Consider the following 57,671-nt stretch of genomic DNA (forward strand, 5'->3'; position numbering starts at 1 on the left):
GCATGGTATCGGCCGGCTTCGGTATTACCATCATCCCTAAATCCCTCTCCTGCATCAGGATGAATCGCGTGTCATACCACACAATAGACGACACCCGCCTGAATACGCAGATAACTATGGTCTGGCGCCATCACGAACACTCGCCTATCATCATGAATATGATACAAATGTTGCGAAATAACCGTTAAATAACCGGCCGTGTCCCCGCGTTTTCCCGCCCCCAGCGAAGCCGTAGTCAAACACTGGCAATTAGCATAAATTCCTATATGATATCAATTATCATTATCGTGTTTGACGGAAATAAAAAATGCTGATCGCGATGATTGCCGCGTGTGGTTTGTGGGGGGTGAGCTGGAGTATGGGAAAACCGCTGTCGAGCGTCTGGGGGATCTTATTGCCCTGCGCCATCATGCCGGTGCTGGCTGCGCTGGATATTAACCTGATGCACCTGAAGTTGATTATCGCCATCGCGCTGCTGGCGACGTTAGCGATGTTATTCCACCATCGCCTGCGGCATTATTTGCTTTTGCCGTCATGCATTGCATTGGCCGGCGGACTGGCGGCGTTGTCCATCATGTTCAATTTGACGCTGGGGTAACGCAATGGAGGATCATCAAAAAAGAAAGGAAGAACTCAGGGGAAAGATTGGTGCGAAGAGAGGGACTTGAACCCTCACGCCCGTTAAGGCACTAACACCTGAAGCTAGCGCGTCTACCAATTCCGCCACCTTCGCACAGATAAAGCTCAATTTTTACTACTGCTTAACCTATATCGCCGCATGGTGCGAAGAGAGGGACTTGAACCCTCACGTCCGTTAAGACACTAACACCTGAAGCTAGCGCGTCTACCAATTCCGCCACCTTCGCAGTAATGCCGTGCGATACAAATGGTTATCGTGCAACACGATCGTGGTGATGTTGGTGCGAAGAGAGGGACTTGAACCCTCACGCCCGTTAAGGCACTAACACCTGAAGCTAGCGCGTCTACCAATTCCGCCACCTTCGCAATCCAGCAACACTGCTTGACGCAATGCCACCACGGGGGCGAATTCTAGAGGTTTTAGCGTCAAGGTCAATGATTATTTCCTCTGGAATGCGGGGTTTGCTGCAAAAATCGCCACCTCATGCCGACGTCGGCCGGGCGAAGAGTTCATTCAGCCATTCAATGAATACCCGGATCCTCGGCGCCAGGAAACGTCCGGGAGGATACATCACGAAAAACGGCATGTCCGGCGGCGGCATATCCTTCATAATTTCAACCAGTTCGCCGCTGTCCAGCAAGCTTCGCAGCCCCGATCTCGTGGCTTGAATCAGCCCTAAACCGGCGCGGCAGGCGGCGATATAAGCATCGGCTCCGTTTACATCCAATTTGCTGGGCAGCATATGGGTAATACACTCGCCGTTATGCATGAACTCCAGCGGATAACGCTGCCCGGTACGCAACGAAAAGTAGCCGACCATTTGGTGCGAAGATAGGTCGTCCAACGATGCGGGAGTGCCAAACTCGGCAAGATACCGGGCCGAAGCGCAGGTGATTTGCGGCGACGCCGGTAAATGCAGAGTCGCCAGCGAATCATCGGCCACCTGCCAGGCCCGCAGCACGCAGTCCACGCCTTCGCGCACAACATTAATCGCCGAATCATTGGCGCTTATCGATAGCGTAATATGCGGGTAACGCTGGTAAAACTCGCCCAGCGCGGGGATCACCACCTCCCGCGCCAGCGAGTGCGGCATATCAACCCGCACATTGCCCGCCGGCTGCTGGCGCTGGCGAGAGAAAAGCGCATCCGCTTCCTCTATCTCCGCCAACAATTGGGTACAGCGCTGATAATAAATCTGGCCCTCAACGGTGATTTGCACCTGACGGGTGGTTCGCTGCAATAGCCGCGCGCCCAGGCGCGACTCCAGCTGTTTTATCGTATTACTGACCGTCGCTCGCGGCAGGGACAGCATTTCAGCCGCACGGCTGAAGCTGCCAAGCTCCGCAATTCGCACAAAAACGCGCATCGCCTGAATCTGGTCCATCACGTCTCCATTGTTGTCGATTTTTGAATAGTGTTGCATGAAATGCGTTATTTATCTTTACCCGATAAACAACCACACTCTTCTGGCACGCAACATCAACATGAGGACGAGACAATGCAACAACGTCAATTAGGTCTTAATGGCCCATCGGTTTCCGCCATTGGGCTGGGCTGCATGGGAATGAGTGATTTTTATTTTACCGCGCAGGATGAAAAAGAATCTATCGCCACCCTGCACCGGGCGCTGGAACTGGGCGTCACCCTGATTGATACCGCCGATATGTACGGTCCCCGCACCAATGAGCTGCTGGTCGGTAAAGCCATTAAAGGCAAGCGCCAGCAGGTGTTCCTGGCCACCAAGTTCGGCATCGTACGTAACCCGGACAATAACCTTGAACGCGGCGTTTGCGGGAAACCGGAATATATTCGCAACGCCATTGAAGGCAGCCTGCAACGGCTGGGCGTAGAAGAAATCGACCTTTACTATCAACACCGCGTCGACCCGACGGTGCCGATTGAGGAAACCGTCGGTACGCTGGCTGATTTGGTCAAAGAAGGGAAAATTCGCTATATCGGTTTAAGCGAAGCCTCCGCCGCGACGCTGGAACGCGCCTGCCGGGTTCATCCCATCACCGCCTTACAAAGTGAATATTCGCTGTGGACGCGCGATGTGGAAGCCGACATTCTGCCCGCCTGCGAACGTCTTGGCGTGGGCTTCGTGCCTTACAGCCCGTTGGGCCGCGGTTTTCTGACCGGCGCCATCCGCAACCTGGACGATCTGGCGGCCGATGATTTCCGCCGCAACAATCCGCGGTTTATGGGTGAAAACTTTGCGAAAAACCTGCAACTGGTGGAGAAAGTCAATCAGTTGGCCGCGCAGAAAGGCATCTCCCCGTCGCAGTTGGCGCTGGCCTGGGTGCTGGCCCAGGGCGAACATATCGTGCCGATTCCGGGAACCAAGCGCCGCCGCTATCTGGAAGAGAACGTCGGCGCGTTGGACGTCACCCTGACGGCGGACGATCTGGCGGAAATTGAAGCCATTTTTCCTTTCAATGCCGCGGCGGGCGAACGCTACGGCGAAGAAGGCATGGCGACGATTAATCTTTAAGGATCAACGGCGGCCTTTGCCGGCCGGACGCGGCGAGCGGCCTACGGTAGCCTGGTAGACTTTGAAGCGTCCGGTCTGCGCCAGCACCTCGTGGCTGCCAAACGCGGCATCCAGCAGCGCCGGATAGGGCAGAAACGCATTGGCGACGATGCGTAACTGTCCGCCGATCGGCAAATGGGCGACCGCGCCGCGGATCAGCATTTCCGCCGCCTGTAGGCTGGTTTGCAAACCATCATGAAACGGCGGATTGGAAACGATAAGGTCGAAGCGCCCGCTAATCTCCGAGTAAACGTTACTGGCGATAACCTCGCCTTCCAACTGATTGGCGGCCAGCGTCGCCCGGCTTGATGCCAGCGCGCCGGCGCTGACATCGCTGAGCGTCAGACGGATTTTAGGCGATTGTTTCGCCAGCACGGCGGCCAATACGCCGGCGCCGCAGGCGATATCCAGCACTTTGCCTTTCATATGCGGCGCAAAGGTCGAAAGCAGCAGTTCGCTGCCCGGATCCAGTCCGTCACGGCTGAACACGCCGGGCAGCGCCTTCACGGTCACGCCCTCAATGACATACTCATCCCACCACTCATCCAGATTAAAGACGGCCTGTTTTTCAATCCGTCCGTGGTAAAGCCCGCAGCGCCGAGCGCTGTCGATTTTCGTCAGGGCGGCGAAATCCGCCAGGATATTTTCCGCACTACGCACGCCGCTGCGGTTCTCGCCCACCACAAAAATCTCACAGCCAACCGGCAGCAGCGACAGCAGATTAAACAGTTGGAATTCCGCTTCCTGTTTACTCTTCGGCCAGTAATAGATCAGCGTATCGCAATCCGCCGCCAGTTCGGCATCCGCCGTCAGGCCATACTGCACGTTATTCTCCAGCGCGCCTTTCAGCTGTTGCCAATGGTGAAACTGCGTGGCGTGGACGCGAACATCAGCCGCCTCAAACCGCGCGGGCAAGGTGTCTTGTAAATCGCCGGCAAACAGTACCCGGCGTAAGATAAATTCATCGCTATGGCGCAGTATGACTTCACTGGCTGGAGTTAATGCGGACATCAGGTTGGGGCTCCTTAATAATTGAGCGGGGATTATAGTGCTTTGTTGGCGCATGTTCGATAAGTTTGCTAGCATAGCGCGACATAAACCTGGGCCAAACGAGACACTGCATGACATCAAGACGTGACTGGCTGCTACAACAACTGGGTATTACGCAATGGACCCTGAAGCGCCCGACCGTATTGCAAGGCGAAATCGCCGTCAGTCTGCCTGCCCAGGTTCGTCTGATTATTGTGTCGAGCGAACCGCTGACCGATGACGAACCGCTGCTGGCCGATGTCCTGCGCAGCCTGACGCTTACGCCGGATCAAGCCTACAGCCTGACGCCGCAACAGGCCGAGATGCTCCCCGCCAAAGCCCGCTGTCATAGCTGGCGATTAGGCGTTAACGAGCCGCTGGCGCTGGAAGGCGTCCAACTCACCAGCCCGGCATTGACCGAGCTTTACCACAACGCCGACGCCAAACGGGCGCTCTGGCAGCAGATCTGCGAACATGAACGTGATATCAACCCTGACGCCGGCCGATCTGGCGCAAGCCTTTCAGATTGAACAAGCCAGCCACGCGTTTCCCTGGAGCGAAAAAACCTTCGCCGGCAATCAGGGCGATCGTTATTTCAACCTCAAGCTAAGCCGAGACGGGCAGATGGTGGCTTACGCCATCACGCAAACGGTGCTGGATGAAGCCACGCTGTTCAACCTTGCCGTACATCCCGATCATCAGCGCCAGGGCATCGGCCGCGAGTTGTTGGAACATTTGATTCAGGAACTGGAGGAACGCGATATTTTCACGCTGTGGCTGGAAGTTCGCGCCTCTAACAAAGGCGCAATCGCGCTGTATGAAAGCCTGGGTTTTAACGAGGTTTCGTTGCGGCGCGACTATTACCCTACCGCCGGCGGACGCGAAGACGCCATCATCATGGCGCTGCCTTTAGGGTAGTAAATGCCGCTTATCCGCTCGCTGTTTGCGCTTATTTCACTCAATTTGTTGAAACAAAAATCATTCTCAAATAAAATTGTGACATAGATCTTACTTTCCCTTGCTGTTTTGCTTTCAGGTTATTGACTATGTCATCAGTCCCTATTGATACCTCCGCAGATATCAATCAGCTCTATCACCAGCATCACGGCTGGCTACAGGGGCTATTGCGTAAACGGCTGGGTGACTTTTGCGACGCGGCCGATCTGGCGCAGGACGTCTTTGTACGCCTGCTTATCAAGCCGCGTCAATTCGACAGCCATGCGGGGGCGCGGGCCTATCTGAGCGTGATGGCGCAGGGAATGTGCGTGGACCTGTGGCGCAGGCGCGAAATTGAACGCGCCTGGCTGAATTCGCTGGCCGACCAGCCGGAAACCTTCGTCCTCTCGGCTGAGCGCAGCAACATCATCCTTGAAACGCTGTATCAGGTCGACGCCATGCTGCGAACCTTGCCGGAAAAGGTGCGCGCCGCCTTCGTGATGGCGCAGATCCAGGGACTGACCTACCGGGAAATCGCGTCTGAGCTGCAAGTCTCGGAGCGGATGGTAAAAAAATACATGGCGCAGGCTATGTTACACTGCGTGCTACTGGAAGCCGAACAGGAAGCCGCATCTTCCCCGCATATGAAAAACGATGAGTAAACCCAGTTTCGTTGCACTACAGCAGGCATCGCATTGGTATGCGCGGCTACTCGATCTTGAACCAGACCATGAACACTATCATCACTGGCGGCGCTGGATAGCAGAGAACGAGGAAAATCGTCGCGCCTGGGACTACGTGCAAAAGGTCAGCCAGCGCTTTCAGCCTTTACGCGGCGACAGCCGGCAACCGGCCGTAAATGCCCTGCTTCATCCCCCTGGCGAAGTAAATCGCCGCGGCGCGCTCAAACTGATGGCCCTGCTGGGCGCCGGTTCGCTTTTATCCTGGGCGACCTACCGCTATACGCCCGTGCGCGAAAAAGCGCTGGTTATGACGGCGGACCATCACAGCGCCACCGGCGAAATCAAACACCTCAGATTACAGGATGACACGCAAATTTGGCTGAATACCGCCAGCGCGATCGACGTACATTACGGCAATCAACAACGGCGGATCGCGCTGCTCTCCGGCGACGTATTGATTGAGACCGCCCACGATCCCCGTCCGTTCTTCGTCTCAAGCGCGCAAGGGCGGATGCAGGCGTTGGGCACCCGCTTCAGCGTAGAACAACGCCAGGAAACCACACGCCTTACCGTCTATGAAGGCGCGGTGGAAGTTACCGCTCGTCATGCGCAAACGCCGCGCCGGGTAAATGCCGGTCAGATGCTGGATTTCGATCTTCAGGGGCAGGGGCCGCTGTCGTCCCACCGCCAAACCGACGCCAGTTGGTCAAAAGGCTTGCTACAGGCGGATAATATGTCGCTGGGCGAGGTTATCACGCAGCTTGCGCGCTACCGGCACGGCTACCTGACATGTCAGCCGGATATCGCGGCGCTGAGAGTCATGGGAACCTTTCCGCTGGCCGACACGGACAAGGCGCTGACGATGCTGGCGCAAACTTTCCCCGTCCAGATCAACCGCCGCTTCTCCTGGTGGGTGACGGTAGAGAAGAAATAAAAAAACGCCTTCATAGAAGGCGGCTCAGACAACAAACGATCTAACGCTGGATGCCTGTTTCTTAATCACATTATTTTGCTATGATTCATGGCGCTTATGAAAACACGACAAGGAGTTGTGGATTATGGATAATAACAGCGGAGTCAGAATTGCCCTCTCACCGGTACAGCTTGCGGCTGTGCTCTCCGATAAAAGCGTCAGTGAAGGTGAAACCCTGAGCAATCGCCTCTGGGGCGGTCTGGGACTGGCGGGCGGCGTTGTCGAAATGTTCGGCGCCGGCGTTATGTGCATTGTTCCGGAACCCACCATGCTGACCAAAGCGGGCTGTATCATCGTCGGCACGCACAGTCTGGACACGGTTCAGGCCTCCATCCGGCAAGTCTGGACCGGACGCCAGACCAATACCGATACCTACAATTCAGCCGTCGCGCTGGCGGAAACGCTGGGAGCCGATCGCAACACGGCGATGAATATCGGAATGACGGTGGATCTGGCTATCCCGATGGGCTTCGCCATCGCCGTGGGCGCGGCACGCGTTGCCGCAGTACGCAGCGGTAGAATAAAGCTGGCGGAGCATGAGTCGGCAACGGGCCGTCACCCCGGCGGACATACGATTGAGCGGCATGTGGGAAAAACGCCGGAAGAGTTACTGGCGAGATTGGAACGCCGCCCCGGATTACCTGCTACCAGTAGCTTTAACAGCTTAAAGGACGCTGAAGTACTGACAACAAAAGTCTTACAAGCAAACAAGAGTCAAATCGAATATCTGGTCAAATTTGCCGCTCGAAACCTTAATTCAAGAAAAACATTCGTTGAGCGCTTTGGTCATAAAACGGGTATTGCCGTCAGCAAAGGGAGCGGAAATATTCAGGACTGTTATCGCGTATCTGTCACGATTGAGCTTACCTGGTACCACGGAAAACCGTTCTTTGTTCTAACATCTTTTCCTTTGGTGTGAATTATGTTCTCAAAAGATTGCAGTAACGAATTACTGACATTAATAACAGCCTATTTCGGTCAGGATTATGACCTCATAGATGACAGTCAAGATATCAGGAAAAAAATTGGTATTTATATCCGTTGTACTGACAGATTTTCGAAATACCAATTGCTGGATAATATTGATGATTTTCTTGGTCTGGGAGATAGGCTTGATGAAACATTCAGGGACTATTACGGCTTTCATTTCGCCCCCGAACTCTGGGGAACCACCCCCAGAGATTTTCTCTTGTTGGTCAAGAAGAAAGTCAGCCAGGCGTTACAGAAAGAGGAAAACAACTAACGTGTCGGGAACCGCGCGTTCGTGGTGGGTGACGGTAGAGAAGAAATAAAAAATTTCCGGGAGAAATTTGAGTTGGATGATGAACCTTATGATTTTACCCCCCTTCCCTTTTCTGGGGAGGGAGTTAATCCCGCGTTTTTAATGCGTTAGCGCCGCTCCCTGACTAGGGGACGCTAATTTAGCTCCTCCCCCTGACAAGGGGGAGGCAGGGAGGGGGTAATTAATGGCAATATCTCGATATATTATCAGCAAGTTGAAATCGCCGGGAACGATTTTAACCATCGCTTGCAATGGCCTGAATATGGACCAGAAATAAAAAAATTCATCATTTTGGTTCCCCTTTTGATCTCGTCCTTCGATTCACATAAAAGCACTCTCTTTTTTACTCTGGGTCAGAAGGCAAAATCACCATGTCAATCGCACCATTTTTCTCTGAACGCGGCACAGACCGCGCCCCCAAAACCGTCGCCCTCGCCATCCGGCTGCTGCTGTGCGGCGCGCCCTTGCTTATTTCGCCCTTCATTGCGCAGGCGGAGGCTCAAGCGCCGCGAGCCTATGCCATTCCGGCCGGACCATTAAGTAATCAGTTAAACCAGTTTGCCGCCCAGTCCGGCGTCTATCTGGTCGGCGATGCCGGTCTGGCGAACGGCAAGATAGGGGCCGCGTTGCAGGGAAACTACAGTGTGGACGAGGGATTTCGCGCCTTGCTCGCCGGCAGCGGCCTCCAGGCGGTCAATCAGTCGGCTAACACCTATGTGTTGCAGCCGGCGCCCAAGAGCGATGAAATAGTGGTGGAGGCCAACGTCAACCGCAACGGTATAACCGAAGGCACCAACTCCTACACCACCCGCAGCATGAACACCGCCACCCAACTGAATCTATCGCCGCGCGAAACGCCGCAGTCGGTCAGCGTAGTGACCCGTCAGCAGATGGACGATCAGAATATGACCACGCTGGATGAGGCGATGAGCCAGACCACCGGGGTCAACGTGGTGAATCAGAATAGTTTTCAGGTGAAATACGAATCGCGCGCGTTCGCTATGGACAACATCAAGGAAGACGGGGTTAGTCTGTCGTCGCAAAACAGCGTGATGAATGCCTCCCAGTCAAGCAGTGAATCCCCCGATCTGGCGATTTACGATCGCGTCGAAGTGCTGCGCGGCGCCTCCGGCCTGACCCAGGGCAGCGGCGAACCGGGCGGCACCGTCAATCTGGTGCGCAAGAAACCTACCTACGATTTTCAAGCCTCGGGCAGCGTCAGCGCCGGCAGTTGGGATAACTACCGCAGCGAAGCCGATATCTCCGGCCCGCTCAATGACGATGCCAGCGTGCGCGGCCGTTTTGTCGGCGTGTATCAGGATAGACAAAGTTTCACGGATTACGTCGGCAGCGAAAGAACGGTGTTATTCGGCACGCTGGCCTGGGATATGACGCCGGATACCACCCTCACCACCGGTATTAACTGGCAGAAAACCGATGTGACGCCCGATCTTTACGGCGTGCCGTTCGGCACCGATAAAAGCGATTTGCACCTTCCCCGTTCAACTTTCCTGGGCGCCAGCTGGAACCGGATCAATTTTGAAAGAATTAATCCGTTTGCCGAATTCGAACATCACTTTGACAACGATTGGACATTCAAGAGCGCGCTTAACTACACCCGTGCTACGTCTAAAGAGCGCTATATCGGTATTATGAATGGCACCGCCGGCGTCGATCCCGCGACCGGCGCCAGCCGGTTAAACAATGCGCTGCACTATGACAACAAAAGCGATCAATGGGGTTACAACCTCAGTCTGAGCGGCCCGTTTGAACTGTTGGGACGCAATCATGAATTGGTATTCGGCGGCGATTATCAAAAGGAAAACTTTGACAGTACATTTGGCCGAATCGGCAACCTCAGCGAGGCCAATATCTATAGCTGGAATCCGAACTCGGTTGCCGAGCCGGACTGGTCAGATATGAGCCTCTACAATAGCCGCTACATAGAAAAATATAATATTTATCAGCGCGGTCTATTCGCCACTACCCGGTTGGAACTGGCTGATGACTGGAAACTGATCCTCGGCGGCCGCTACAGCGCCTACAGCTACGACTATTATTACGATAACCTGCGCAACGGCAGCGACAAAGACCACAGCCGGCTGCACGTCCGCGATCAGTTTGTCCCTTACGGCGGGCTGTTATGGGATTTCGCCGATAATTACACCTGGTATGCGAGCTACGCTGAGATCTACCAGCCGCAGAGCGCCAAAGACAAAAACAATAATCTGCTGCCCGCCATTACCGGCACCAACTACGAAACCGGCGTTAAAGGCGAATTCTTTGACGGCGATCTGAACGCATCGTTGGCGCTGTTCCGCATTATTCAGGCCAACCGGGCGCTCGCTGAAGCGGACAGCTCCGTTTGTCAGAACCCTGACAATGGTTGCTCCCGCGCCGAAGGCAAGGTGCGCAGCCAGGGGGTTGAAATGGAGATTTCCGGCAAACTGGCCGAGGGCTGGCAGTTGAGCGCCGGTTACACGCTGACCAACAGTAAATACCTGGAAGCGTCTGATAGCGAAAAAGCGGCGCAGTTCAGTCCCCGCACGCCGAAGCATATGTTTAAACTGTACAGCAGCTATAACCTGCCGGGCGAACTCAATCAGTGGACCATCGGCGCGGGATTGACCGCCCAAACCGGCACCTCGACCTATCCAAGCCGGGCCTTCGGCTTGACCCAGGGCGGCTATACGCTGGTTAACGCCAATATTACCTATCAATACAGTAAAAACCTGAGCTTTAATCTGGTGGGCAATAACCTGACCGATAAGGTCTATTACAAGAACCTGAATAACCGTCACCGCAGTGGTTACAACTATTACGGCGATCCGCGCAACTTTATGCTGACGGCGAAATATACCTTCTGATTGTCTGACTCCGACTAACCGACAGAACGTGGTCTGCCATTGTAGACCACGGGTTTACCAACCTGATGCCAACATTAAAACGTTTTTACCAGCTAATCGCCCCGTTCTGGTTTACCCGCCGCGCCGCCTTTAGCTGGCTGCTGCTGCTGATCGTTATCACGCTGAAACTGTCCGTCGTGTGGGTCAGCGTGCTGTATAACAACTGGAGCAAAGACTTTTTCGATGCGCTGGCAGACTATTTTCAAAACGCCTCCATCCTGTCGCTCGCCGCGCGCTATGGCAGTTACACCGCCCTGTTTGTGCTGGTTATCGTCTGCAACAACTGGCTGAAAAAAAAGCTGATTATCCGTTGCCGCATTGAAATGACGCACAAGTTCGAACAGGCGTGGCTGGCCCGCAGCGCCCACTACCGCCTTAGCCTGCGCGGCGAACCGGATAATCCCGATCAGCGTATCGCCGAAGATATCCGTCTGCTGATTGAGCAGAGTCTGGAACTACTGCTTTCTCTGCTGCAAAACATCACCTACTTTTTTTCCTTTATCGTCATCCTATGGCGGCTATCCGGCGTACAGACCTTCAGCATCGGCGGCCACAGCGTGACCATTTATGGTTATCTGGTGTGGATCGCGCTGGGTTATGCGCTCGTCAGCAGCATTTTTGCGCATGTTTTCGGCCGCCGTCTGCACGCTCTGAACGTGGAAAAGCAGCGCGCCGAGGCCGATTACCGCACCACGCTGCTGCGGGTGCGCGAGAATACCGAGCAAATCGCCCTCTATCAGGGGGAAAACGCCGAGCAAACGCGAATGCAGCAGCGCTTTCAGTCAATAGTAAACAACTGGCGCAGCCTGATGAGCCAGGAGTTCCGCCTGGAAACCTTTACCACCAGCTATTTTCGTCTCGGCCTGATGATCCCGGTGTTCGCCGTTTTGCCGCTCTACCTGACGCACCAGATCTCGCTGGGCGCGATCATGCAGGCCAGAGCCGCATTTGGCTATGTGCTGGACGCATTCGGCTGGTTTGTCGATTCCTATCGCCAGTTGGTGGCCTGGTCCGCCACTATTGAGCGGCTGTGGACTTTTCAGCAAAACCTGCATCAGTTGCCGACGCCGCATAAACCGCCCCGGCAAGGCAGCGAGCTATCAATTTCAGGGCTAGGCGTGCGGCATCCGAACGGACGGCCGCTATTCGCGCCGTTAAGCGCCAGCCTGAAAGCCGGAGAATGGGGGGTGCTGGCGGCGGCCAGCGGCAGCGGGAAAACCACGCTGCTGCGCGCTCTGGCTGGATTTTGGCCCATCGCGCAGGGTGAATACCGACTCCCGGCGGGCAAGGCGCTGTTTCTGCCGCAAAAACCTTATCTGCCGGAAGATACGCTGCGCCGGGTGCTTTGCTATCCGCAGACAGAAATACCGGATACGGATTCGCTGCATCGGGCGTTGAAACAGGTTGGCTTACCGGCGCTGGCCGCCCGGCTGGATGAATCGACCAACTGGGGCCGGGAGTTGTCCGGCGGCGAGCAACAGCGTTTGTCGCTGGCGCGGGCGCTATTGCTACGCCCTGCGCTGCTGTGCATGGATGAGGCCACCAGCCAGCTGGACGACGCCGCCGCGATTCAACTGCTCGCGCGGTTAAGGCAAACCCTGCCGGATACCATTGTGCTGGCGGTAAGCCACCAGCCGGCGATCTGCGCCCTGTTTGAGCGATCGTTACCCCTGACGCCCTGCCGCGATCGGTCAAATCACGCCGCGGCGGCGGAGATACGGGGCTAAGTTTCCGCCGTCAAACCAACGTCTTTCTTCATCCCCGCGGCTACCCCGTCATCCCAGCGGTAGTCGGCGGAAATGACGGCTGGAGTTGATGAGAATGCCGCCGGCGCTATTCGCCGCAACAACGAGAAACAAACGGGAATGGCGTTTTTCAGCGCCAGGGCGTCATGGAAAACAGATGGGCGGAAACGCCCATCATGAAGAGAGGAAGGTTACTCGCTATCACCCAGCAGCACGGACTCCAACGCAATTTCGATCATATCGTTAAAGGTGGTCTGACGCTCTTCGGAGGTGGTCTCCTCATGGGTGCGAATATGGTCGGACACGGTACAGATAGCCAGCGCTTTAGCGCCGAATTCGGCCGCGACGCCGTAAATACCGGCCGCTTCCATCTCCACGCCCAGAATGCCGTACTTTTCCATCACATCGAACATTTGCGGATCCGGCGTATAAAACAGATCGGCGGAGAAAAGGTTGCCGACGCGCACGTTGACGCCGCGGGCTTTGGCGGCGTCAACGGCGTTGCGCACCATGTCGAAATCCGCAATGGCGGCATAGTCGTGGTCTTTAAACCGCATCCGGTTTACTTTGGAGTCCGTACACGCCCCCATACCGATCACCACGTCGCGCAGTTTTACGTCGGTACGCACCGCGCCGCATGAGCCCACGCGGATAATCTTTTTCACGCCGAACTCGGTAATCAGTTCCTTCGCATAGATGGAGCAGGAAGGGATCCCCATCCCGTGGCCCATAACGGAAATCTTGCGGCCTTTATAAGCGCCGGTAAACCCCAGCATACCGCGAACATTATTCACTTCACGGGCATTTTCCAGAAAGGTTTCGGCAATATACTTCGCACGCAGCGGGTCGCCCGGCATCAGTACGACATCCGCAAAATCCCCCATTTCTGCATTAATATGTGGTGTAGCCATGCTCTTATTCCTTATCAATCAGCATAAAACAAATCGCGCTCGGGCGAATAACGTGGACGTTACAGAATCGGCTTGCCGTAATCCATCGCCGATAAGCCAAAATAGTTCGCCACCGTCTGGCCGATGTCCGCGAACGTCTCTCGATGCCCATATGAACCGGGCTTCACTTTCGGCCCATAGATCAGTACCGGTACATTCTCGCGGGTATGATCGGTGCCGTGCCAGGTTGGATCGCAGCCGTGGTCGGCGGTCAAAATCAGAATATCATCCCCCGTCACGCGCGAGAGCATCTCCGGCAGACGGCGATCGAACAGCTCCAGCGCGGCGGCGTAACCGGCTACATCCCGGCGGTGGCCGTAGGCGGAGTCGAAATCGACAAAGTTGGTAAACACGATGGTATTGTCGCCCGCGTTGTCCATTTCTTTTAACGTGGCGTCAAACAGCGCATCGATGCCGGTGGCTTTCACTTTCCGGGTAATGCCCACCTGGGCGTAAATGTCCGCGATCTTGCCGACCGACACCACTTCGCCGCTTTTTTCTTCCACCATCTTTTTCAAGATGGTCGGCGCTGGCGGTTCAACGGCCAGATCGTGCCGATTCCCGGTACGCTGGAAATGCCCCGGTTTGTCGCCGACAAACGGGCGAGCGATCACGCGTCCGATGTTATAACCGCCGTTGGTTAGTTCCTCGCGGGCGATTTCACACAGCTCATACAGCTTGTCCAGACCAAAGGTCTCTTCGTGACAGGCGATCTGGAAAACGGAATCAGCGGAGGTGTAGAAAATCGGCTTGCCGGTTTTCATGTGCTCTTCGCCCAACTTATCCAGAATCACGGTGCCGGAAGAGTGGCAGTTTCCCAGATAACCCGGCAGATTGGCGCGTTTTACCAGGGTATCCAGCAATTCCTGTGGAAAGCTGTTTTCTTCATCCCGGAAATAACCCCAGTCAAACAGAACCGGCACCCCGGCGATTTCCCAGTGACCGGACGGCGTATCCTTACCAGAGGAGATCTCGCTGGCGTAAGCATAAGCGCCGATAATATCAGCCTGCGGATCCAACCCCGCGGGGAAAGTCCCGGTTGATTCCTCGGCCGCTTTTCCCAGCCCTAAACGACTCAGGTTCGGCAAATGCAGCGGTCCCTTGCGTCCCCGATCGGCCTTTCCCGCCGCGCAAGCCTGGGCGATATGGCCCAGCGTATCTGAACCGGCGTCGCCGAAACGTTGCGCATCGGCGCTACAACCGATACCGAAGGAATCGAGCACCATAATATAGGCACGTTTCATTGTTCATCTCCTGCTTTGTTACGCCGGCAACCATACTCCGCCGGCGTTGGAATAGTTCAATCATCGGCGCTCATGCGGCGATAAATAACCGGCGCGCTTTCCGCCGCCTCGTCGCCCAGGGCAATCGCGGCCCGGACATCGTTCGCCGCCCGCTGCCATTGCGCCTCGGTATTGGCGTGGATCACCGCCAGCGGCCGCTGTGCGTCGACGCGCTCGCCCAGGCTGACCATCTCATTCATCCCCACGCTGTAATCAATCGTATCGCTGGCCTGACGGCGTCCGCCGCCCAGCGACACGACCGCCATGCCTAATGCGCGGGTATCCATAGCGGTGACGATCCCTGCGCGTTCGGCAAAAACCGGTTTGCTTAACGTGGCGACCGGCAAATAGCGCTCGTAATGCTCGACAAAATCGGCCGGGCCGCGCTGCGCCGCCACCATCCGGCCGAACACTTCGGCCGCTTTGCCGTTATCCAACACCGCCTGCAGACGGTTTCGCGCCTGCGCGACGGTATCCGCCAGACCGCCGGATAACAGCATCTCTTCGCACAGCGCCATCGTCACTTCATATAAACGCGGATTGCGGTGTTCCCCGGTCAGGAAACGTACCGCTTCGCGCACCTCCAGCGCATTGCCCGCGCTGGAAGCCAGCACCTGGTTCATATCGGTCAGCAGCGCGCTGGTGCGGCATCCGGCGTTATTGGCGACCGCGACGATCGCCTGCGCCAACTGCTCGGAAAGCGCATAAGTCGGCATAAAGGCGCCGGATCCTACCTTAACATCCATTACCAGCGCATCTAGCCCTTCGGCCAGCTTTTTCGCCAGAATGGACGCGGTGATCAGCGGTATTGAATCCACCGTCGCGGTAATGTCCCGCGTGGCGTAAAAACGTTTATCCGCCGGCGCCAGCGAGTTGGTCTGCCCGATAATCGCCACGCCGACGCGCTGAATAATCTGCCGGAATTCATGGTTGTCAGGGAAAATATTCAGTCCGGGGATCGACTCCAGCTTATCCAGCGTACCGCCGGTATGCCCCAGCCCCCGGCCGGAAATCATCGGCACATATCCGCCGCAGGCGGCGACCATCGGCCCCAGCATCAACGAGGTTACATCGCCTACGCCGCCGGTCGAGTGTTTATCCACCAGCGGACCATTCAGGTTTAGGCTTTTCCAGTTAAGCACCGTGCCGGAATCACGCATCGCCAGCGTCAGGGAGACGCGCTCCGCCATCGACATATCGTGAAAGTAAATGGTCATCGCCAGCGCGGCGATTTGCCCTTCGGACACCGTATTGTCGCGAACGCCGTTGATAAAGAAGCGAATTTCTTCATCGCTCAATGGTTCTCCGTCACGCTTCTTACGAATAATTTCCTGAATCAGAAACAAAGCATGCTCTCCTGTTGAGTGACTAAAAGAATGGGCCGTTTCCTGAGCCGTTATCGCGTTCTCTACCCAGCCGGAATCAATAACCGCCATGCCGCTCTGTCGGGCGATGACCTAAAACCGACAGCAGGCTGGCTAACAAACTCGATGCGCCGAAACGGAAATGCCGGGCGTTAACCCATTCCGGCCCCATAATGTCTTCAGCCAGTTGCAAATAAATTGCCGCCTCTTCAGCGCTGCGCACGCCGCCTGCGGCTTTGAAACCGACACGATCCCCCACGCCTTTATCACGAATGACCTTCAGCATAATTTCCGCGCTCTGCGGCGTGGCGTTTACCGGCACCTTACCCGTGGAGGTTTTAATAAAATCGGCGCCGGCATCAATGGCGATCCCGCTGGCCTGACGGATCAGCGCATCCTGTTTTAGTTCGCCCGTTTCAATAATCACTTTCAGCAGCACACCGGACGCCCGACAAACCGCTTTACACGCCTGCACCAGTTCAAACCCGGCGCGCGCATCCCCATCGATCAGCGAACGGTAAGGAAACACGACATCCACTTCATCCGCGCCATAGGCAATCGCCGCGTTGGTTTCCGCCAGCGCAATATCAATGTCGCCGTTGCCATGAGGGAAGTTCGTCACGGTCGCGATACGCATCTCTGGCGTTCCCTGTTCACGCAACGCCTTACGCGCCAGAGGAATAAAGCGCGGATAGATACAGATCGCCGCGGTCTTACCCGCCGGGCTGTCGGCCTGTCGGCAAAGCGCGGCAATCTTTTCATCCGTGTCGTCATCATTAAGCGAGGTCAAATCCATCAGCGCCAGCGCGCGTTGCGCGACGGTCGTTAACGTTGTCATACCATTACTCCAACTCGTCAGCCGGTCTGACCGGCGGGAACATAAACCGGATCGCAGCAATACCAGAACATTGCGGCAAGCGGATGGGGCTCCCAGATTGCGCCCAGGGGAAATAACCTGGGCGGCAACCGAAATCCCTCTCACCGCAGATAGCCTTCACCTACGCTATCCTGTGATGCGATTTATATTCAAATGCCGGACAACCCGCAGAACATTTGAACACGTCATGCGCGGTTATTTTGCGTTGTCATTCACACTTAATGTAAAGGCGATGCAATTGCATAAGATTATATGTGATTTATATCACATATATTAGCTATTATCGGCCTGTTCCACGGGTTAATCATAGCGGCTGGCGCGGCCGGCATGGCAAAAATAAATCGCGTAAGGAGAGGCCGACGAAAGCAAGTTAAGGCGTGACGGCGTTGATTTCCACCGTGATATGAACCAGCTCTTGGTGTATGGATAACTGCTGCTTGTAATAGTCGGGGCTGACGGCCCGGTCGGGGGTTAAACTCAGGATACAGGCATATTTAGCCGTCCCTACCCGCCAGACGTGTAAATCCGTCAGTTCGGCGGGAATGGGGCTGGCGGCAATAACCTCTTTGATTTCCTCCACCACCGGCGCATCCATTTCCGCATCCAGTAAAACTTTTCCGGACTGACGAATCAAACCAAACGCCCATATGCCGACCAGGATGGAACCGACGATCCCCATGACCGGATCCAGCCAATCGGCGGCCCATAATTTACCGCAGATCAGCGCCACAATAGCCAGAACGGAAGTCGCGGCATCGGCAATCACATGTAGGTAGGCCGAGCGCAGATTCAGATCCTGATGACCGTCATGCCCATGGGCATCCGGCGCGTGATGGCGGGCATGAGAATGATGTTCATGGTGATGGGTGTGGTCGTGCGCGTGATGGCCGCGCAGCAGCCAGGCGCAAATAAGGTTAACCAGCAGCCCCGCCACGGCGATCGTTATCGCCTGATCGTAATGGATCACCGACGGATGGATTAACCGCGCTACCGATTCATACATCATGATAAAGGCGACGACCCCCAGCAGAATGGCGCTGGTGAATCCGCCCAGAATTTCGATCTTCCAGGTGCCGAAGGCAAAGCGGGCATCCGACGCCAGCCGCCTGGCCGCCGCATAGGCCATTGCCGACAAGCCCAACGCCAGCGCGTGGGAGCTCATATGCCAGCCATCGGCCAGCAGCGCCATCGAATTGAAGTACCATCCGCCCAGGATCTCCACCACCATCATCACTGCCGTCAGCAAAGTGGCATAGCGGGTATTCCTTTCCGCCAGCGGATTTCCTTCATCAAAAATATGCGTGTGAGTAGCGTTTATTTGTTGTAGTGACATTGTGCGTTCGCCTCTTTTTATACTCCCCCCAGTATAGTATCCAATGGTAAAAAAATACGACCGCTACGACGAGAATAATCAGGAATAAAACCAGGCGGGGTAAAAGCGAAAATGCATAGCGGAACGGCCGGCCCTTCCGAGCCGGCAATGGCGGGGCAATTACTTCAGATAAGAGCGGACCACCGAGACAATCGCTTCCAGATCGCCGTCGCGCTCCTGCGATGAATGGCCCTCATCCATCAAATGTTCACGAATATGCCCTTCCAGCACTTCGACCATCAATCCGTTGACGGCGCCGCGAACGGCCGCGATCTGCTGCAGAATATTCAGACAGGGCGTTTCGTTTTCCAGCGATTTTTCAATCGCTTCCGTCTGCCCTTTGATTCGTCTGATGCGCGCCAACAGCTTTTTCTTGCCTTTAACGGTATGCGACATGCTCTCTCCGAAATACCCAACAGATACTGGGGATGAGTATAGCCCATCCGCCGGTCTGCGGGCATCTCCGGCGATAACGGACAATCTCGGCAAAGATGGCGCGACAAGGCAAGCAGGTAAATTTCACTCCGAACATGATGTGCCGTAAAATGGAACGATCGTTAACGAAGGCACCGACACCATGAACGCAGCTCCCACTACGTCCTGCTGGCATCTGTATATCCTGCGCACGGCCAGCGGCATGCTATATACCGGGATTACCACGGATGTGGCTCGCCGTTTGGCGCAACATCAGTCAGGGAAAGGAGCGAAAGCGCTGCGGGGAAAAGGCGAATTGGCGCTGGTGTTCCAGTGCCGGGCGGGCAGCCTCTCAAGCGCATTAAAGCTGGAGTATCGCATTAAGCAATTGAGTAAAAACCAAAAAGAAAGGCTGGTGCAAGACCAGCCCACGTCATTATTAGATACGCTTGTCAGAGCCGATTAAAAGGCTCTGCATATTCGACCAGACCGCTCGCTCCTTCGAAATGATTATCCGCCAGCGGATAAACCTGGAAGTCGGCGGCGCTTTGCGGCCAACGGCAACACAGCTGATATTCAGACGCGGGCACAAAACCGAAGCGGGAATAGTAGGCGGGTTCGCCCAATACCACGACGGCGGTGTAGCCGAACTCATTCAGCGCGTCCAGACCTTCATATACCAGCCGCTGGCCGATGCCTTGCCGGCGCAGGCTTTCCTCCACTGCTAGCGGAGCCAACCCCACCCATTGGCGGTCTTCCCCGCCAAGCAGCACCGGGCTGAAAGCGGCATATCCCACAACGCCGCCTTCATCATCCGTGGCGACGATCCCCAACGTCAGTTGCCCGTCCTCGCGCAGTTGATGCACCAGGTCGGCTTCGGCGTCCGTCGGAAATGTCCGGCGCAACAGGCTATCAATCCCGGCGGCATCAACCGGGATTTCAACACGAACTAACATGATGCGGGTGCGTGATCGTCGGTCGATTGAACCACGCCCTCTTGCAGCCCCGTTTCGATAAAATCAGCCAATTGCAGCAGACCGATACGTAACGGCGCCGGCATGGCCTCCAGTTCAATCGCATCCATCAGGTTTTTTACGTATAACCCAAGCTCCGTATCGCCTTCGATCCGCAAGCGGCGCTGGAAAAATAACGTATCGGGATCTTCTTTACGCGCCGCGATCAAAATAAGATCGTTGGCATCGGCGCTGAAGCTGACGTCCGCGTCCTCTTGGCCGCTCACCGCCAGCCGGTTATCACGCAGCGTCATAAACCACTGCAATCCAACATCCCGCACTTCAATCTTTAACCAACGCCCTTCCAAAAACTCCAACTCCCCCTCTTCCAGGGCCTGACGAAACTGCCAGCTCAGCAGGTATTCCAGCACCTGGCGCTGTAAAGCAAAAGGAGTGAACTTTAACGGCTTACCCAATAAGCCCGGCCCTTGACGCACAATCTGCGCCCGTAGTTTTCCCAACACTGGCGTACTCCTCTAAAAAACGGTCTGATGGTTCAGACAATCTACAGGTATTGTGCCACATCACACAAAAGCAACAGAGGTCTATGTCAATAAATTATCCTGTTCTGCCGGTACTCAATGGATTTCCGGTGGCGCCCGCCGACAACGTGAAAATCACGGCGATAAATCATCATATGCATGCCCTCTCTCTTTTCATCACACCGTTAACTGTTTTAAATCAAACCACTGCCATATCGGGTTAATTAAAATTATCTATCGTTAAAAACATTCATTGACTGATAACAAATCTCATTAGTCCACCAACATCATTGATCGTAGCGGATGGCTGGTCTCATCCTGATTTTGATTAATGAAGGAAATAGTATGGAATTGCTTTGCCCCGCCGGTAATCTTCCGGCATTGAAAGCGGCTATCGATAATGGCGCCGACGCGGTCTATATCGGCCTGAAAGACGACACCAACGCACGCCACTTCGCCGGACTAAACTTCACCGATAAAAAACTGCAGGAAGCGCGTGATTATGTGCACCGCCACCGCCGCAAACTTCACATCGCCATTAATACGTTCGCCCATCCCGACGGCTATCAACGCTGGGAGCGCGCCGTCGATATGGCGGCGCAAATCGGCGCCGATGTACTGATCCTGGCCGACCTGGCCATGCTGGAATATGCCGCGGAACGCTACCCGAACATCGAGCGCCACGTCTCGGTGCAGGCTTCCGCCACCAATACCGAGGCGATTAACTTTTACCAACGCCATTTCGACGTTTCCCGCATCGTTCTGCCCCGGGTGCTTTCCATCCATCAGGTAAAACAGCTGGCCCGCGCCAGTTCGGTTCCGCTGGAGGTGTTCGCTTTCGGCAGCCTGTGCATCATGGCGGAAGGCCGCTGTTACCTCTCCTCCTATCTGACCGGCGAATCGCCGAATACCGTGGGCGCATGCTCGCCGGCGCGTTTCGTCCGCTGGCAGCAAACGGAACAGGGTATGGAGTCCCGCCTGAACAACGTGCTGATCGACCGCTATCAGGATCATGAAAATGCCGGTTATCCCACGTTGTGCAAAGGCCGCTATCTGGTCGGCGGGCAACGCTATCATGCGCTCGAAGAGCCCACCAGTCTTAATACATTGGAATTACTGCCGGAACTGCTGGCGACGAATATCGCCTCGGTGAAGATCGAAGGACGCCAGCGCAGCCCCGCCTATGTCAGCCAGATCACCCGCGTCTGGCGCGAAGCCATCGACCGGTGCAAGGCCAATCCGTCCGCATTCAGCCCGACGCAGGAGTGGATGGATACGCTTGGCGCCGTGGCGGAAGGTACGCAAACCACGCTGGGCGCCTATCATCGTAAATGGCAGTAGCAGGAGACAATATGAAATACGCATTGGGCGCCATTCTCTACTACTGGCCCAGAGACGCTATTGAAACATTCTACCAAGCTGCGATGAACAGCAGCGCGGATATTATTTATCTTGGCGAAACGGTATGCAGCAAACGCCGTTCCATGAAAGTCGCCGACTGGCTTGACGTCGCCCGGCAGGTCGCCGGCCACGGCAAACAGGTGGTCATCTCCACGCTGGCGCTGCTTCAGGCGCCTTCGGAGTTGAATGAGCTGAAACGCTACGTCGAAAACGGCGACTTCCTGCTGGAAGCCAACGATCTCGGCGCCGTCAATATGGCCGCCGATCGTCATTTGCCGTTCGTCGCCGGACATGCCCTCAACTGTTATAACGCCCATACCCTGCGTTTACTGCGCAAACAGGGCATGGTGCGCTGGTGTATGCCGGTGGAACTGTCCCGGGATTGGCTGCAAAACCTGCTTAACCAGTGCGACGAGTTGGGGTTCCGCAACCAGTTTGAGGTTGAAGTGCTGAGCTACGGCCATTTGCCGCTGGCTTATTCCGCTCGCTGTTTTACCGCGCGTTCGGAAAACCGCGCCAAGGACGAATGCGAGACTTGCTGCATCAACTATCCGCAGGGGCGCAAAGTCCTATCGCAGGAAAATCAGCAGGTATTCGTCCTCAACGGCATCCAGACCCAGAGCGGCTATTGCTATAACCTGGGCAACGAGCTTGCCAATATGGCCGGTTTGGTGGATATCGTCCGCCTGTCGCCGCTGGGAATGGAAACGCTGGCGATGATCGATGCTTTCCGCGCCAATGAAAACGGCGCCGCGCCGCTGACGCTGGAGAAAAAAGCCGACTGCAACGGCTACTGGAGACGGGTGGCGGGCCTGGAGCTGGTGCAGTAGCGCACAGCAACCCAAAGATGCCGCCGGTTCCTGATGCCGATCGCCTAAGGCGGAGCGAGCGCGGCAAACGGCATGACCGCCAGGGTCAGCGAGATCAACGTACGTTAACCCTGGTGTGTTGAGCGGCGGCGCAACAAACGGCGCAGTTGACCGGTGTTATGCAACAACCCCACCCCAATGCCCAGCAGGGTATAAACGACGCCCAGCACCAGCAGCATGACCACATCGCGCCCCACTTCACTCAGCGGCAGATTCATCTGGTTCACGCCGGCAATAGCCTTGGTCGCCCAGGTTGAAGGCAGCATCGAGGAGATCGCCCGTACCCAGCCCGGCATCGACTGTACCGGCCATATCGTGCCGGAAAGATAAAAAACCGGCATGGTAATAAACGACAGCGTCAGGTAAATCATTTCCACGCGACGCAGGCACTCGGTCACCAGTTTTCCCAGCCCCAGCACCGCCAGCAAAAAGGGAAACGTCAGCAGCAGAATTTCCGGGATATTGGCCGTCTGCCGATAACCCAGCACCCAGGGCCACAAGACAAACAGCACAATCGACAAAAAGAGCCAGATCGGCAGCAGGGCCGACAGGCCGCCCAGATAAACCGGGATGGTCGGTTTGCCCTGCGGAGAACTCTTCAGCGCGATGCTGACCCGAACGCAGGCGATCAACAGCGAATGCTGTAACAACATCACCAGCAAACCGGGGAAAATGATCGCCGCAAAGCTGACGCCGGGATTAAACAATCCCACGGTTTGCCCGACCACCGGCGTCAGAATCACCTGCGCCTGCACATCGGTAAAACCGCTGCGCAACAGCAGATCGCGATTATAATCGGCTAATAGCTGCTGCCAGGCCGCCATCACGTCCTGCTGAATCTGCCCGTTCGCCAGACGGTTTGTCGCATCGCCATAGGCGGGGATGGTAATCGTCTCGCCGGAGAGGATCTTTTTTTCCAAATCCAGCGGCAAGATGATCACGGCAAACAATTTACGCAGCACAAGATCGCGCTGCGCCTCCGGTAAATTATCGTATGTTTTGACGGCGATTTTCGGTGTGGCGTCCAGATCGCGCATTAGCTGACGGCTGGCGTTGCTGTGATCCTGGTCGATCACCGCCACCGGCAAATCCCACACCGAGTGATTGGCGTACACCAGACTCATCACGCAGAGCGAGGCCAGCAGCATCAGCCACATAGGACGCTCCAGCATGCTGATCAGCACCCGGCTGAATGTCTGCCAGTAACTTTTCACGGCTTATTCTCCGGCTGGCTTAAACGCTGATAAAGCCGGTTGCGCACCAGCAGGCCGGTCACCAGCGGATAAGCCAGCAACAGCGCGCAAACGCTGAGCACCGAAGAGAGCGAAACCTGACGCAGGAAGATATCGAACATCGCGTACAGCGCGTGCGTTAACGGCTCGATTTGCGCAATAATCTGCGCCGGCAACGGCATGGAGAGCTCCGGCACCGACAGACCGGAAAACGTCAGCGCGATACTGACGATAATCCCCATCATGGTGTAGGCCGTCAGCGCCGTGCGGGTAAAGGTAAACAGCAGAACGCCGATGCTCTGCGCCGCCATGACGTAAAAGAACCCCACCAGCAGCATATACAGCGGATTGCCGCTCACGTGCGCGTCGGACGCCCACACCAGAATAGCGATCTCGACAATCAGCAGCGCGGTATAATACAGCGTATAAGGCGCCAGTTTGCCAAGCATCGCCAGCACAAAGGGCCGGCGGTTGACAATATCTTTGCTGCGCTCCAGGACATAAATCATGCAGGTGACGGCGAAAAGCTGTAGCAAGTGGATGGTGGCGGCAAACTGCTGATAATAGACATAGCTGCCGCTGGCGTTGAACAAACTGCCGTACGCCAGGGTGACGTTAGCCAGCGCCGGCAGCGTGTGTCCGGACTCGGCGGCGATAACGCTGCGATACTGACTGTTGACTTCCGTTATCAGCGTGCTGAAATCCTGGGTGGAATAAAAGCCGGCGCCATAAAACAGAGCATTGTAATAAAACAGGACGCTGGGCTGACGACCGGCCAACACATCGGCCTCAAAGTTCAGCGGGATATAGAGCAGACCATAGTCCTGGGCGCTGCGTAAGCGCTGCATCGACTCGGCCAGCCCCCCCGCCCACGGCTCAATACGGGCATGGGATCCGGCGTCCAGCTTGCGGATCAGATCGCGCGACAGCGGGCTGTGATCGTTATCGTTCGCCGACACCGGCAGATCCTGCATCGTACCGACGGAAAAAATGCTGCCCAGCAAAATAAACAGCAGCAGGGGAAAACCCCAGCCAAGCCAATGCACCACCGGGCTGCGCAGCGCCGTGTTAACCTCCTGGCGAAATGACGCCGTGAAACTACGCCAGGCGGCGTTTACTCTTTCCACTGCCATAGCGCGCTCATTCCCGGCCTCAATCCTTCCTGCGGCTGCGTCGGATACAGCCGGACTTCGAAGGTTTTCAGATCGAAGTCGCCGGTTGCCCGCGTGGCGCGTTTGGTGGCGTAATCGCCCAGCGGGGCGATATAGCGCACCTCGGCATCAATCATACGGTTATTCAGCGCCGGTACGCGCAGCGCGATCCGATCCCCCTTGCGCACCCCGGCCAGAATATCCTCCCGCAGGTTGAAGACGAACCAGGCCTGCGGAACGCGCACCAGCGTGATAAGCGGACTGGAAGCGCTGAGCAGCACCCCCACCTCGGCCGGAATAGGACCGACCTCGCCGTCGACCGGCGCTCTAACCTGAAGTTCGTCCGCCTGGGCTTTAATTTCCAGCAGTTGCTGTTCGGCCTGACGCAGCGCGGCGGCATAATTTTCCCTTTGTTCCGGCCTATCGCCGTGCAATCCCGCGTCCAGATTGGCCTGCGCCGCCTTAACCTGCTGCAAAGCGCTATCGCGGGCCTCACGCGCGCTATCCAGCGCCGAAGCCGAAACAAATCCCTTAGCCGCAATACCCGCCTGACGATTATATTCGTGCAGGGCGTTCTGATACGCCGCCTGCGCCTGGGCCAGCGTGGCGCGCAGATTGCGAATACTCTCTTCCCGCGTACCGTGCTCAGACTGCTCCAACAGCGATTTCGCCTGGTCCCGCGCGGCTTCCGCCGCACGCAACTGCGCCACTAATTCAGCGTTTTCCAGCGTAATCAGCAGTTGTCCTGCCTTAACATCGTCCCCGCGTTGCACATGGCGTTCAATTACCCGTCCCGATGCCTTAGAAGCGACAATGACTTCCTGGGCATCGACCTCGCCCTGCAGCAAAATATCCTTATTATTCGCCCTAAACAGAACCGCCAGGGCAATAACCACCACCACCAGCAGTAACGTAAACCGCGTCTTTTTATTCATTTATTGTGCTCCGGACTTTCCTTGCGCTGGCCTCATGCCGCGCTGCGCGACGCGCTTCGCTACCTTATACATAAACAATTTACCAACAATAAAAACAAAGTTGTTACATTGTAGCGCGTTAGCGTCATTATGTTTAAGCATAAAGAAGCATAGCACGCCATTTTCAGCGCTCTGCTCACGGTCATCCGAACCGGTTTAGATTTGCATACGGCCAGCGGCGGCATCAAAGAATGGGGGCGATGGAATGAAGTTAGCGCATCGACGGGATATAAAATTTCACTAAATAGCGTAATACTCAGCGTATCCGAAACTGATAAAGCGAGCACCGACTATGTCTGCAACTTCTCAGTCCGTCCCTTTTTCCATTCTGGATTTGGCGCCGATCCCGGTCGGCCTTAATGCACGGGATGCTTTCAACCACTCGCTGGATCTGGCGCGGCACGCGGAAAAATGGGGCTACCACCGCTATTGGCTGGCCGAACACCACAATATGACCGGGATCGCCAGCGCGGCCACCTCGGTACTGATTGGCTATCTTGCCGCCGGCACGCAGCGTATCCGCCTCGGCTCCGGCGGCGTGATGCTGCCCAACCATGCTCCATTGGTTATTGCCGAACAGTTCGGTACGCTGGAGTCCCTCTATCCGGGCCGCATCGATCTTGGTCTGGGCCGCGCGCCGGGCACCGATCAGCGCACCATGATGGCCCTGCGGCGTCATCTTAATGCCGATATTGATGATTTCCCGCGGGACGTACAGGAACTACGGCGTTACTTTGCCGATGTTCAGCCCGGCCAGGCGGTTCAGGCCGTGCCCGGTCAAGGCTTGCAGGTTCCCATCTGGCTGCTGGGCTCCAGTTTATACAGCGCGCAGCTGGCCGCCGCATTGGGATTGCCGTTTGCGTTCGCCGCCCATTTTGCTCCCGATATGCTGCTGCAAGCGCTCAAGGTTTACCGTGAAACGTTTAAGCCTTCGGCCGCGTATTCCAAACCTTATGCGATGGTTTGCGTCAACGTCGTTGCCGCTGACAGCGATCGCGATGCCCGTTTCCTGTTTACCTCAATGCAGCAGCAATTTATCAACCTGCGCCGCGGCGCTCCCGGCCCGCTGCCGGCGCCGGTGGAAGATATGGAATCCATCTGGTCGCCGGCAGAGCAGTTTGGCGTTGAGCAAACGTTACGCTTATCGATCGTCGGCGATCGGACGAAAGTCAGACACGGCTTGCAGAGTTTGTTGCGTGAAACCCAGGTGGATGAAGTGATGATCAACGGACAGATTTTTGACCATCAGGCCCGGCTGCGATCGTTTGAGATCGCGATGGACGTGCGGCAATCGCTCCAGGAAGAATAAAGAGACAGGGGTGCAATTGCATCCCTGATGCTCGTCGAGATTATTTCGCGCCTCCCGTCGCTGCGGGAGGCGGCAAGCGAGTGACAAATTCGTCGGGAGCGAATTTGACCAGCCAACGGCTGCCCTTCGGTGAGAGACAGGATGTCTCTCATTAATCCCCAGGAGCTTAGATAACTAAGTGACTGGGGTGGCAAATCTGCCTAAAGCAGATTTGAACGCCGCTTGCAGCGGTCCCAACGGGGCGAGGCCCAGGGAAGGGCCGAGTAATTAGGCAGCCAACGCACCTGCAATTTGAAAGATGAAGGGTATAAAAATCGGGTTCTGAATTTATAATTAACTCGCTTTATTATCAGATAGCGTCATGACAGATTCGTTCTCAACGATTTTATGAGGAACGACGAATTTTACGCCGTGAGACTTTCTGCCGTTTACCTGATCAATAACATATTTCAAACTGTACTTAGCTAGCAAATCAATATTGATATCAATGTTTGTTATGTATGGATGAGCTAAAGTAGAAAAGATTGTATTATTAAAACTAATAACTGAAATATTTTGAGGAACAGCGTATCCAAGAGCACTAATATGCTGGATAACTTTAAATGCCAATAAGTCTTCAATAATTACCGCAGCGGTTATTTTCGATTGCTTTAACACTGATTCAAGATAAAAAAAATCTTCTGCACTCTCAATATTTATTGCATCGAATGGTTTGAGATTTGCCATGATCATTGCTTTTTGATAACCAAAAAAACGTTCGAAATGAACATTTTCCTTTATCCTATTGGTTATAAATATAATTTTTTCATGCTTGTTTTTAATAAGATAATTAGTCGCATCCTTACCTAATAATTGATTATCGTTGTCAACATATGTAATCTTATTCTCGTTTTCACAAGGCAGGCCAACTAGACTAAACTTTAATTTATTTTTATATAAATAGTCTATTATTGGATCCTCTACGTTAGAATATAACAAAATAAAACCATCTACTTGTTTTTGCGCATGCATTCTTTTTACATTAGACAATAGATCATCGAAGTTTTTTGATATAGCCAACGCAATAGAAAGGCCGAAAATTTGCGCTTCTTGATTGATTGATTCAATGATTTCTAAAAAAAAAGGAATGCTCATTTCTTCTCTTGACTTTAAAGGTGGAAGAATTACAGCGATTGAGTTTGCTTTTCCTTTCCCCAGATTTCTTGCTGTAGAATTAGGCGTATAACCCAGTTCTCGCATGACCTTGTTAACTTTTTCTTTAGTTTTTTCTGAAATACTGGCGCTATTATTAATTACCCTGGATACAGTTGATGTGGCTACGCCTGACTTTTCCGCTACATCTTTGATCGTTATCCCCATGTAAAAATTTCTCCCAGAGTAAATATTTCACTTTCAGAATTCATCTAACACATAAGCCAAACTTAAACCATGTTGTCAGCAAGGTAAAGCCATTAAATAAATAATTAAAAATCAATGCATTATGTGAGCGCATGATGCCTATGGCAAAACCTGACGGTTAGATTAAATATGTGATAGGTCTCACATTAATCAAAGCTACTGCTTTACCAAAAGTAGCACAAGGATTAACACTTTATGCAAGCGGTTGCACAATAATTGCGTAAATTGCACAGTAACATTTTTTAAATCAATTCGTTATCACTAGGAGAAAAATCATGGGCGTCGTGTTAGCAAGAATTGACCAGCGTTTGATACATGGCATCGTCGTTACACAGTGGGCGGGTTTTACCAAAGCAAAAAGGTTAATGGTTGTAGATGATGAAATAAGCCATGACGAAACGCAAAAAGAAGTCATGAGAATGAGTAAGCCGGTAGGTACCAATATGTCAATTATCGATACGGCTACGGCAATTACTAATTTCAATAATGGAAAATATGATGACCATAACGTTCTTTTAATCGTCAACAGCCCGGAAACATTGTTGAGGCTGGTTAACGGCGGCGTCAAAATCCCAAAAGTAAATATAGGTATTATCTTTGATGGCGAAGACAAAACCACGCTCAAAAAAATGGTTTCAGTAAATAAAAAAGAAACAGATGACTTAAAAGAATTATCGTCAAAAGGTATACCGGTTACTTTCCATTTTGTGCCTAATGATGTTGAAGAGCCATTAGAAACTTATATTAAATAAGGTAAAGAAAATGGAAATCATTCAGGCAATATTGATAATAGCGCTCGCCTTTTGGATTGTTATCGATCAACAAGGATTATGTATCAGCACCTGGTTTCCAATAATGGTTGCGTTCTTTACCGGACTCATCATGGGAGATATGACAACCGCCATGATGATTGGCGGCACCTTTCAGCTAATGGCCCTGGGGGTGGCGAATATAGGAGGGTCATCCATTCCCAATTGGGGTTTAGCGACTTTAGTGGGCATCTATATCGCCATTAAATCGACAAATAATATTGAAGAGGCGAAGGCAATAGCATTAGCCGTTGGTGTCCCGGTTGGTATGCTAGGTATTCAGCTAGATGTATTAGCGAAAATTTTGAATACATACATTGCGAATGCAGCACAGAAAGCGGCAAATAGAAAACAATATAAGAAGATGAACTTAATATTCTGGGGCGGACCGTTAATTTTTGGATTATCCACTGCCATCCCAACCACATTATGCGTAATCTTCGGAGACAAAATTGTCAAACTGATTCTGTCCGTCGTTCCTCAGTGGTTTACTGATGGGCTATCGATAGCAGGAAATATGTTACCCGCCGTGGGTATAGCATTGCTGTTACACGTCATGCCGGTGAAAAAATATTTAACGATGCTATTAATTGGCTTCGTTGTCTCAGCTTATTTGAAACTTCCTATTTTGGGGATTTCAATATTAGGTTTCGCTTTCGCATATTATTATTTCATCAACAAAATGGCAGAACCTAATCATAAACTGGCTAATGCCGAGAGCGCTCAACAGATTGAAGGGGATGACTTTGATGAATGACTTATCAGATTCCAATTTGGAAAACTCAGAAAAAAAAGAAATAGTTTTAACTAAAGGAGATATAAACAAGGCTGCTCTACGCTATATGTTTATGGCTTGTAATACCTTCAATTATCAAACACAGCAAGGCCCAGCTGTGGTTTACGGATTGCATAAATCATTAAGGAAAATTTATAAAAATGACGATGACTACAATGCATCGCTAAATAATCATTTTAAATATTTCAACACGACAACCTGGATGGCTAACTTATTGTTAGGCGCAAGCCTGGCGATGGAAGAAAAGGATGGCAAATCCTCTTTAAATGCGGTGCAAGCCTTCAAGACCGGGATGATGGGGCCATTAGCAGGTATCGGCGATACTCTGGTTTGGGTTTTATATCCTACGATTATGGGCTCTATCGCTGCCTATATGGGATTAGAGGGCAGCCCGGTTGGGGCGATTATCTGGCTCTGCCTTAACCTATTGTTTTTGTTTTTTCGCTTTAAGTTATTCCATATCGGATATGACTCTGGTTTGAAGCTCGTTACGGCGTTGGGCAATAAATTGACCGTATTTACTGAAGCGGCATCAATAATGGGTTTGACAGTTGTTGGGGCGTTAATCCCTGCCGTTGTAAAAGTTAATGTTGGATTAAGCTTTGCTTCAGGGGAAATATCATTACCTATCCAGTCAGAAATATTAGATAAAATCATGCCTTCTTTGCTTCCGGCTGGATTGACACTGATTATTTATAAAATGATATCATCTAAAAAAATAAGCATCATAAATATAATATTTTTGGTTATAGGTGTTTCTTTAATATTATCCTATTTTGGTGTTTTGAAAATTTAGAGGAAAAAACATGAGAAAGATTATTATAGCGACTCACCATCGTTTAGCAGAAGGGATGAAAGATACTGTAAAGTATATACTGCCGGACGTAGGTGAGATTATTGCTATTTCAGCATATTTAACAAACACACCGATTGAAGAAGAAATTTCGTCTGTATTAGATGGTATCAACTACCAAGAAGATGAAGTCATTGTTTTTACAGATATGTTGGGTGGCTCGGTTAATCAGGGATTTTCTAAATATCTAAAAAACAAAAACCTTCATATCATGACAGGCGTTAATTTACCCGTCGTCATGGCAATTTTATGTGAGCTTGAAGAGAGTTTCATTAGCCCGGATACCATCAGAGAAGCGGTAAATTACTCCAGAGAGCAGTTGATTTATGTGAATGATTTTATGGCTGAGCAATCTACTCATGATGAAGGGGACGAGTGATGAGTAAGGATTGGTGGAAAAAAAGTGTCGTATACCAAGTATACCCTCAAAGTTTTAAAGACTCGAATGGAGATGGCATTGGCGATTTAGCGGGCTTAAATGAAAAATTACCCTATATAAATAAATTAGGCGCCGATGTCATATGGTTAAATCCCATATATGAGTCTCCCCTTATTGATAATGGCTATGACATTTCTGATTATTATAAGATCAATCCAGTCTTTGGAACTTTGGATGACTTTAAATCATTATTGAAATCCGCGCACGATTTAAATATAAAAATCATTATGGATTTGGTTGTAAATCACACCAGCGACCAGCATCATTGGTTTCAGGAGTCAATGAAAAGTAAGACCAATCCCTATGCTGATTTTTATATCTGGAAAGATCCACAAGAAGATGGCTCTCCGCCGACCAATTGGGGAGCTACTTTCGGCGGCTCTGCCTGGGAGTATGTTCCCAGCCGTAACCAATATTATTTACATCTGTTTGCTAAAGAACAGCCGGACCTAAACTGGGAAAACCCTGTGGTAAGGCATGAAGTTTATAACATCATGAAATATTGGCTGGATATAGGTATAGACGGCTTCAGGATGGACGTAATTAGCTTAATTAGTAAAGATCAACGCTATCCAAACGCGCCAAAAGGTGCGGTTTATAGTAAATCTTACTACATAGGCGCTTCAAATGGTCCGCGGGTGCATGAGTTTTTACAAGAAATGAATCGTGAGGTTTTAAGTAAATATGATTGCATGACCGTGGGTGAAACCCCGAACACAAATAGCACCCAGGCTCTATTATATACTCAATCAGATCATAACGAGCTTAATATGATTTTTCAATTTGACCATATGCATTTAGATTATGGTAAATATGGGAAATTTTCTGATATCCGATTTAAGATGAGCGATCTCAGAGCCACAATGACGGAATGGCAACAGAAGCTGGATACGGGCTGGAATTCATTATACTGGAGTAACCATGACCAACCCAGAGCGGTATCCAGATTCGGCAATGATGATCGCTATAGGGTAGAGTCAGCAAAAATGCTGGGCACATTATTGCACATGATGAAAGGTACGCCTTATATTTATCAGGGGGAGGAGTTAGCCATGCGTAATGTTAATTTCTCCTCAATGGATAAGTATAAAGATATTGAAACCTTATCTGTGTTTAATAGTTTTAAACGCGAAAACCTTAATGACGATTATATAAAGAAGGCCATCTATTTAAAATCCAGAGATAATGCCCGTGTGCCGATGCCATGGGATGCGACTGAAAAATCCGGTTTTACCGACGGTACGCCATGGCTTGATTTTTCACCAGATAATAAACTTATTAATGTCCAAAACACATTGAATGACAAAGACTCAGTATTTTATCACTACAAAAAATTAATTAAAATAAGGAAACAGTATCCTGTCGTTGTTGAGGGTAAATATGAATTAATTAATGATACGGACTCTGATGTCTATGGATACATAAGAATTTTAGTCAATAAAACCTTGATTGTGATTTGTTCTTTTTCAGAAAAGAAAGTCAATTATTCCTTACCTGAAAATTTAGCAAACAGCAAGGCAACGCTGCTATTATCTAATTATTCAGACTCATCGGACGTTATCACTCCTAACATTGAATTACGGCCCTATGAGGCATTGATTTATTACAGCGAAATGTGAATAAAGCAACAGGGATGCGAATGCATCCCTGAGATTGTCGAGATTATTTCGCGCCTTCCGCCGTTGCCGGCAGATCGTCAAACGTGCGCAACGCTTTTTTATCATCAGGATTGCCGATCCAACGTTCGGTCTGTTTGAACGCCGGATTGACCAGACTCTTTGACGGTTCATAGAAGTCGTAACTTAATCCCGCCAAATCAGACCAGGTATGAATCAAATGGGCGCTGCTGTACTTGCGTTCAACATAGGGCGCATAGTCGGCATTATGATTTTTCCGCCATTCCGGCGACATCCAGACGAAAAAAGGAATGGTGTACATCGCCCGGGTGGGAGCCGCTTCATTGCGCCCCAGAATATTATGCGGCGGCGTTTCATAAACATCTTCGCCATGATCGGAGAAGTAAAGCAAAAAGCCATTGGGTTTATGTTGCGCAAACAGGTTAATCAAACTGGAAACGATATAGTCGTTATACAATTCCGCATTGTCATAATGATTGTAGACGTCTTTATCGCTTACCTCGGCGGGCACGCCGGCGAAATCATTGAACTTATCGAAATCTTCCGGATAGCGGTATTTATAGTTCATGTGCGTTCCCAATAAATGAACGACAATAAATTTCTTCTGCGCCGGATCGGACATCACCTCCTCGAACGGCGCCAGCACCACATCATCATACTGCCGGGCGCTCTGGGTCCGCTGGTTGTTCAGATAAAACTGCTTATCCGTCTGCTGTGAAAAAACCGTCAGCATGGTATTACGTTTGGTCATCGTTTGCTGGTTGGTGATCCAGAACGTTTTATATCCTGCCTGCTTCATCAAATTCATCAGCGAGGGCTTGCTCAGATACAGGTCCGGGTTCAGTTCGTCGGCAAAGGTTAGCGCCTGTTGCAGAATTTCTATGGTGTAAGGGCGTGATGTCACCACATCTTTAAATACCACCAGATTCGGATCGGACTGGCTCAAGGCATCCAGACGCGGCGTGGTGGCCCGGCTATAACCATACAGGCTCATCCGGCTGCGGGTGGTCGACTCGCCGATAACCATCACCAGCGTACGCGGCGTATCGCCATTGGCATCTTTAAGATTCGCCAGCGGCGGCAGCGCCGCATTTTGCTGCAGCATCGTCTCCATACAGCTCAGCTGCTGATGATATTCCAGATAACTGCTCAGAAATTGCCAGGGCGCCGTTGTTCCCATCCTCTCAGCCAGATATCCAACGGTATCGTCCAGAGAGATTTTCTCAACGATCATCTTTTTATAAACGGGAATGCCAAAAAGGCCGGTGACGATTAATAAAGAGACGATAGTTCTATACCGGATAGACAAATAGACCGGACGCACCTTTGTCCATAAGAAAAAAGCCGCCGCGGTATAAGCCAACAATATTCCAATCACCTTCAGACTAAAATACTGGCTCATATATTCGCCGGCTTCTGTCGCATTCGACTCGAACATCACAAATAGAACGCTTTGCGAAAACTCTTGCTTATAAATCGAATAATAACCAAGCGCAACAACCGAAGAGGCCCAAAGAACAATGCCTAATACGGCGGTAATGATTCGAGTACGGCGTGGAAATAGAAATACCGGCACCAGCCAGAACAAACTGAAAAGCAACGAATCTCTTAATCCATTAAAGCCGCTGTGGCCGCTTAATAAAATTGATAATTGCAATACACAGGAGAAATACCAAAAAAACAGCAAAAGCCATCCTAACGCTCTCCAACTGAAGCGTTTTTTTAACAGAAAATCAGACATTTACTCTATTCCAAAAAATAATTTAATAAAAAGCTCACAAAATCGCCGAGGTGTAAATTTTCCAGTAAATAATATTATTCACGACCAGTGATTATAAGAATACGGCGACATTCTCCGTTCGGTTATTCATATCCAAGACAACGCAACGGTATTAAGAAAACCCTGCGATTGGGAAATAGGCGCGTTGCCTATCATTCGCTTTGCAAAAAAAAACGGCCCTCGCAGGGGCCGTTCGTTCTTATATCAAAAAATATCAGAATGTTAAATATCCGCCGGCGGATATTGTATTTCCTGATGTGACTCGATTACGCATCGGCCGGACGGCGACGCGGCGCGCGCGGCGCGGCATCACGATTGAAAGTACGTCCACGGCGCTCGCCGCCATTCCCTTCACGGCGTTCGCCGTTACTGTAGGAACGACGCGGCGCACCGTCACGACGATCGCCGCCGGGACGGCCGCCACGGCGTTCGCCGTTTCGGTCATGCGGCTGAGCATCGCCCAGTAACTGCATGTTCATCGGCTTATTCAGAATGCGGGTGCGGGTAAAGTGCGACAATAGATCGCCCGGCATTCCTTTCGGCAGTTCAATCGTTGAGTGAGAAGCAAACAGCTTGATGTTGCCGATATAGCGGCTGCTGATATCGCCTTCGTTGGCGATCGCCCCCACAATATGACGAACTTCCACGCCGTCGTCACGACCCACTTCAATACGATACAGCTCCATATCACCCACATCACGGCGTTCACGACGCGGCGGACGATCGCCGTCACGACGACGGTCGCCGCGGGAATCGTCACGATCGCGGAATTCGCGGCGCGGACGACGATCGAATACCGGATCCGGCGGCAGAATCAGCGGACGTTCACCCTGCGCCATTTTCAGCAGTGCGGCGGCCAGGGTTTCCATATCCAGCTCTTCCTCGGGCTGTAATTTAGGCAACAGCGCGCGATACATATCCAGATCGCTGCTTTCCAGCTGCTGTTGCACCTTAGCGGCGAACTTCGCCAGACGACGTTGCCCCAGCAGTTCAGCGTTCGGCAGCTCAACTTCAGGGATAGTCAGCTTCATGGTGCGTTCAACGTTACGCAGCAAACGGCGCTCGCGGTTTTCGACAAACAGCAATGCGCGACCGGCGCGGCCGGCGCGGCCGGTACGGCCGATACGGTGAACGTAAGACTCGGCATCCATCGGGATATCGTAGTTGACCACCAAGCTGATGCGATCGACGTCCAAACCACGGGCGGCGACGTCGGTTGCGATCAGAATATCCAGGCGGCCGTCTTTCAGGCGTTCCAGCGTCTGTTCACGCAGAGCCTGGTTCATGTCGCCGTTTAACGCGGCGCTGTTATAACCGCTGCGCTCTAAAGCCTCAGCCACTTCCAACGTCGCGTTTTTGGTACGCACGAAAATAATCGCCGCATCAAAATCTTCCGCTTCCAGGAAACGCACCAGCGCTTCATTCTTACGCAGACCATGAACAGTCCAGTAGCTCTGGCTGATATCAGGACGGGTAGTAATGCTGGACTGAATACGCACTTCCTGCGGATCCTTCATGAAACGGCGCGTAATGCGGCGAATCGCTTCCGGCATGGTGGCGGAGAACAGCGCGGTCTGATGTTCAGCCGGGATCTGAGCCATGATGTTTTCAACATCTTCGATAAAGCCCATACGCAACATTTCATCGGCTTCATCCAGCACCAGACCGCTCAGGTTGGACAGATCCAGCGTACCGCGCTTCAGGTGATCCAGCAGACGTCCCGGCGTACCGACAACGATCTGAGCGCCGCCGCGTAAAGCGCGCAGTTGTACGTCGTAACGTTGACCGCCATATAAGGCAACCACGTTCACGCCATGCATATGTTTAGCAAAATCATTACAGGCTTCGGCAACCTGTACGGCCAATTCGCGGGTTGGGGCCAGCACCAGCATCTGCGGCGCTTTTAATTCGGGTTTGAGATTATTCAGCAATGGCAGCGCAAATGCCGCGGTTTTACCACTACCGGTCTGTGCCATCCCCAGCACATCACGACCACTCAGTAAATGAGGAATACATTCCGCCTGGATCGGCGATGGTTTTTCGTAGCCCAGATCGGTCAGGGCATTAATAATTGGAGCACTCAGCCCCAAATCAGCAAACGAGGTTTCAAGCTCAGTAGTCATGTACACGTGCCTCATAAATGGCGGCCAGTCTACATAACTCGTCGAGAAAATTTTCAGTCATTTTCATTGAAAAGTGTGAACCGGCTCAAATTGGATTAATAAGCGAACAAAAAAGCCCTCACCCGCGAAGGTGATAACGATAACCGTAGTTTCAGGGCTGATAGTGTTGTTCGTCAGCTATTGCTGGTCCGATCCTGATAGGTCGTCTTGCTCTTGGCCTAATAGCGCCAATTCCAACAATGCATAGCGGTGCTCAACAAAATTATGAACATTGTTAGCAACCGTCAGCTTGAACAGCGCCAAAGCGGTGTTCTTGTCCCCCAGACTTAGGTAGTGCTTACCTAAATAGAAGTCAGTTTCACTGAGATGCTCAGCGAGCGAAGTGTTATCCGTAGCCTCTTCCTGCAAACGGGTCATCAGCACTTTTTCGCTGATACCGTCCAGGTAGAATTCGACAATATTCCATCCCCACGGCCCTTTCTGCGCCCCGTCATAGCGTTTCTGCAACGCTACTTTGGCCGTCTCCGGATTGATTTCTCGCTCCGCAAGATACAGCCACAACGAACGGAAAGGATCATTTGGATCGTCTCGATAAAACGCCAGCAGATCATCCTGCGCTAACAGGTAACGACCGCCATAATACAAAGCGATGCCCCGGTTTAAACGCGCGTAATTGTAAGTTGGATCAAGCTCTAGTACAGAATCAAACGCTTCATAGGCAGCATCAAAATTGCCTGCCTGCGTTAAGTAAATACCCAGATAGTTAAAAACCTCTGGCATATCAGGGCGGATAGTCAGCGCTTGTGAAAAATCATTTCGCGCTAACGCTCGCAACCCTAAGCTATCATACAGCACTCCGCGCTCATATAATAGCTGTGCTCGCTCATCATCGGTTAATGCCCGGCTGGCAAGAATTTGTTCCATGCGTGCCAGAATTACTTCCTGCTGCAAAGTAGGCTGTAATGGAATTGCCAATACCGCGTCTTTGCGCCAATCCGTGTTGCTGCATCCTGCCAGCATAAGAGCTGTCGCAACATAACACCAGCGCAAGAAAGGCTTCATTTCCCACTCCCGAAGACAAACATTGGATGAACATCCTGTCCCGGTTTGCTCAATATAAGGACGTCCGCTCCTTACGATCACAGCTCCTTACATGTAAGTAAGGAGCCGTACTACTGTTTTTAACAGTTATTCTCCCTCAGAAGGCGCTACCGCCGCTTCCTGAGGTTGAGCATTTGCTTCTTTAATGCTTAAGCGCACGCGACCCTGACGGTCAACTTCCAGTACCTTTACCGGAACTTCCTGACCCATTTGCAGGTAATCCGTCACTTTCTCAACTCGCTTATCGGCAATCTGAGAAATATGCACCAGACCTTCTTTACCGCCGCCGATAGCGACGAAAGCGCCAAAGTCTACGATACGCGTTACTTTACCCTGATAGATACGCCCAACTTCGATTTCAGCCGTAATCTCTTCGATACGACGAATCGCGTTTTTGGCTTTCTCGCCATCGGTAGAAGCAATCTTCACTGTACCATCATCTTCGATTTCGATGGTGGTGCCGGTTTCTTCGGTCAGCGCACGGATAACCGAGCCGCCTTTGCCGATAACGTCTTTGATCTTATCAGTACTAATCTTGATAGTGTGAATACGCGGCGCAAATTCAGAAATATCGCCACGCGGCGTACTGATTGCCTGTTCCATCACGCCCAGAATATGTAAACGCGCGCCTTTAGCCTGATTCAAGGCTACCTGCATGATTTCGCGGGTAATACCTTCGATTTTGATATCCATCTGCAACGCAGTGATACCCTCACGGCTACCGGCAACTTTAAAGTCCATATCGCCCAGATGATCTTCATCACCCAGAATATCGGACAGAACAACAAAGTTCTCGCCTTCTTTTACCAGCCCCATCGCAATACCGGCGACGGCGGCTTTAATCGGCACCCCCGCATCCATCAGCGCCAGAGAAGCGCCGCAGACAGAAGCCATGGAAGAAGAACCGTTGGATTCGGTAATTTCGGAAACCACGCGCACGGTGTACGGGAACTCGTTGGCTTTCGGCATAACGGCCAGTACGCCGCGTTTCGCCAAACGGCCATGACCGATTTCACGACGCTTCGGCGAACCGACCATACCGGTTTCCCCAACGGAATACGGAGGGAAGTTATAGTGCAGCAGGAAGCGATCGGTACGTTCGCCGGTCAGTTCATCAATGGTTTGAGCATCGCGTTCGGTGCCCAGCGTGGCGGTAACCAGCGCCTGAGTTTCGCCGCGGGTGAACAGCGCGGAGCCGTGGGTGCGCGGCAGTACGCCGGTACGCACATCCAGACCGCGGATCATATCTTTTTCACGGCCGTCGATACGCGGCTCGCCGCGCAGTACCCGGCTACGCACCACGTTTTTCTCGATGCCGCCCAGAATTTCCTGAATTTCAGCCGCGTCCAGCGTTTCATCTTCGGCTAATAAAGCAGCTTCGACATCGGCTTTAATCTCATCAACCTGCGCGTAACGTTCCTGTTTCTCCGTGATGCGGTAAGCATCGCCCAGGCGGGCTTCGGACAGTTCCTTCACACGTTGCTGCAAAGCGGCGTTAGTTTCCGGCGCATGCCAGTCCCACTTAGGCTTACCGGCTTCGGCAACCAGCGCGTTGATGTTTTCAATCACGACCTGCTGTTGCTCGTGGCCGAACACCACGGCGCCCAGCATCTGATCTTCACTTAACAGATCCGCTTCGGATTCAACCATCAGTACCGCGCCTTCGGTACCGGCGACCACCAGATCCAGACGGCTATCTTTCAGCTCGTCGGTCGTCGGGTTCAGCACATACTGGTCGTTCAGGTAACCAACGCGCGCCGCGCCGATCGGGCCGCCGAACGGGATGCCTGACAGGCTCAACGCTGCGGAAGCGCCGATCATCGCCACGATATCGGGATTGACCTGCGGGTTAACGGAAACCACGGTCGCAATAACCTGCACTTCATTCAGGAAGCCATCAGGGAACAGCGGACGAATCGGGCGGTCGATCAGGCGGGAAATCAGCGTTTCGCCTTCGCTCGGACGTCCTTCACGACGGAAGAAACCGCCTGGGATACGTCCGGCAGCGTAGGTACGCTCCTGATAGTTAACGGTCAGCGGGAAAAATCCCTGACCGGGTTTAGCCTGTTTAGCGCCAACGACGGTAACGAATACAGCCGTGTCATCCATGCTTACCATAACAGCGGCGGTAGCCTGGCGAGCCATCATACCTGTCTCTAAGGTGACGGTATGTTGCCCGTATTGAAATTTACGAACGATCGGATTCAGCAAAATAATATCCTTAACTGGGGCGCGTCACACCTGTTCAGAATAGACGCGCCAGTGGAACTTCCTGATCTTTGCATTACATCCTCGCGACTAATGACAACCTTTATCCTGCCCATGCAGGTAAAGCCTCTCATTAGCCGCGCGAACCTCTGCAACGAAAGATCATAATTAAAACAACAAATACATTACTCTGTTTTACCGGCGCTTCCTAGAAGAAAGGGGCCCACAAAAGGCCCCTTCCTACTGAAACTCGCCAGATTAGCGACGCAGACCCAGACGCTCGATCAGGCTGGTGTAACGCGCTACATCTTTACGCTTCAGGTAGTCCAGCAGCTTACGGCGCTGAGAAACCATGCGCAGCAGACCACGACGGCTGTGGTGATCTTTTTTGTGCTCGGCAAAGTGACCTTGCAGGTGGTTGATCTGCGCAGTCAGCAAAGCAACCTGAACTTCGGTAGAACCGCTGTCGTTAGCGCCACGACCGAATTCCGCAACGATTTTAGCTTTAGCTTCAACACTTAGAGACATAGTAATACTCCAAAACATTATAGATAAAAAACAGGCGCCGATCTCTAATTCAGCCACCCAATAGTTAAGCCGCGCTATTCTACTCTTAGCCTCATCCGATAGCAAGGCAGCAACAGCGGTAGTTATTCCTGAAATTCGACCACCAAACGACGGGGAGCGACTCGTCCGTCGTCGTCGATTTCTCCCATGCCGATGAATTTATGCTCATCGCCTTCGGTAATGCGCACCATCCCGTCCAGAGGCGCGCCCGCGGCCTGAACCGCTTGCCCCAATTTCAGGTATCCGGCGGTAACCGGCGTTAAATTCACTTCGGGGAAATGCATGGCCGGGCTTTCCATCGGCATCAGCAACGGATCGAGACTCAGCGCCGGCGAACGCTCCTCAGCCTGCGCCCGTTCCAGTAAGGCGTACAACTTATCCAACGTCACCATCCGCTCTACCGGATAGGCCGCAACCTGCAGGCGGCGCAGGTAAATCACATGCGCGCCGCAGCCGAGCTTCTCACCCAAATCGTCAATGATGGTGCGAATATAGGTGCCTTTCGAGCAGTGAATTTCCAGCTCAAGCTCATCCCCCTCGCAGCGGATAAACAGCAGCTCATAAACGGTAATATCGCGCGCCTCGCGCGGAACGACCAGCCCCTGGCGGGCGTACTCATAGAGCGGACGCCCCTGATGCTTCAACGCCGAATACATCGAAGGAACCTGTTGCGTCGTACCGCGAAAACTTTCCAGCGCGGCATCCAGTTCAGCGGAAGAAAAAGTTATCGGACGCTCTTCGATCACATTGCCGTCTGCATCCGAGGTATCCGTCCGCTGTCCAAGACGGGCAATAACGCGATAGCGTTTATCAGAATCCAGCAGATAGCGCGAAAATTTCGTCGCTTCGCCCAGACAGATCGGCAACATGCCGGTCGCCAGCGGATCCAGCGCCCCCGTATGGCCCGCCTTATTGGCGTTAAAAATCCGTTTTACTTTCTGCAACACGTCATTAGACGACATACCCTGCGGTTTATCTAATAACAATACGCCGTGAACATCACGGCCGCGGCGGCGAGGACGACTCATTAATCCTCCTGATCTTCGCCCGCGGCCGAACGACGTTCGGCGTCATGTCTGACAACGTTAGTAACCAGATTGGACATTCTCATCCCTTCAACCAGAGAATTGTCGTAGGAAAACGTCAGTTCGGGCACCACGCGCAGGCGCATCGCCTTACCCAGCAACACACGGATAAAACCCGAGGCGTCCTGCAGCGCCTTAACCGCCGTTTTTACCTGCTCCGGTTCGTTATCGTTTAGAAACGTCACAAAAACTTTGGCGTAAGCCAAATCGCGTGAAACTTCAACGCCGGATACGGTAGCCATACCAATCCGCGGATCTTTCACTTCCCGTTGAATAATAATGGCGATTTCTTTTTGCATTTCCTGCGCTACGCGCTGGGTGCGGCTGAATTCTTTTGCCATGTTGAATCCTCAAGTAAAAATCGGGGGGCGCAAGGCCCCCATGAATAACTTATCGCATTGCTTAACGCCGAATTAAGCAATCGTGCGTTTGATCTCGATCGTTTCGAAAACTTCGATCACGTCGCCGGCACGGACATCATTGTAGTTCTTCACGCCGATACCACATTCCATACCGCTACGCACTTCGTTGACGTCATCTTTAAAGCGGCGCAGGGACTCAAGCTCGCCTTCATAGATAACCACGTTGTCGCGCAGTACGCGGATCCGGTTGTGACGTTTAACCACGCCTTCCGTCACCATACAGCCGGCGATAGCGCCAAACTTCGGTGATTTGAAGACATCGCGAACTTCAGCCAGACCGATGATCTCTTGCTTGTATTCCGGCGCCAACATACCGCTCATCGCCTGTTTGACTTCGTCAATCAGGTCATAGATAACTGAATAGTAGCGCAGATCCAGATTTTCGGATTCGACAATACGGCGAGCGGAAGCATCAGCACGGACGTTAAAGCCGAGGATAATCGCATTCGACGCGGCGGCCAGCGTGGCATCCGTTTCTGTAATGCCGCCCACGCCGGAACCGACGATTTTCACCTTCACTTCATCGGTGGACAGTTTTTCCAGCGCATCGGAAATCGCTTCGCAGGAGCCCTGAACGTCGGACTTGAGCACGATATTCAGTTCGGAAACTTCACCTTCCGTCATGTTGGCAAACATGTTTTCCAGTTTGGATTTCTGCTGACGAGCCAGTTTGACTTCGCGGAATTTACCCTGACGATACAGCGCCACTTCACGCGCTTTCTTCTCGTCGCGGACCACGGTCGCTTCATCACCCGCCGCCGGCACGCCGGACAAGCCAAGAATTTCCACCGGAATCGACGGGCCCGCGGCTGTGATTTCACGTCCCAATTCGTCGCGCATCGCACGAACACGGCCGTATTCAAACCCACACAGCACGATATCGCCTTTGTTCAGCGTACCCTCGCGCACCAGAACGGTGGCGACCGGACCACGGCCTTTATCCAGGAAGGATTCGATCACCACGCCGCTGGCCATACCGCTGCGGATAGCTTTCAGTTCCAGCACTTCCGCCTGCAACAGAATGGCGTCCAGCAGTTCATCAATCCCCGTGCCCGCTTTGGCGGATACATGAACAAACTGAGAATCGCCGCCCCACTCTTCCGGCATGATGCCGTACTGAGACAGTTCGGTTTTAACCCGATCGGGATCGGCTTCCGGTTTATCAATCTTGTTCACCGCGACGACAACCGGCACCTGAGCCGCTTTAGCGTGCTGGATGGCTTCAATTGTCTGCGGCATCACGCCGTCATCCGCGGCGACGACCAGCACCACGATATCCGTCGCCTGAGCGCCGCGGGCGCGCATGGCGGTAAACGCGGCGTGTCCGGGCGTATCCAGGAAGGTGATCATGCCGTTGTCGGTTTCAACGTGATAAGCGCCGATATGCTGAGTGATCCCGCCGGCTTCGCCAGCGGCGACTTTGGTTGAACGAATATAGTCCAGCAATGAGGTTTTACCATGGTCAACGTGACCCATGATGGTGACGACCGGAGCGCGGGATTCAGCCGCCGCGCCGGTATCACGGTCGCTCATTACCGCTTCTTCAAGCTCGTTCTCACGACGCAAAATAACCTTATGGCCCATCTCTTCGGCAACCAGTTGCGCGGTTTCCTGATCGATGACCTGGTTAATCGTGGCCATGGCGCCCAGCTTCATCATCACTTTGATGACCTGAGAACCTTTCACCGCCATTTTATTGGCTAATTCGGCAACGGTAACCGTTTCGCCGATGACGACATCACGGTTAACCGCCTGAGCAGGCTTGTTGAAGCTTTGCTGCAACGTACTTGGCTTACGCTTGCCTTTACCGCCGCGGGTAACGGCGCGGGCCTCTTCGCGGTCGGCTTTAGATTCGGACAGACGATTGCCTTTCTTCTGTTTGGTCGCTTTGCTGCGGCCGCCACGGCTACGACGCTCGCCTTCAACCTGACGATCGCTTTCATCTTCCGCTTCGCGGGCATGATGCGAGGTGGTCACATGATAATCCGCGGCCTCTTCAGGCTTCTCGTTTTCCGCTTCCCAGCGCCCGGCATTTTCTTCTGCCATACGGCGGGCTTCTTCAGCGATGCGTCGAGCTTCTTCTTCAACTTTGAGGCGAGCGGCTTCTTCCGCTTTACGCTTAAGTTCGGCGGCTTCGGCTTCGCGTCTGGCTTTTTCAGCCTGAGCAGGCTTGGTTACATTATCGTTTTGTTGATTAATCACTTTTTCTTTTTCCGCTACATCACGCTTAGCTTTTTCAGCGGCCTCACGTTTGGCTTGCTCTTCGGCAGCACGTTTAGCTTTATCAGCGGCCTCGCGCTTGGCTTTTTCTTCCGCCTCGCGTTTGGCGCGCTCTTCAGCAGCGCGTTGTGCCTGTTCTTCCGCTTCACGCCGTGCCTGCTCTTCCTCTTCCGCCTTTTGAGCATCGAGAGGATCGCGTTTTACATAAGTGCGTTTCTTGCGGACTTCAATCTGCACTGATTTACTCTTTCCGCCAGTGCTCGGAATATTTAACGTGCTACGCGTTTTCCGCTGCAGTGTCAATTTGCCCGGCGCAATTCCACGATCTCGGTTCAGGTGCGCCAGTAATGTTTCTTTTTCGTGCTGGGTCACAGAATCCGATGCAGACTTGGTGATTCCCGCATCAGCAAACTGCTGTATCAGGCGGTCAACCGAAGTCTGAATCTCTGTGGCCAGCGATTTTACGGTTACATCTGTCATGCTGTTCCTTTCCTGCTACAGTTCGTTATTCGTTTTCGTCGCCAAACCAACAGATATTGCGGGCGGCCATAATCAGCTCGCCGGCTTTTTCATCATTCAGCTCTTCAATATCCGTCAGGTCGTCAACACCCTGCTCAGCAAGATCTTCCAGCGTGCAAATGCCGCGCGCCGCCAGCTTAAATGCCATTTCACGCGACAGGCCAGGTAAACTGAGCAAATCGTCCGCGGGTTGGCCGTCACCGCGGCTTTCTTCATGCGCCAACGCCAGCGTGGTTAACGCGGCTTTAGCTCGCTCACGCAAGACTTCGACGGTCTCTTCATCAAGGCCTTCGATTGCCAGTAACTCTTTGATCGGCACATAGGCCAACTCTTCAAGCGAAGAGAAACCTTCTTCAACCAGTACGGTGGCGAACTCTTCGTCGATATCCAGGTGCTTGGTAAAGACATCGATGGCGGCATGCGCTTCGGCCTGATGCTTGGCCTGAAGATCTTCCACGGTCATGACGTTCAGTTCCCAACGGTCATCTGAACGATGCTGTTTTAACAGTTGGGAAGCCAGACGCACGTTCTGACCGTTACGGCCAATGGCCTGAGCCAGATTGCTGGACTCAACGGCGATATCCATCGTACAGGTATCTTCGTCAACCACGATGGAAACGACGTCGGCCGGAGCCATGGCATTGATGACAAACTGCGCGGGATTATCGTCCCACAGGATGATATCAATACGCTCGCCGCCAAGCTCGCTGGACACGGCCTGTACCCGCGCGCCGCGCATCCCGACGCAGGCGCCGACCGGATCGATACGCTTGTCATTGGTTTTCACCGCGATTTTCGCACGGGAACCCGGATCGCGGGCAGCGGCCTTGATCTCAATGACCTCTTCACCGATTTCCGGCACTTCAATACGGAAGAGTTCGACCAGCATTTCCGGACGGGAACGGCTAACAAACAGTTGAGCGCCGCGGGCTTCAGGGCGAACGGCGTAAAGCACGCCGCGAATGCGATCGCCAGGGCGGAAGTTTTCACGCGGCAACATGTCTTCGCGGCCGATAACCGCTTCGGCGTTGTTACCCAAATCCAGAGAGATATTATCACGGTTAACTTTCTTCACGACGCCGGTGACAATCTCGCCTTCCTGTTCGCGGAACTGATCGACAACCATGGCGCGTTCAGCTTCGCGCACCTTCTGTACAATAACCTGTTTCGCGGTTTGCGTGGTAATACGGTCGAACGTGACGGACTCAATCTGATCTTCGACGTAATCGCCGACATCAAGGGAAGGATTTTCAAACTGAGCCGCGTCCAGCGTGATTTCACGCGTTGGCTGAGTAACTTCGTTAACCACCAGCCAGCGGCGGAAAGTATCGAAATCGCCGGTTTTGCGATCGATACTGACGCGAACATCGATTTCCTGTTCGTATTTTTTCTTGGTTGCCGTTGCCAGTGCGGTTTCCAACGCTTCAAAAATCTTTTCACGCGGAACGGCTTTTTCGTTGGAAACTGCTTCAACAACAGCCAGAATCTCTTTATTCATCCTAGTTGCCTCATCCAAACTTTAAAAGTGGGGTACCAGGTTCGCTTTCTGGATGTTGCTCAGCGCGAACACTTCGTCTTTGCCTTCCACTGTTATGGTGATCATTTCGCCTTCAACGGCTTTAATAATCCCCGACCATTTACGGCGATTCTGGACCGCCATGCGCAGTACCACCGTCACCTCTTCACCGATGAAACGCGCATAGTGCGCGGCCGTGAACAAGGGACGATCAAGTCCCGGAGACGACACTTCCAGGTTATAGGCAACAGAGATCGGATCTTCAACATCCAATACTGCACTGACCTGATGGCTGACATCAGCACAATCATCAACAGTGATGCCATCTTCACTATCAATATAGATACGCAGCGTCGATTGGCGACCCCGGATGAACTCAATGCCGACCAATTCAAAGCCTAACGCTTCGACCGGTGCTGAAATCATCTCTGTTAATTTTTGCTCTAATGTGGACAAGCCCACCCCCAAGACATAAAAAAAGGGCTTAATAGCCCAGTAATTCTGTTACCAAATAACAAAAAACCCCGATATATCGGGGCTTTATGCAACTGGACCCTATTACCGCCAAACAGCGCGGCATAACTTTCGGTTAAGGATTTTTTTCAAACGACTGTGAAAGCGATGGAGATGTGTTGAACAGCCTATTTGAAAAAAACACTACCCGGAAAGTTAACTGGTTGCGGGGGCCGGATTTGAACCGACGACCTTCGGGTTATGAGCCCGACGAGCTACCATGCTGCTCCACCCCGCGTCCGAAAACGTGGCAAATACTACGCTGACAACTGCCAAAATGCAAGTTATCAATAGGATTGATACAGGACGGGAACTTGAAGAGTTAACCTATTGTATTGATATACAAAGGCTCCGGTCAACGCCATGCGGACGGCCCCTGACCAAACTAATATCCGCAGACCAAATCACCGCATTTTATTTATCATCCACAAACTCGCTGCGATAACAAACCGGCAATCCAGGATCCAAACGCGCTGCGGCATAATACCCATGACGCAAGAAGAAAGCAAAACCTTATCGCCATCCATCTCCCGGCTTCCCCTTTAGCCGTAATAACATCAGGTTAAACGTCGGACATTATCCGCCCGCCGGTATCCCTGATTCTGCCGGGCAGGCGCCTTAACCACCGGCAGCCGGCCCGCCGAACGGTCACTTAATCCGGTAGTGAAAAGTATTCTTAACCTGCGGCACGTCGACCGGCTGACCGTTGATGATGCGCGGCTGATAGCGAAAGGTTCTGGCGGCGCTGAGGGATGGCCGCACAAACATCGGGTTGCAGTCGCTTTCCGCCCGGGGATCCTCCACCTCGCCCCGCCGGTTTACCCGGTAAACCACGGTACAGTCCCCTTCAATCTTTCTGCTTAACGCTTTCTCCGGATAGTCCGGCGCCTGTTTGCTGATAGGCAGATACTGGCGCGCCGACATATCCGCCGCCTGCCGGGCGTTTTCCGCCGCCGCGCGCTCGGCGGCCTGACGCTGCTGCGCCGACTGCCGGCGCTGTTCGTCCTCGGCTTTCTGCTGAGCCAGGCGCTGTTGCTGCTGGCGTTGCTTCTCCTGCGCCTGACGCCGCGCCTGTTCCGCTTTGCGCGTCCGCTCCTGTTGCTGACGCGCCGGTAACCCTTTATCCGGCGTCGCAGGCGGCGTTACCGGTGCGGGGGCGGGAGGTGCAACCGGCGGCGTTTGCGGCGGCGTGAACGCCGGTTCCGGCGCTGGCGGCGGCGCGACGGGCGGCGCTTCGCTCGGCTGCGCAATCGGCAGCGTGACCAGCGTCGTGTGAAGATGGCGGATAACCGGAGCCGGCGGCGTTCTCATCTGCCAGTGCTGCAACAACAACGCCCCCGCGGCCAGATGTACCGCCAACGCGATCGCGGCAGCGGCGGCGCGCGGCCAGATATCCTGTTTGTTCACGGCGTCATCGAAATAGTCGCTGGCGCTCATTGCGGCGCCTCGGTAATCAGACCGATGTTTTCAATCCCGCTTTTTTGCAGCGCGGCCATACAGGCGACCACGCTGCCGTAATTGGCGGCCTGATCCGCGCGAATATACACCTGAGTGTCGCCCTTATCGGCGACGATCGCCGCAATCCGGCTGCTCATCTCTTCCAGCGTAACGGCCAGCGTCGAGTCGTCGCGCTGTTCGGGCTGAACGTCGCTGGCCAGATTCCAGTAATAAGTAGAGTCGGCTTTTACCGACAACGTCAGAATTTGCCGTTGGCTGTCGGCGGGCAGCGGCTCGCTGGCCACTTTGGGCAGTTCGAGCTTCACGCCCTGCATCAGCATCGGCGCGGTAACCATAAAAATCACCAGAAGCACCAGCATGACGTCAATATAAGGAACAACGTTCATTTCGGCTTTCGGACTATAGCGTAACGGTGGTCTGCGCATAAACGACTCCTGATCAGGCGGACTGGGAAACCGAGGCGCGGGCCGAAAGGTGCAGCCGGCGATGCAAATATCCCTGCAACTCATTGGCGAAACTGTAATAACGGTTCACCAGCGTCTGCGTACGGGCGGTAAAGCGGTTGTAGAAAATGACTGCGGGAATGGCGGCAAACAGTCCGATGGCCGTGGCGATCAGCGCTTCCGCGATACCCGGCGCCACGGTATTCAGCGTCGCCTGCTGGACGTGCGACAAGCCGATAAAGGCATTCATAATGCCCCACACGGTGCCGAACAGACCGATATAGGGACTGACCGAGCCTATCGTCGCCAGCATCGCCAGACCGTTGGTTAAACGCTCCTCCTGTTCGGCGATGGCGACATGCAGACTGTGTTCGACGCCGGATGAGACGGCCTCGGGCGATACGCCGGGCGCCTCGGTCAGTTGCCGATACTCCTGCCAGGCGGCGGAAAAAATGTGCCGCGCGCCGGCGTCGCGGGCGGTATTTTGCTGAATGTCGCGCTGGAGCGACGCCGGGTCGCCGTCCTGGCGAAAGCGCCGGCGAAACGCAACGATATCCTTCTCGCTGCTGCGCAGCACGCGCCCGTGCGCCACAATTAAATACCATGAGATCAGCGATCCCAGCAGCAGGATCGCCATCACGCACTGCACCAGCGGACTGGCGTTGCCGATCAGGCCGCCGAGCGTCATTGAGTTATCAATAGCCATCTTGTTTTCCTTGCGGTTGCCCGCACGCCGAACGGAAGTCGCGGCGGGCGGGGTGTATAAAAATCAGTCGTCCAGATGCAATGCTTCGGCAATCGCCGACCAGGAAAGATATTTATAGTTTTGCGCCTGCTCCGGCATACGGTTGCGGCCATCCTGCACCACCAGCATGCCCTGCCGCCATGGGCCGCCGAGATCGGCGGAGGTGACCTCCAGCCCATCGGTTTCGGAAGCGCCGTCAATGCCCGACTCGGCGTTGAGTCCGATACGGAACGCGCCGCGCAGGGCGTAAGGGGGCAACGCGTCAAGCACCAGATAACTGCTGTTGCCCTGGCTCGATATCACCAGGTAGCTATGCCGACGGCCCTGATATATCGCCATCCCCTCAATGTCGGGCTGTAGCGCGCCGCCCGCGGCGATAACCTGCTGCAGCCGCGCGGGTTCGCCCGGACGGGCATCCAGCGCGTGAACGGCGACATCTTCCTCGCCGACGAACAGACGCTGCCGGCGATCGTCCGCCACACAGCCCTCCGGCTGGCTCGGCAGGCTGAATTCGCGCACCACCTCGCCGCGTACGCCGCCGCGATCGCCCTGCAAACGGTATTGCAGAAAGCGTCCGCCCTTATCGTTGACGATGGCGTAAATCTCGCCCTGTTGATCCTTAAACATGCATAGTCCGTAAACCTCCGGCAGCGGCGTGGCGATCTCCCCCAGTTCAGCGACCTCCCCGCTTTGAGGCGCGATCGAGAACAGATGCAGCGAGTTGTTATCCCGGTTGCTGGCGACGGCCAGGTCGATGGTTTTGCCGTCCAGCAGCAATCCTTTGCGCAGATCCACATTGTTAATTCGCCCGACCGGCAGATCCTGCAACTTACGGCCTTGCAGGTCGTATACCAGCAGCCCGCGCTGTTTGTCCGTCGCCAGAATGCGGCTGGCGGCGCCGTCAACCGGATTAACCCAGATGGCCGGGTCGTCGGCGGCGTCTCCCAGACTGGTCACCGGTTCGGTTTCAAGCCCGGCGGGCAATACCGGCGTTATCGGCAGCGGCGCGGCGGCCGGCGGCGTCCAGTCCAGGCGGCCCTGATGCAGCCCCTGTTTGTCGGCGATAACCATCTCGACGCCCGATCCTTGCGCGCGCATCGTCAGCGTCTGCGGTTTTTTCAGCCCCGGCAGCGGCAGCGAAGAATCGGCCTGCCAGCTATCTTCCACGTAACGGTAGCGATACAGACGCCGGTTTTTCGGATCCAGCGCCACTACCGCATCCGGTAAAACAGCCATGCCGGCCAACTCGCCGCCGATCGAACCGAACGGCTGGCGCAGATCGACGGGGCGGCGCAACAGCGGCGCTTCAGCCTGCGCGTCATAAGCCCACAGGCCGACCGCTTCTTCGTTGACGTACAGTAGCCCCCGACGATCGTCCGCCTGGCAGTACTCGCTTTTCGGCGGCATACTCAGGTCGCGCACTTTACGCGGCGTGGCCAGCGGGCGGGTTCCCTGCGCCACCAGCCACTGCTCGCCCATGCCGTTATCGCCGATCAAAAACATAAAGCCGTTGTCCGCCTCATCGCGGAACAGGCAACCGCCCTCGACCTTAAAGGGCCGGGCCGGCAGACGGCGCACGCTTTCCCACTGGCGTTTGCCCGCATCCAATCGCGCCAGCATCGGCTGCTGATGCGCCTTATCCATAACCGCCACCAGCATCCCCGCGCCATCGGTACGCAGATCGAGCGATTCGTAGCTGCCGGGAAGGCCGATCAGCGTCGCGCCGTGACTATCCTGTAACAGCAGCCCCTGCGCAGCGCTCAGCATCAGACGATCCGCATCCGGCCAGAAACGATTGTCCGTCAGCAGGCGGACTTCGTCATTGTTGGCGCTGCCGGCGATCGCGCTAAGCCGTGGCGCCGCCGTCTCCGGCTCGGCGGCGCGGCTATCGTTGCCGACATTCAGTACCGCCCCCATCACGAATAAAGCGAGCGCCGCGGGTCTTGGTCTAAATCTGAAAAACATGCGCTAATTCCTTTAGAAATTGGTGTAAGTCACGCCCAATTTGAAAGTCGGACCATATTGTTCGTACTGGGAGTTGAAGCCGTGGCTGCCGGTGTAGACGTAATAGCGTTCATTGGTCAGGTTCTGCGCTTCGAACGAGAACTGCAGCTGTTTGGTCAGGAAGTACCGCACGCTGAGATCGACAAACACCTGGTCGTCGACATAACTGTCGTGCGATCGGTCATTAACGGCGGCCACGGTGCTGAGATAGTCGGATTTATAGTTGGCCGACAGGCGAACGCTCACGTCATCGTTTTCCCAGCCGACCATCAGGTTGCCCACCGTATCGGACTGATTAGGCAGCGAGATCTTGCGCGACATGCCGTTGCCCTCAATGTTGGCGCTGGAGTGGCTCAGCGTCAGGTTGGCGCCCGCCAGCAGGCCGTTCCACGGCGACGGCAGCCAGTCGAATTTTTGCGAATAGGCGAACTCCACGCCGTACAGCCGGGCTTTCCCGCCGTTGGCCCAGGTTTTGGCCTGGCTGAAATCGGCCCATTCTCCGCTGCCCGCCAGATCGGTTTCATAGGCAAAGTTACGGATATCCTTATAGAACAGATAGCCGGAAAGCGTCCCGGCGCGCCCCATGTAGTGTTCGATACCCAGATCGAAGTTTTTCGATTTCAGCGGAGCAAGCTCCGGATTGCCGAATTCCGCCTCATCGCCGTCGATGGTGAAACCGGGGGTCACCTGACCAAACGCCGGACGCACCACCGCGTTGGTCCAGGCGGCGCGGACCTGGGTATTGTTGTTCAGACGATAGCGGGCGTGCAGGCCCGGCAGCCAGTCATGATAGTTGGATTTGTGGCTGGAGGGCTGATACTCGCCGTCGCGCAGCCCGGTGCCGTCAGCCTTGAAGCGGGTGCCCTCATAGCGCATCCCGGTGATAAAGCGCCAGTTATCCACATCCATGGTATTCATCAGGTAAGCGGCGTCGATATCCTCGCTCATCCGATAGTCGTCGATCGTCGATCCTTCCAGATCGTAAAAGCCGTCTTTGCCCAACGCGTTGATCAGGTTATTGACGCTGCCGGTATCGATCGCCGGGCCGTCCTGCCCGAAGGCATAGCCGGCGTTACCGGCGTAAAACCGGCTCAGATTGAGCTGTTCGTCGGACAGGCCGTAATCGCCGAGTTTTTTATACTTCCAGAGTTCCTGGTCGTTCTTTTTATCGCGCCGGCTGAGTTTACCGCCGAATTTGACCTGGTTGTCGGTATCAAGCCAGCTGTAGTCGCGCGCCAGATCGAGGCGGATATTTTTCTCGCTGTCGCTGGTTTTCTGCGTCTCCCACTTCATGGAATCCAGCTGATAATTGCTAGCGTCGGAATAGCCGCCGCCGATCTGACTGGACGGCTTAACCGTGTTGTAAAAGCCGCTGTCCGCGAACGAATCCAGACTGGTAAAGGTGGCATAGGTGCTGCCCGGCAGCTTTTCGCTGGAACGGCTGTAAGCCATCTGCCCGTTCAGCGTCCACGGTCCGAGCAGACGTTCCCCGCCCAGCACCACGCTTTTGACATCCTGAGTCTCTTCCCGGCTTTTCAACCCGCGTTCAACGTCGGCGTCGCCGCGCATCCCCTCAGCCAGCGGCTCGCTGAATTCGACGGCCGACGACTGGCGGTTTTCCTTATCGTTGAATCGGCTGTACAGCGTGCGCAGGTAGTAACTGGAGAGATCGTCCGGCTTATAGTCGAAGTTGAGGCCAAACCCGGTCCGTTCGCGCTCAATTTCATAGCGCCGCTGCTCAAAGCCGTTCAGGCGCGCGCCGTCGCTGAAGTCCCAGTCGCCGCCACTTTCCACATTGTCCGAAGCGAAGCGGCGCTTTTGCCAGCTTAGCGCCGCCGCCACGCCAAAGTTATCTTCGCCGCCGCCGACGCTGAAAATATTGCTGAACGCGCCGGAAAATTTCGGGCTGCTCTTGTTGCTGTTGCTATCGTAGCCGCCTTCCGCGCCCAGGGTGTAAAACAGACCGTTGTGATCGAACGCCGACAGGCTGTTGACTTCGATGGTGCCGCCCAGGGAGTTCGCATCCATATCCGGCGTCAGGGTTTTGACCACCGACAGCGACTGCACCAGTTCAGACGGCAAAACATCCAGCGCCACCGCCCGGCGGCCGCTCTCCGGCGACGGCATCGACGTGCCGTTGATCTGCACGCTGTTCAGATCCGGCCCCAGCCCGCGCACGCTGACGTAACGGCCCTCGCCCTGATCGCGCTCGACGGAAACCCCCGGCAGGCGCTGCAACGCCTCCGCCGCGTTGTCATCCGGCAACTGCGCCACGCCGTCGGCATGAACGACGCTGCTGATGCTGTCGGAAGTTCGCTGCTCATTCAGCGCCTGAGTAATGCTGGCGGCCTGGCCGATAACGGTTATGTGTTCCGTGGCATCCTCCGCCAGAGACGGCGGCGGCGCGACAAGAGCGCCGATGGCGATCGCCAGAGCGCTGAACCTGAATGTTGCAGTAGATATGGCGGCGTTTCGTTGTGGTTTCATGCGTTTTCCCCCCAGAGTGACGGCTATTTATTATCGGTTGACGGCTTATTGGGGAATGGATGCTAGAAATCGCAGGTGTCAGTTATATGACATGCCGGCACGATCGGAACCTTTTCGCCGCCAAATCGTGACGATTGCCGCCGGTTTTGAGCTTAAATGACTGCCGAAGGTTAACGTGCGCCGGCGGAATGCGGCGAAAATCCCCCGCCGGCCGGCGGCATCGGCGCCATAACGCAAAAAAATACGCATTTGGGGTGAGCTGAATTGACCCCCCGGCTGTCATGACGCCGTCATCTGCGCCTGTATGCTTAGGTCATCTTGTTTAATTTCATTAAGAGCCGCTGTTCATGTATCTCTTTTTCAGACAACACGGCAGCAAACTCCTGCTGCTGGCCTTTCTCGCCAATCTCGGCCTGCTGGCGGAGCTGATTATCGGCGTGGTCAAGCCCTGGGCGGAAATCGACTGGATGGACGTGCTGGCCGAGGGCGGATCGGCGCTGCTGGCGCTAAGCTGGCTGATCATGCTCCTGGTCAGCCGTCCCGCAGGCCGCGTAACCACGCTGCTGGCGCTGGGACTGGCCTGCATCTTTTTTTCCTGGTGGATGGATTGCCTGGATGAATTTATCAAGCTGCCGCACGAAGGAAACATCGGGAAATGGCTGGAAAACGTTCCGATGCCGATCGGGCTTATGCTGATTACGCTGGGGATCTACCACTGGCATCAGGAACAGCTGGCGATTAGCGCCCAGCTAAACAAGCGCGAGCGCTTGTTTCGCGAACACCTGCTGTTCGACAAACTCACTCCGCTGGGGGGCGCCGACTATCTGCGTAAGCAGCTATCGCTGTCGCTCAGGCAGGCCGCCGCCGAGCAGCAACCGCTGTCGCTGATCGTCATCGACCTGAACGACTTCGACGCGATTAACCGGCGCTTCGGTACGGCGGAGGGCGATTACGTGCTGCAGGCGCTGTGCCAACTGTTGCTGCTCAACCTGCGCCGGCAGGATCTGCTGTGCCGGCTGGCCGGCGATCGCTTTGTCGCCCTGTTGCCCAATACCGGCGAACAGCAGGCGAATATGATGGCGCAGGATCTGTATTCGGCGATCGCTCATCTGGCGCATCGCACGCAGCAGCATGGCGAACGCGTCAGACTACAGGCCAGCGTCGCCGCCGTGATGGCGCTTGACGAAGATCGGGACGCGCTGCTTCAGCGGCTAAATCAGGCGCTGAGCCGGGTTAAAGCCGCGCCCGCCGCACAGTTCAGGGTTGCGGGATGACGGCGAACGACGGCTGGTACGAGTGCGACGATCGCTTCATCGTCGGCCACCATCAGCCCGGTATTTTGATCGACCTGGCGCTATCGCGGGACATCGACGGTCACCGTCTGCTGCGCGGCACCGGCGTCTTTCTGGAAGATATCGCCGCCGGGAGGGTGCGTTTCAGCCAGCAGCAATTCGGCCAGTTGATAGACAACAGCATGCGCCTGTTGGACGCCGACGATACCAGCTTCCTGTTCGGCCGGCGTTCGCTGCCCGGCTGCTACGGCGACTTCAGCCATGTGTTGCAACAGGCGGACCATCTTCATCAGGCGCTGGACGATTTCGTCCGCTTTTGCAGCCTGTTCAGCCCGTTGCTGGCGCCGCGCATGTATTTGGACGATCGCTACCTCTGCCTGTACTGGCCGCAAAGCGATACGGATACCGGACGGCAGCGCTTCCTGCTGGAAGCCAGCATGGCCTCTATTGTCTCGCTCGGCCGCTGGCTCTGTCCGCAACAGCCCCTGCCCTGGCGCTTCCTGCTTACCTATCGTCAGCCGCGCTATATCGAACAGTACTGGGTGCACCTGGGCGATGGCCTGAGTTTCGATCAACCCCTCAATATGATGCTGTTGCCGGCCGAATACGTCTGGCAGATCTCGCCCCACGCCAACAGTACCGTCTGCGCCGTCGTTCGCCAGCAGTGTCTGCAACAATTGGAGGCGCAGGGATTTCGCCGCGGCTTTATTGATTATTTTTACGACTACCTGCGCGATCATTTGCGCGAGCCTTTAAATCTTGAACGCGTCGCCGCGTCGCTGGATATGAGCCCCGCCACGTTGAAACGCAAACTGCGCAAACACGATAGCAGCTTCCAGGTGCAGTGGGATCGGGTACGCAAACACACCGCCCTGTTTCTCTATTGGTTTCAGGGATTAAATAACGAAGAGGTCGCACAGTACCTGAATATCAGCGATATCAACAATTTTCGCCGTTCTTTTCGCCGCTGGACCGGCATCGCCCCCAGCGTCCTTTCACCACTTCCCGCCTGCTAGCAACGCAGCATATCGGCATAGCGTTAAAAATTTTTTGCGTGATCGCTCTCACTATCCTGAGATGCACTTATTGAACATTGCCCGGTCTTCATGACTAAATGAGAAAAATTCAGGACGTAACCATAATGACTTCTGGGCGAACCTGGTGAAATGAATATCGTTCCGAGAACGGGCGGTGTTTATTTCACCAGGTTTTTTTATGCTCGTTAATCAAGGATTCGAGGTTTTATTCCAGACGCTGCGGCTCCATTTCCGTGGTTCGCGTATGCAAGAGCCGGCAGGCACAAGAAAAACAGCGTCTACTTTACTTGGTATCGGAATGTCGTCGTAACAAGCGGCGCAATTTAAGGCGATAGGCTTAGCAGCCATGAAAGTAATAAAAACATTGAGTCACAACGCCGTACTGGCCGTTGACGAACAGGGGCAAGAGATTGTCGCCATCGGACGCGGCATCGGTTTCGGCAAAAAAACCGATGATGAGATCGATGCCGGAGAGATAAAAAGCTGGTTTATCAAGAGCGGCGGACCGGCTCAGGAGATCTTTCTGAAACTGATGAAACAGATCCCCACCCGTTATCTGATGCTGACGCAGGAGATCCTGGATCACGCCAAAGATAAAATCACCATCACGCAGTATGAAACGGTGTTCATCACGTTAAGCGATCATATTAATTACGCCATTCAGCGCCAGCAGGAGGGCAAGGTAATAAGGAATTTCCTGCTGTGGGACATCAGGCGGTTTTATCCCAATGAATACCTCATCGGGCTGGATGCGCTAAAGCTGATAGAAACGCGTCTGGGCGTCGCGCTGCCGGAGGACGAGGC

53 protein-coding genes and 4 tRNA genes (2 of these 57 cut by a window edge) are annotated in these 57,671 nt (G+C 53.9%); 23 read left to right on the forward strand and 34 right to left on the reverse strand.

The annotated features are described in order from the left end of the window. A protein-coding gene (locus HC231_RS19995) for a LysR family transcriptional regulator (RefSeq protein WP_208228433.1) crosses the window boundary here: on the forward strand, positions 1-188 show its final stretch. The gene continues 697 nt to the left of window position 1, outside the view; 188 of the gene's 885 nt are visible here — the last part of the coding sequence; its start codon lies off the left edge, out of view; it ends in the stop codon at positions 186-188. Between the two features lie 119 nt (positions 189-307). After that, positions 308-598 (forward strand): DUF1435 domain-containing protein, encoded by a 291-nt coding sequence (locus HC231_RS20000; RefSeq protein WP_208228434.1) that lies wholly within the window; start codon positions 308-310, stop codon positions 596-598. 48 nt (positions 599-646) lie between these two features. Here HC231_RS20000 and HC231_RS20005 read toward each other — a convergent pair. The 4 genes from HC231_RS20005 to HC231_RS20020 all read right to left on the reverse strand — a co-directional run bounded on the left by HC231_RS20005 (position 647) and on the right by HC231_RS20020 (position 2,024). After that, positions 647-733 (reverse strand) — tRNA-Leu (locus tag HC231_RS20005). Positions 734-779: 46 nt separating this feature from the next. After that, a tRNA-Leu gene (locus HC231_RS20010) sits at positions 780-866 on the reverse strand. 52 nt (positions 867-918) lie between these two features. Continuing rightward, positions 919-1,005: transfer RNA gene (locus HC231_RS20015), tRNA-Leu, on the reverse strand. 116 nt (positions 1,006-1,121) lie between these two features. Beyond that, on the reverse strand, positions 1,122-2,024 hold the full coding sequence (locus HC231_RS20020; protein ID WP_208228435.1) for a LysR family transcriptional regulator: 903 nt from the start codon (positions 2,022-2,024) through the stop codon (positions 1,122-1,124). Positions 2,025-2,138: 114 nt separating this feature from the next. On the opposite strand from HC231_RS20020, the gene HC231_RS20025 reads away from it, so the two are divergent. Further along, complete coding sequence (locus HC231_RS20025) at positions 2,139-3,131, forward strand: aldo/keto reductase (RefSeq protein WP_208228436.1); 993 nt, start codon at positions 2,139-2,141, stop codon at positions 3,129-3,131. A gap of 3 nt (positions 3,132-3,134) precedes the next feature. Here HC231_RS20025 and rsmC read toward each other — a convergent pair whose 3' ends face one another. After that, the gene (gene rsmC / locus HC231_RS20030; protein WP_208228437.1) at positions 3,135-4,181 is read right to left on the reverse strand and encodes a 16S rRNA (guanine(1207)-N(2))-methyltransferase RsmC; all 1,047 of its coding nucleotides are present in this window, start codon (positions 4,179-4,181) and stop codon (positions 3,135-3,137) included. 110 nt (positions 4,182-4,291) lie between these two features. On the opposite strand from rsmC, the gene HC231_RS20035 reads away from it, so the two are divergent. The 8 genes from HC231_RS20035 to HC231_RS20070 all read left to right on the forward strand — a co-directional run bounded on the left by HC231_RS20035 (position 4,292) and on the right by HC231_RS20070 (position 12,706). After that, positions 4,292-4,729, forward strand: coding sequence for a DNA polymerase III subunit psi (locus HC231_RS20035; RefSeq protein WP_208228438.1), 438 nt, complete (start codon positions 4,292-4,294; stop codon positions 4,727-4,729). After that, entirely contained in the window at positions 4,674-5,117 is a 444-nt protein-coding gene (gene rimI / locus HC231_RS20040; RefSeq protein WP_208228439.1) for a ribosomal protein S18-alanine N-acetyltransferase, read from the forward strand. The genes HC231_RS20035 and rimI overlap by 56 nt, the downstream gene beginning before the upstream one ends. A gap of 128 nt (positions 5,118-5,245) precedes the next feature. Continuing rightward, positions 5,246-5,797 (forward strand): sigma-70 family RNA polymerase sigma factor, encoded by a 552-nt coding sequence (locus HC231_RS20045; protein ID WP_208228440.1) that lies wholly within the window; start codon positions 5,246-5,248, stop codon positions 5,795-5,797. Further along, entirely contained in the window at positions 5,790-6,752 is a 963-nt protein-coding gene (locus tag HC231_RS20050; protein ID WP_208228441.1) for a FecR domain-containing protein, read from the forward strand. The genes HC231_RS20045 and HC231_RS20050 overlap by 8 nt, the downstream gene beginning before the upstream one ends. A 124-nt stretch (positions 6,753-6,876) precedes the next feature. Further along, a complete protein-coding gene (locus tag HC231_RS20055) occupies positions 6,877-7,710 on the forward strand; it encodes an RNase A-like domain-containing protein (RefSeq protein ID WP_208228442.1) in 834 nt (277 codons plus the stop codon). A gap of 3 nt (positions 7,711-7,713) precedes the next feature. Further along, on the forward strand, positions 7,714-8,034 hold the full coding sequence (locus tag HC231_RS20060) for a contact-dependent growth inhibition system immunity protein (RefSeq protein WP_208228443.1): 321 nt from the start codon (positions 7,714-7,716) through the stop codon (positions 8,032-8,034). A gap of 410 nt (positions 8,035-8,444) precedes the next feature. Further along, a complete protein-coding gene (locus HC231_RS20065; protein ID WP_208228444.1) occupies positions 8,445-10,940 on the forward strand; it encodes a TonB-dependent siderophore receptor in 2,496 nt (831 codons plus the stop codon). Between the two features lie 65 nt (positions 10,941-11,005). Next, entirely contained in the window at positions 11,006-12,706 is a 1,701-nt protein-coding gene (locus tag HC231_RS20070; RefSeq protein ID WP_208228445.1) for an ABC transporter ATP-binding protein/permease, read from the forward strand. Between the two features lie 209 nt (positions 12,707-12,915). Here HC231_RS20070 and deoD read toward each other — a convergent pair whose 3' ends face one another. The 6 genes from deoD to HC231_RS20100 all read right to left on the reverse strand — a co-directional run bounded on the left by deoD (position 12,916) and on the right by HC231_RS20100 (position 18,966). Next, a complete protein-coding gene (deoD, locus tag HC231_RS20075) occupies positions 12,916-13,635 on the reverse strand; it encodes a purine-nucleoside phosphorylase (RefSeq protein ID WP_208228446.1) in 720 nt (239 codons plus the stop codon). Positions 13,636-13,694: 59 nt separating this feature from the next. Next, the gene (deoB, locus tag HC231_RS20080) at positions 13,695-14,918 is read right to left on the reverse strand and encodes a phosphopentomutase (protein ID WP_208228447.1); all 1,224 of its coding nucleotides are present in this window, start codon (positions 14,916-14,918) and stop codon (positions 13,695-13,697) included. Positions 14,919-14,974: 56 nt separating this feature from the next. Beyond that, entirely contained in the window at positions 14,975-16,303 is a 1,329-nt protein-coding gene (gene deoA / locus HC231_RS20085; protein WP_208231449.1) for a thymidine phosphorylase, read from the reverse strand. 76 nt (positions 16,304-16,379) lie between these two features. Further along, on the reverse strand, positions 16,380-17,159 hold the full coding sequence (gene deoC, locus HC231_RS20090; protein ID WP_208228448.1) for a deoxyribose-phosphate aldolase: 780 nt from the start codon (positions 17,157-17,159) through the stop codon (positions 16,380-16,382). A 409-nt stretch (positions 17,160-17,568) separates the two neighbouring features. Next, positions 17,569-18,531 carry a CDF family Co(II)/Ni(II) efflux transporter DmeF gene (gene dmeF / locus HC231_RS20095; protein ID WP_208228449.1) on the reverse strand — a complete coding sequence of 321 codons (963 nt, stop codon included), beginning with the start codon at positions 18,529-18,531 and terminating at the stop codon, positions 17,569-17,571. Positions 18,532-18,690: 159 nt separating this feature from the next. Next, positions 18,691-18,966: a metal/formaldehyde-sensitive transcriptional repressor gene (locus tag HC231_RS20100; protein ID WP_208228450.1), complete on the reverse strand. Its 276-nt coding sequence runs from the start codon at positions 18,964-18,966 to the stop codon at positions 18,691-18,693. Between the two features lie 181 nt (positions 18,967-19,147). Here HC231_RS20100 and HC231_RS20105 point away from each other — a divergent pair, with 181 nt between their 5' ends. Further along, the gene (locus HC231_RS20105) at positions 19,148-19,450 is read left to right on the forward strand and encodes a GIY-YIG nuclease family protein (protein ID WP_208228451.1); all 303 of its coding nucleotides are present in this window, start codon (positions 19,148-19,150) and stop codon (positions 19,448-19,450) included. Here HC231_RS20105 and HC231_RS20110 read toward each other — a convergent pair. Then, complete coding sequence (locus HC231_RS20110; protein ID WP_208228452.1) at positions 19,437-19,940, reverse strand: GNAT family N-acetyltransferase; 504 nt, start codon at positions 19,938-19,940, stop codon at positions 19,437-19,439. The two genes, HC231_RS20105 and HC231_RS20110, sit on opposite strands and share 14 nt — an antisense overlap. Continuing rightward, positions 19,934-20,461, reverse strand: coding sequence for a ubiquinone anaerobic biosynthesis accessory factor UbiT (gene ubiT / locus HC231_RS20115; RefSeq protein WP_208228453.1), 528 nt, complete (start codon positions 20,459-20,461; stop codon positions 19,934-19,936). The genes HC231_RS20110 and ubiT overlap by 7 nt, the downstream gene beginning before the upstream one ends. Positions 20,462-20,824: 363 nt before the next feature. On the opposite strand from ubiT, the gene ubiU reads away from it, so the two are divergent. After that, entirely contained in the window at positions 20,825-21,820 is a 996-nt protein-coding gene (gene ubiU, locus HC231_RS20120; protein ID WP_208228454.1) for a ubiquinone anaerobic biosynthesis protein UbiU, read from the forward strand. Positions 21,821-21,831: 11 nt separating this feature from the next. After that, the gene (locus HC231_RS20125) at positions 21,832-22,710 is read left to right on the forward strand and encodes a U32 family peptidase (protein WP_208228455.1); all 879 of its coding nucleotides are present in this window, start codon (positions 21,832-21,834) and stop codon (positions 22,708-22,710) included. A 104-nt stretch (positions 22,711-22,814) separates the two neighbouring features. On the opposite strand, the gene HC231_RS20130 is transcribed toward HC231_RS20125, so the two are convergent. Genes HC231_RS20130 through HC231_RS20140 form a run of 3 tightly spaced genes read right to left on the reverse strand, consistent with a single transcriptional unit; the run spans position 22,815 to position 26,067 of the window. After that, entirely contained in the window at positions 22,815-23,963 is a 1,149-nt protein-coding gene (locus tag HC231_RS20130) for an ABC transporter permease (RefSeq protein ID WP_208228456.1), read from the reverse strand. Then, on the reverse strand, positions 23,960-25,114 hold the full coding sequence (locus HC231_RS20135; RefSeq protein ID WP_208228457.1) for an ABC transporter permease: 1,155 nt from the start codon (positions 25,112-25,114) through the stop codon (positions 23,960-23,962). Before HC231_RS20135 ends, HC231_RS20130 begins: the two co-directional genes overlap by 4 nt. Further along, complete coding sequence (locus HC231_RS20140) at positions 25,096-26,067, reverse strand: HlyD family secretion protein (protein ID WP_208228458.1); 972 nt, start codon at positions 26,065-26,067, stop codon at positions 25,096-25,098. Before HC231_RS20140 ends, HC231_RS20135 begins: the two co-directional genes overlap by 19 nt. A gap of 331 nt (positions 26,068-26,398) precedes the next feature. On the opposite strand from HC231_RS20140, the gene HC231_RS20145 reads away from it, so the two are divergent. Next, positions 26,399-27,415, forward strand: a complete 1,017-nt coding sequence (locus HC231_RS20145; RefSeq protein ID WP_208228459.1) for a luciferase-like monooxygenase — start codon at positions 26,399-26,401, stop codon at positions 27,413-27,415. Between the two features lie 333 nt (positions 27,416-27,748). On the opposite strand, the gene HC231_RS20150 is transcribed toward HC231_RS20145, so the two are convergent. After that, entirely contained in the window at positions 27,749-28,774 is a 1,026-nt protein-coding gene (locus tag HC231_RS20150; protein WP_208228460.1) for a LacI family DNA-binding transcriptional regulator, read from the reverse strand. A 314-nt stretch (positions 28,775-29,088) separates the two neighbouring features. Between HC231_RS20150 and HC231_RS20155 the strand changes: the two genes are divergently transcribed. From HC231_RS20155 to HC231_RS20175, 5 genes are read left to right on the forward strand one after another with little or no spacing between them, the layout of a single operon-like run. Continuing rightward, on the forward strand, positions 29,089-29,565 hold the full coding sequence (locus HC231_RS20155; protein ID WP_048636259.1) for a PTS sugar transporter subunit IIB: 477 nt from the start codon (positions 29,089-29,091) through the stop codon (positions 29,563-29,565). Between the two features lie 10 nt (positions 29,566-29,575). After that, positions 29,576-30,379, forward strand: coding sequence for a PTS mannose/fructose/sorbose/N-acetylgalactosamine transporter subunit IIC (locus HC231_RS20160; RefSeq protein ID WP_208228461.1), 804 nt, complete (start codon positions 29,576-29,578; stop codon positions 30,377-30,379). Next, positions 30,372-31,214, forward strand: coding sequence for a PTS system mannose/fructose/sorbose family transporter subunit IID (locus HC231_RS20165; protein ID WP_208228462.1), 843 nt, complete (start codon positions 30,372-30,374; stop codon positions 31,212-31,214). The genes HC231_RS20160 and HC231_RS20165 overlap by 8 nt, the downstream gene beginning before the upstream one ends. 10 nt (positions 31,215-31,224) lie before the next feature. Beyond that, the gene (locus HC231_RS20170) at positions 31,225-31,650 is read left to right on the forward strand and encodes a PTS sugar transporter subunit IIA (RefSeq protein WP_208228463.1); all 426 of its coding nucleotides are present in this window, start codon (positions 31,225-31,227) and stop codon (positions 31,648-31,650) included. Beyond that, a complete protein-coding gene (locus HC231_RS20175; protein ID WP_208228464.1) occupies positions 31,650-33,329 on the forward strand; it encodes an alpha-glucosidase in 1,680 nt (559 codons plus the stop codon). The genes HC231_RS20170 and HC231_RS20175 overlap by 1 nt, the downstream gene beginning before the upstream one ends. Before the next feature lie 43 nt (positions 33,330-33,372). Here HC231_RS20175 and cptA read toward each other — a convergent pair whose 3' ends face one another. The 17 genes from cptA to HC231_RS20260 all read right to left on the reverse strand — a co-directional run bounded on the left by cptA (position 33,373) and on the right by HC231_RS20260 (position 54,538). After that, the gene (gene cptA / locus HC231_RS20180; protein WP_208228465.1) at positions 33,373-35,088 is read right to left on the reverse strand and encodes a phosphoethanolamine transferase CptA; all 1,716 of its coding nucleotides are present in this window, start codon (positions 35,086-35,088) and stop codon (positions 33,373-33,375) included. A 305-nt stretch (positions 35,089-35,393) separates the two neighbouring features. Then, a complete protein-coding gene (locus tag HC231_RS20185) occupies positions 35,394-37,250 on the reverse strand; it encodes a DEAD/DEAH family ATP-dependent RNA helicase (RefSeq protein WP_208228466.1) in 1,857 nt (618 codons plus the stop codon). Further along, positions 37,240-37,317: a protein YrbN gene (yrbN, locus tag HC231_RS24435; protein ID WP_121514196.1), complete on the reverse strand. Its 78-nt coding sequence runs from the start codon at positions 37,315-37,317 to the stop codon at positions 37,240-37,242. The genes HC231_RS20185 and yrbN overlap by 11 nt, the downstream gene beginning before the upstream one ends. Before the next feature lie 110 nt (positions 37,318-37,427). Further along, complete coding sequence (gene nlpI, locus HC231_RS20195) at positions 37,428-38,312, reverse strand: lipoprotein NlpI (RefSeq protein ID WP_208228467.1); 885 nt, start codon at positions 38,310-38,312, stop codon at positions 37,428-37,430. Between the two features lie 126 nt (positions 38,313-38,438). Further along, entirely contained in the window at positions 38,439-40,562 is a 2,124-nt protein-coding gene (gene pnp / locus HC231_RS20200) for a polyribonucleotide nucleotidyltransferase (RefSeq protein ID WP_208228468.1), read from the reverse strand. Positions 40,563-40,817: 255 nt separating this feature from the next. Then, on the reverse strand, positions 40,818-41,087 hold the full coding sequence (gene rpsO / locus HC231_RS20205) for a 30S ribosomal protein S15 (RefSeq protein WP_048636268.1): 270 nt from the start codon (positions 41,085-41,087) through the stop codon (positions 40,818-40,820). A gap of 122 nt (positions 41,088-41,209) precedes the next feature. Then, on the reverse strand, positions 41,210-42,154 hold the full coding sequence (truB, locus tag HC231_RS20210) for a tRNA pseudouridine(55) synthase TruB (protein ID WP_208228469.1): 945 nt from the start codon (positions 42,152-42,154) through the stop codon (positions 41,210-41,212). Further along, complete coding sequence (gene rbfA, locus HC231_RS20215; protein ID WP_208228470.1) at positions 42,154-42,552, reverse strand: 30S ribosome-binding factor RbfA; 399 nt, start codon at positions 42,550-42,552, stop codon at positions 42,154-42,156. The genes truB and rbfA overlap by 1 nt, the downstream gene beginning before the upstream one ends. A gap of 72 nt (positions 42,553-42,624) precedes the next feature. Next, positions 42,625-45,333 (reverse strand): translation initiation factor IF-2, encoded by a 2,709-nt coding sequence (gene infB, locus HC231_RS20220; RefSeq protein ID WP_208228471.1) that lies wholly within the window; start codon positions 45,331-45,333, stop codon positions 42,625-42,627. Between the two features lie 25 nt (positions 45,334-45,358). Further along, on the reverse strand, positions 45,359-46,870 hold the full coding sequence (gene nusA / locus HC231_RS20225; protein WP_208228472.1) for a transcription termination factor NusA: 1,512 nt from the start codon (positions 46,868-46,870) through the stop codon (positions 45,359-45,361). Positions 46,871-46,891: 21 nt separating this feature from the next. Next, entirely contained in the window at positions 46,892-47,344 is a 453-nt protein-coding gene (gene rimP, locus HC231_RS20230) for a ribosome maturation factor RimP (RefSeq protein ID WP_208228473.1), read from the reverse strand. Between the two features lie 218 nt (positions 47,345-47,562). Next, positions 47,563-47,639 (reverse strand) — tRNA-Met (locus HC231_RS20235). 410 nt (positions 47,640-48,049) lie between these two features. Continuing rightward, a complete protein-coding gene (locus HC231_RS20240) occupies positions 48,050-48,838 on the reverse strand; it encodes an energy transducer TonB (protein WP_208228474.1) in 789 nt (262 codons plus the stop codon). After that, complete coding sequence (tolR, locus tag HC231_RS20245) at positions 48,835-49,284, reverse strand: protein TolR (protein ID WP_208228475.1); 450 nt, start codon at positions 49,282-49,284, stop codon at positions 48,835-48,837. The genes HC231_RS20240 and tolR overlap by 4 nt, the downstream gene beginning before the upstream one ends. A 13-nt stretch (positions 49,285-49,297) precedes the next feature. After that, positions 49,298-50,008 carry a protein TolQ gene (tolQ, locus tag HC231_RS20250; RefSeq protein ID WP_208228476.1) on the reverse strand — a complete coding sequence of 237 codons (711 nt, stop codon included), beginning with the start codon at positions 50,006-50,008 and terminating at the stop codon, positions 49,298-49,300. A 63-nt stretch (positions 50,009-50,071) separates the two neighbouring features. After that, complete coding sequence (locus tag HC231_RS20255; protein WP_208228477.1) at positions 50,072-52,012, reverse strand: phytase; 1,941 nt, start codon at positions 52,010-52,012, stop codon at positions 50,072-50,074. Positions 52,013-52,024: 12 nt separating this feature from the next. Beyond that, positions 52,025-54,538 carry a TonB-dependent receptor gene (locus tag HC231_RS20260; RefSeq protein ID WP_208228478.1) on the reverse strand — a complete coding sequence of 838 codons (2,514 nt, stop codon included), beginning with the start codon at positions 54,536-54,538 and terminating at the stop codon, positions 52,025-52,027. Positions 54,539-54,885: 347 nt separating this feature from the next. Between HC231_RS20260 and HC231_RS20265 the strand changes: the two genes are divergently transcribed. The 3 genes from HC231_RS20265 to licT form a co-directional block, all read left to right on the forward strand. Beyond that, positions 54,886-55,812, forward strand: a complete 927-nt coding sequence (locus tag HC231_RS20265) for a GGDEF domain-containing protein (protein ID WP_208228479.1) — start codon at positions 54,886-54,888, stop codon at positions 55,810-55,812. After that, positions 55,809-56,846, forward strand: coding sequence for an AraC family transcriptional regulator (locus HC231_RS20270; protein WP_208228480.1), 1,038 nt, complete (start codon positions 55,809-55,811; stop codon positions 56,844-56,846). Before HC231_RS20265 ends, HC231_RS20270 begins: the two co-directional genes overlap by 4 nt. A gap of 367 nt (positions 56,847-57,213) precedes the next feature. Beyond that, on the forward strand, positions 57,214-57,671 hold the 5' portion of the coding sequence (gene licT, locus HC231_RS20275; RefSeq protein WP_208228481.1) for a BglG family transcription antiterminator LicT. It continues 376 nt past the right edge of the window; only the first 458 of its 834 coding nucleotides appear in the window; the start codon lies at positions 57,214-57,216; the stop codon falls past the right edge of the window.

Source organism: Brenneria izadpanahii, assembly GCF_017569925.1.
In the GTDB taxonomy this organism is placed as follows: Bacteria; Pseudomonadota; Gammaproteobacteria; order Enterobacterales; family Enterobacteriaceae; genus Brenneria; species Brenneria izadpanahii.

Coding starts and splice junctions, on each gene's coding strand:
- HC231_RS20000 (WP_208228434.1), top strand. CDS start 308: ATGCTGATCGCGATGATTGCCGCGTGTGGTTTGTGGGGGGTGAGCTGG.
- HC231_RS20020 (WP_208228435.1), bottom strand. CDS start 2,024: ATGGACCAGATTCAGGCGATGCGCGTTTTTGTGCGAATTGCGGAGCTT.
- HC231_RS20025 (WP_208228436.1), top strand. CDS start 2,139: ATGCAACAACGTCAATTAGGTCTTAATGGCCCATCGGTTTCCGCCATT.
- rsmC (WP_208228437.1), bottom strand. CDS start 4,181: ATGTCCGCATTAACTCCAGCCAGTGAAGTCATACTGCGCCATAGCGAT.
- HC231_RS20035 (WP_208228438.1), top strand. CDS start 4,292: ATGACATCAAGACGTGACTGGCTGCTACAACAACTGGGTATTACGCAA.
- rimI (WP_208228439.1), top strand. CDS start 4,674: ATGAACGTGATATCAACCCTGACGCCGGCCGATCTGGCGCAAGCCTTT.
- HC231_RS20045 (WP_208228440.1), top strand. CDS start 5,246: ATGTCATCAGTCCCTATTGATACCTCCGCAGATATCAATCAGCTCTAT.
- HC231_RS20050 (WP_208228441.1), top strand. CDS start 5,790: ATGAGTAAACCCAGTTTCGTTGCACTACAGCAGGCATCGCATTGGTAT.
- HC231_RS20055 (WP_208228442.1), top strand. CDS start 6,877: ATGGATAATAACAGCGGAGTCAGAATTGCCCTCTCACCGGTACAGCTT.
- HC231_RS20060 (WP_208228443.1), top strand. CDS start 7,714: ATGTTCTCAAAAGATTGCAGTAACGAATTACTGACATTAATAACAGCC.
- HC231_RS20065 (WP_208228444.1), top strand. CDS start 8,445: ATGTCAATCGCACCATTTTTCTCTGAACGCGGCACAGACCGCGCCCCC.
- HC231_RS20070 (WP_208228445.1), top strand. CDS start 11,006: ATGCCAACATTAAAACGTTTTTACCAGCTAATCGCCCCGTTCTGGTTT.
- deoD (WP_208228446.1), bottom strand. CDS start 13,635: ATGGCTACACCACATATTAATGCAGAAATGGGGGATTTTGCGGATGTC.
- deoB (WP_208228447.1), bottom strand. CDS start 14,918: ATGAAACGTGCCTATATTATGGTGCTCGATTCCTTCGGTATCGGTTGT.
- deoC (WP_208228448.1), bottom strand. CDS start 17,159: ATGACAACGTTAACGACCGTCGCGCAACGCGCGCTGGCGCTGATGGAT.
- dmeF (WP_208228449.1), bottom strand. CDS start 18,531: ATGTCACTACAACAAATAAACGCTACTCACACGCATATTTTTGATGAA.
- HC231_RS20100 (WP_208228450.1), bottom strand. CDS start 18,966: ATGTCGCATACCGTTAAAGGCAAGAAAAAGCTGTTGGCGCGCATCAGA.
- HC231_RS20105 (WP_208228451.1), top strand. CDS start 19,148: ATGAACGCAGCTCCCACTACGTCCTGCTGGCATCTGTATATCCTGCGC.
- HC231_RS20110 (WP_208228452.1), bottom strand. CDS start 19,940: ATGTTAGTTCGTGTTGAAATCCCGGTTGATGCCGCCGGGATTGATAGC.
- ubiU (WP_208228454.1), top strand. CDS start 20,825: ATGGAATTGCTTTGCCCCGCCGGTAATCTTCCGGCATTGAAAGCGGCT.
- HC231_RS20125 (WP_208228455.1), top strand. CDS start 21,832: ATGAAATACGCATTGGGCGCCATTCTCTACTACTGGCCCAGAGACGCT.
- HC231_RS20135 (WP_208228457.1), bottom strand. CDS start 25,114: ATGGCAGTGGAAAGAGTAAACGCCGCCTGGCGTAGTTTCACGGCGTCA.
- HC231_RS20140 (WP_208228458.1), bottom strand. CDS start 26,067: ATGAATAAAAAGACGCGGTTTACGTTACTGCTGGTGGTGGTGGTTATT.
- HC231_RS20145 (WP_208228459.1), top strand. CDS start 26,399: ATGTCTGCAACTTCTCAGTCCGTCCCTTTTTCCATTCTGGATTTGGCG.
- HC231_RS20150 (WP_208228460.1), bottom strand. CDS start 28,774: ATGGGGATAACGATCAAAGATGTAGCGGAAAAGTCAGGCGTAGCCACA.
- HC231_RS20155 (WP_048636259.1), top strand. CDS start 29,089: ATGGGCGTCGTGTTAGCAAGAATTGACCAGCGTTTGATACATGGCATC.
- HC231_RS20160 (WP_208228461.1), top strand. CDS start 29,576: ATGGAAATCATTCAGGCAATATTGATAATAGCGCTCGCCTTTTGGATT.
- HC231_RS20165 (WP_208228462.1), top strand. CDS start 30,372: ATGAATGACTTATCAGATTCCAATTTGGAAAACTCAGAAAAAAAAGAA.
- HC231_RS20170 (WP_208228463.1), top strand. CDS start 31,225: ATGAGAAAGATTATTATAGCGACTCACCATCGTTTAGCAGAAGGGATG.
- HC231_RS20175 (WP_208228464.1), top strand. CDS start 31,650: ATGAGTAAGGATTGGTGGAAAAAAAGTGTCGTATACCAAGTATACCCT.
- cptA (WP_208228465.1), bottom strand. CDS start 35,088: ATGTCTGATTTTCTGTTAAAAAAACGCTTCAGTTGGAGAGCGTTAGGA.
- HC231_RS20185 (WP_208228466.1), bottom strand. CDS start 37,250: ATGACTACTGAGCTTGAAACCTCGTTTGCTGATTTGGGGCTGAGTGCT.
- yrbN (WP_121514196.1), bottom strand. CDS start 37,317: ATGAAAATGACTGAAAATTTTCTCGACGAGTTATGTAGACTGGCCGCC.
- nlpI (WP_208228467.1), bottom strand. CDS start 38,312: ATGAAGCCTTTCTTGCGCTGGTGTTATGTTGCGACAGCTCTTATGCTG.
- rpsO (WP_048636268.1), bottom strand. CDS start 41,087: ATGTCTCTAAGTGTTGAAGCTAAAGCTAAAATCGTTGCGGAATTCGGT.
- truB (WP_208228469.1), bottom strand. CDS start 42,154: ATGAGTCGTCCTCGCCGCCGCGGCCGTGATGTTCACGGCGTATTGTTA.
- rbfA (WP_208228470.1), bottom strand. CDS start 42,552: ATGGCAAAAGAATTCAGCCGCACCCAGCGCGTAGCGCAGGAAATGCAA.
- infB (WP_208228471.1), bottom strand. CDS start 45,333: ATGACAGATGTAACCGTAAAATCGCTGGCCACAGAGATTCAGACTTCG.
- nusA (WP_208228472.1), bottom strand. CDS start 46,870: ATGAATAAAGAGATTCTGGCTGTTGTTGAAGCAGTTTCCAACGAAAAA.
- HC231_RS20240 (WP_208228474.1), bottom strand. CDS start 48,838: ATGAGCGCCAGCGACTATTTCGATGACGCCGTGAACAAACAGGATATC.
- tolR (WP_208228475.1), bottom strand. CDS start 49,284: ATGCGCAGACCACCGTTACGCTATAGTCCGAAAGCCGAAATGAACGTT.
- tolQ (WP_208228476.1), bottom strand. CDS start 50,008: ATGGCTATTGATAACTCAATGACGCTCGGCGGCCTGATCGGCAACGCC.
- HC231_RS20255 (WP_208228477.1), bottom strand. CDS start 52,012: ATGTTTTTCAGATTTAGACCAAGACCCGCGGCGCTCGCTTTATTCGTG.
- HC231_RS20260 (WP_208228478.1), bottom strand. CDS start 54,538: ATGAAACCACAACGAAACGCCGCCATATCTACTGCAACATTCAGGTTC.
- HC231_RS20265 (WP_208228479.1), top strand. CDS start 54,886: ATGTATCTCTTTTTCAGACAACACGGCAGCAAACTCCTGCTGCTGGCC.
- HC231_RS20270 (WP_208228480.1), top strand. CDS start 55,809: ATGACGGCGAACGACGGCTGGTACGAGTGCGACGATCGCTTCATCGTC.